Here is a 55,672-nt window from a genome sequence, read left to right as displayed (position 1 = left end):
TCTGGTTAAAAAATCCGTTGCCGGCATTGCGCTGTCCCGCATCGGTCACTCCGCTGAGGCGGTTGGTGTTGGTCACATAGCCGTAGCTCAGGTTATCGACCAGGGTGCCGCTGAATGTCCGGCTCAGGTTCAGGATATTGCCATTGTCGTCGTAACTGATTTTGCCACCGTCGTTGCCACCCATCGTAAACACCGTTGTGGCAGTATGCTGCGTCAGGGTAGCGCTTTTGAGCCGGTTCTGACTATCGTAGCCAAAGCTGTAGCCCATCAGCGGGTTCTGTGTCAGGGTATTACTGCCCGCATAGAGGCCCTGTTTCTGCCCCGAGCGATACGTCCAGGTCGTAATGTTTCCGATCCCGTCATAGCTCAGGCTCATCCCGAACAGGTCTTTGTCGGCATTTTGCGTAAGATCGGCGGGCTGATTCAATCCGGTCAGCCACCCGCGCATCTGATAGGTATAGTCCAGGTGCTGCAGGCTGCATCCCAGCGTTTTGCGGGTCAGCTCGCCAAGGCCATTGTAGGTATACCGCGCCACCGGCTCCCAATATTGGCCGGCTGTATTGGCGGCGGCAGACGCCGCATCGGTCACCCGCTGACAAACGGCTTTGGGCCGACCGGCACGGTCGTAGCTCTGCCGGGTTTCAACCGTTACATTGTTGATAGTAGTCAGCTTTGACTCCAGCACACGGCCAATAAAATCGAGTCGGGATGACGACTTATCCACGCCCCCCAGGTGATTGTCGGCCTGTGTCTGGATAACGCGCCCCAGGACATCATAATACATAACCGTTGTCAGCGTCAGGGTATTGGCGTTGCCCAGCCCCCACACCTTAGAGCCGGTCATCATTCCCTGCGTGGTTGTCAGTTGAGGCTGTGCATAGGCGTGTGCCTGATCGAACGTGCGGCTACCGGCAAAGGTGTAGCTATCGTAATAGGTTTCGGTCAGTGGCTGCCCACCCGCAATGCTCGTGCTGATAACCCGGTCGAGGGCATCATAGGTGGTTACAACGGTAGTGGCGTTGGCGTCGCGCATACGGATCAGCCGGTCGCGCAGGTCATAGCCCATCACCGATACGCCCGCCCCCGGCACCCGCTTGCGGATTTGCCGCCCCCGATGATCATAGTCGTAGCCAAACAGCAGGTCGTGGGCAGTATCGAACGGATTAAATCCGGTGCCGGTCAGCAATGCAGCCGCTTTGGGCGGTACCACACACCGCAACCGGCCAAAATCGTCGTAGGCATAAACAGTTCGCAGACCGGCTATATCCCGGCATACCACGCGCCCCTCAATATCCTTGAATTCTGTTGTTTTCTGGCCGTTTTCGTTTGTGGTTTCGGTTACGAACAAGACCCCGGCCGCATAGGCAGACACGGTAACGGCCGAAGTCGAAAACACATAGCTCAACGATTTGACGGCATCGGCCACGGTATTTGTCCGGTAACTGATCGTTACGGCCGTGCTGCTGCCGGGCGCGGTCTGACTGATGAGCCGGTTCAGCGGCGACGCTTCGTAACCGATAGCCGTAAAGGCATTGCCGGTTCGTTGCAGTGTATTGGCGTAGTACTCGCCGATTACTGCGGTTAAGGCGACAGGCCGGTAGCTGCCGCCGGTAGAAGCAGCGCTGTAGGGCAGGTAGTTCCGGACTTCGCGCCCGAAAGCATCGTATTCGTGGATCGACACAATATCCTGGCCGGGGTTATAAGCACCACCACCGGCCCCAACCTGTACCTGCTCAAGCGGCCGGCCGAGGCCATCAAAATACGAAACAGCCTGGTTAAACTCTGTGGCGGCGGCATTGAGGTAGACAGTTTCGGCCACGTAGTTCTGGGCATTGGAGGCCGAATGAACCACCGATAGATTGTCGGATACGGCGAGGGCCGGTAAATCACAGTCGGTACAGCCACAGGCAAACGGCTTAACCGTGAGCGACACCTCTTTAAAACAGCTGGTCCCCTGCGGCTGAATACGCAGCGGAAACGTACCGATAGCGTCAGGTGCGGTGTAAACTACATCGCCCGTTACAGAATAGCTCGTTGTGGTTGTATTGGTGGGGCTTTGTACAAAGAACTTACTGCCTGCCGGACCGGTCCAGATCAGTGGCGCAGTCTGACTCATCCCGGCCGACCGAACGGCCGTTACACTGAGTAGCGAACCGATCAGGATTGTATTGGACGCCGGCAACCCGTTAACGGTAATGTCACAGGCGGGGCTTTCGGTTACGGTAATGGCAAGGCTGTTCGAATTCGGGCTTGAACAGCCGTTTTGTTCACACCGGGCAACATAAATCTGCGACTGTATGGCTGTTATACTTACCGGATTCCCCTGCGCAACGTAACCGGCAGCACTATACCACCTGATCAGGCCGGCACAGCTCGTTGCGGTCGAAAGCGAAAAGAGGCTGTTTTTGGTAACGGTTGTGTTGGCAGGCCCGGCAATAACGGGCGTGTTCAGTTTCTGCATGGCGAAGCTTTTCGGGCCGCCAATCAGGCTTTGTCCGGTAGCTACTACTTTTATATCGACCTGCCGGGCCACCCCATCCAGAAACTGATCCGGCATTTTCCACCGGATGCCAAGCGGTGTCGTACAGCTTGGGCAACCTGCTGCGTCGGCGGCATCCTGCCGGAACCAGTTAGGCACCATCCGGACCTGTTCGGCATTATTGACCAGAATCCGGATTTCAACCGGCGTATTCAGGTTGTCGCGGTCGGCGATCCAGCCTACAATTGTCTCACAATCGGGGGCATCTACATAGCCGATCAGCCGGCCACCAACCGTCAGGGTATTACTTTTCGTAATGGTGATGGTATTAGAAAAAGGGCTGTCACAGGGCTGTTGTACGCATTTTACGTAGTAGCCTTTTGTGTCAGAAACCGTTACCGGCAGAATTGCCCCGGTTCCAGCCAGTGTATTTGTGCCTGAATACCAATAGATGGTATTAGCGGGGCAGCTTCCGGTTGCTGTCAGCGATACGACCATGCCCTCCGCTAACGTACGGTTGGCCGGACCGGCAATTGATGGTGCATCCGGTGCGGGTTGCGGAGCAAGGGTAATATTCCGCGAACAGGTGCCGAACCCATTGATCGTACAGTTCAGCACAAACGTTTTCGGAGGGCCATACGGTAATGTGGCGACGGCCGTTGCGTAGTTATTCTGTATCGGGAACGTTAAGCCCTCGTATTGATAAAAGTACAATGATCCGGCCGGACAAAAATCGCCTTGTAGTGTCCGCGCAGCACCGGCACAAATGGTAAATGATTCGGCCTCATTAACCCCGGTAACAGTTGTCAGGACATCGGTACCGGCAATCACTGAAATCTGAGGATTGATAATTGTTGTTGATCCGGATACCTGATTTGCTGACGAAAGCCCCGGATTTATGCCACACTCATTGCTGCAACTGACATAGAACGGTCTTATACCCTGTGCATCTTTCGGTGCCCACAGGGTTCCGTCTGTATTCAGGTCAAAAATGACCCCATTTGTTGTACTGAAGGCAAATTTTTCTTTATTATTGAGATTACACCCAAACGCGGCCAACGCCCGCGTGCCGGCACACTGATAAGCCGGTAACCCACTCAGAAACGGAACCGTTACCGGCGGCTGAATAACGGGGCTATTGGCGATAACAATTGAATTACTAACCTGCCAATTACTGCTCTGACATAAGCATTTGGCCTGAATTTCATAGATAGTCGGCGTTGTGCCATAGTCGCTCAGCGTTATACCTTCATTACCAGTTGCAACAGCGCTGTTTGTCCACGGAGCACTCGCATTGGCCCTCCACCATACCTCAATGGTGCTACAGTTCTGACTATTCAGAAAATCTACAGAAATAGCCGTAAAGCCGGAAGGGACGCTACAAACACGGTTTAGACTGATGGAGAAGCCGCTTATATTACAGGCACCGGCTGCCGTTTTATCGGCTAGCCGGTTCGACGACAGATTATAGGGAATAGCCTCTTTACAGGCCGGATTATCGGTATACCGGACAAATACATAGCCCTGGGTGATGGTAGTAGTCAGTAGCCCGGTAGTTTTGAAGTTTACGTTGTCGAGGCTATACGCCACATTGGTCACCCCCGGCCGGATAATGACCTGTAACGTATACCCGTTTGCAGCCTTTGCGTAGGATATGCCTTTAATCTGACTGCCAACATCACACGAAACCGCCGCACGGGCTGCGGCCAACGCCGGTCTGTTTTTCGGATGAATCGTCAGGTCGCCTTTTCGCATAAAAAGGCCGTTGACCACTGGATCTTTCGGACCCCGTAAAAGGGTAAAACGCCCCTCTGTATCAAGTTCGGTAAAGTACCCCTTGATTGTATATTCGTGGTGGGTATTACCTCCCGCACTAAACAAGTCGCCAATACCGTCCTGAAAATCCCCGCCTGTCTGCACAAATCCTTTCGGGAACAATACCTTCAGGCTAAAACCCCGCTGATCCTCGAAAAAGAAAAGCATTGCTGAGGTAACAGGCAACAAATCAGCCGTAATGGTTAACGTTACTTCTTCCCCTGCAACGATGCTGTCTTTATCCGCTTTTAGCCGGAAACGAATGGGATCATAATCTAAAGCAGAGACAGGCAATGTTTTCAGACCATGAGCAGTAAGGGGCCTTATGTCCGGCAAGTGCCGTGTTGCGTATCCGGCAGGAGTTGTGTTGTCTTCTCCGTTCTTTACCCCGCCAAAAGCATGGGCAAACAGCGCGACAAACCAGCAAAGTGTGGTTAACAACAAGCGACCGGCAACCCGGTCTATGGTGTAATGTGTTTTCATAGGCAGTAATGGTGTATACAGTATCCATGCAGGACGCTATACAGTCGACATTATGTATTGGATTTATGGACGACTCATAATCAGCCGTATATGTGGTTTTCCAGGCTTATTTATTTGCTCGCTCTACCCAAAAACCGACCGGTTAGCGCTTTCTTTCAGATTCTGCACCAAAGGAAAAAAATACACAATACATTAACATATTTACATTTAAGTATTTTATCTAACGGCAATCTTTATTGCATCCTGGCAACCGAATAAAAAAATAATTTATATGATCCTATATTTGCAGAAATGACCCTCGTATACTTATCTGTTTCTTGAATCCTATGTCGGCAAAAACACCAGACAATTCAAATCGCAAAAAATCACATCAACCTGATAGTCAGTTAGTTTCAAACAGAGTATTCCTTAACCGCACAACAGACGCGCCTGCCTCAAGCCCACTTTTTCATAATGCGGTCCTGCTTCTCATATGCCTGCTGATTGGCGGGGTGGTGTGGTGGATTATGAAACCCGCTATGCTGATGCCGCCTCAACGGGATTCCGGGGTCTTTGCCTACATCGGCCAACGGATCTTACGCGGCGAACTGCCTTATCGGGATATCTGGGACCACAAACCCCCGCTCGTGTATTACATCAATGCGCTGGGCCTGTGGCTTAAACCAACGATTGCGGGCGTGATCTACCTACAGGTGCTTTTTACGACGGCGGCAGCTTTCTTCATCTTTCTGACGCTGAAAAAGTTGGGTAGCCCGTCGGCCGGGCTGCTGGCAGCTGGCTTTTTCCTCATTAACATTCTTTATCTGAACGACTACGGCAACGAGACCGAACAGTGGGCGCTCCCGTTTCAGACACTGGCCCTATACCTCAGTATACGTCAGCCACGACGGCAACTGCTTACGCATGTAGCCATCGGCATTTGCGCCGGCATCGCTTTTTTTCTGCGGCAGAATCTGATAGGCTACTGGATTACCTATGCTCTTGTTCCGGGTATTCTATGGCTCAGAGGAGACCGTACGTCGTCGGTAATTATGCAATCGTTCGGGGGGCTTATGGCGGGGTTTGGTGCCGTAACAGCCATTGTGACGGCGTATATAGGCAGCAAAGGTATCTGGAGTGAATTTTATGACGCCGTCTTTACCTACAACTTCGCCTATATTTCTGTTTCGTTCTCCGACAAAGTAAAAACAGCCTTAAACGGCTGGGCTTCCGTTCAGCTAAGCACGGTGCCGGGGTTTGCCTACCTTCTAATCTTGTGGAGCGTTTTCACGAAAAAGTACGGCAGCTTGCCGCTCACGGGCTTGTTGATTGTCCTGATCGGATTACCGGTAGAAATCGGATTATCGGCCTTATCGGGCCGGATCGCCGGCCATTATTATCTTCCCTGGCTTCCGGTTAGTGCTTTGGCCATCGGCCTGGCCTGGATGTGGATGGAAACCCGTTGGCAGGATAAACTGACCGCGCGTCTGCGATGGGGAATTGTGGGCGTACTGACTATGGCCGCAACCATAAAACCATACCTCTATCTTCGGGAGGCGTTACACAATGTAGATGAATATCATGAGCGTTTCCGCCACCGCGAACAAATGGCCGAAGCCATTCTGCAATATACGGCACCGGAAGAGTATTTTCTGGAATGGGGAATTCCGGATGGTATGAATTTTCTGACAGACCGGAAAGCGCCCACCCGCTTCATCTATCAGTGGGCGCTGGATACACCGGGGTATACGTCTCCGGCCCTGGTCGATTTGTTTGTCGATGAAGTCATGCGCAACCCGCCGGTGATCATTATGGATTCGTCGCTCAGCGAGCACCTCCCTCCGCTTGACCCCGGAAAACGGTATGCGTTTTATCAGAATCATCCGGAGCGGATTCCGATGCTACCGCAGAATATCGTACGGTTTTATCAGTTTCTGGGCGACAACTATCAGCAGGTGGGCGGTAACCGGATTGGCTTTTATATGCGGAAGGACAGGGCCGCAACCCTGCCCCGCCAATAGTCATCACCTAACTCATTACTTTATCGGCCTTGCGGAAGATGCTGTCCGACTGCATCGGCATCGTGACCTCCGCACATACGACATCATCAGCTTCCTGATAAATGTCAAACTTAGCCGGACTACCATAGAGCAGCTCCAGCCGCTGGGCCGTATTTTTCAGCCCGAAGCCACCCGATTCTTCCTTGTCGCCCAGCTTACCGGTGTTCCGGATGCGGATGTGCAGCATCGAATCGCCTTTATCGGGTTCGTCCAGCCGTGAGGTCAGCTCCACAAAGCCACCGCCCATCACCTTCGAGACTCCGTGCTTGATCGCGTTTTCGACCAGTGTCTGGAGCATCATCGGCGGCACCTGCCAGTAGAGGGTACGCGGATCAAGGTCAATGTGGGCTTTCAGCCGGTCTTCGTAGCGTACTTTTTCAAGGGCCAGATAATCCTCAACGGTTTTGATCTCCTCCCGCAGTTCGACGGTTTTGCGGCGATCGGCCAGGAGCGAATTGCGGAGAATGTTGGATAGCTGCGTAATGCCCTGCTGGGCCTTCGACGGATCTTCGTAAACCAGTGCCCGGATACTGTTCAGGGCATTGAACACAAAATGCGGGTTCAGCTGCGACCGGAGCACCTTGGCCTCCGTCTCCCGGATCGACGATTTCAACAGAATCTTCTCAATCTCCGCATCACGGCTTTGCTCCACATAATGATAGGCCGTGTAGGTCAGCACCCACGTCAGCATGACCTTACCCCAGCTCAGCATATAGGCCAGAAAGGCCGACGTATTGTTCAGAATCATGTCTGGCAGCAGTTGCTTATCGACCGGAAAGTTGACCACCGTCATCACCAGGGCCAGTACCAGTACCGAAGCCAGCACCCGTGGGGCCAGCCGAAAGAAAGGCAGTTGCACCCAGTTCCAGCGCCGGATCGTCAGGCGGTAGAGGTGCGTCAGCGTTATACCCAGCACAATGTTTGCAATGGCCAGATAGAACATGTCAGGGTCGAAGCCTTCTTCAAGCCAATAGACGAAATACTCCACAGCGATGAGGAGCGTCCAGCCGAAGATTTGGCAAAACCAATATAGTTGATGTTTTGAGTATCCCATTAGTCACTTTTACCCATAATTGAGTAGTTAGCGAATATACGGGATTTTGCGAAAGATTGCTGTTTGTTATACACCAGCGGGAAAATACGGTGAACAAAACGGGCATGGCGGGGAGCAGTGGTTACCGCTCCCGACGCCTAGGCTATAGCTAATGTCAGCAGGTGGGTGCTGTCGTTGTTGAGGTCAATCGAGAACTGCTGCGTTTCGTAGTCGTACCGCAGTTTGTAGAGGCAAAGGTTACTGTGCTCGAACTGATCCATATTGGCAAGTGGCAGATTCATCAGCCACGACAGCAGAATCCGCATCGCGCGGCCGTGCATGGCTACCAGGATCGTTTCTTCGTCGGGACGTGACAGAATCAGGTCGATGACCACTTTCTGGCGGTCGCGGACCTGCTCGGGGCTTTCGCCACCATCGGTAGTCAGCGACGTTTCACCGGCATTCCATCGTTCAATCAGGTCGCGGTAGTACTCGTTATCGAAGTTATTCGGCACTTTGCCTTCCATAACGCCCCAGCTAATCTCATTCAGTCCTTCGTACTTCTCATACGGCAAGCCCAGGCCGATAAACGACTCAACGGTCTGGAATGTCCGTTTCAGGGCCGAAATGTAAATCTTGTCAAAAGCAACGTGCTGATAGGCCTGAAAAAAAGCGGCAGCCTGTGCGCGGCCCATATCATTCAGGTCGGCGTCCACGCCGCTTCCCTGCACAACTCCCCGACGGTTGTAGTCGGTTTCTCCGTGTCGGATTAAAAATATGGTTTTTGATTTCAAGCGCTTAGCTTTGCTTTTAAGATTTGTTGGATGATCTTGCCTTACCGTAAGCAGGCTTTGGGTTACCAAAGCAGCCGCAAAAATACACAAAAAAGGCATAAACGAGAAGTTAAGCCTGAATACAGGCTTGAAAACCATATATTTCAGATGAAAGCAACGGCTACACTTGAGCAATTAAATGCCATCAATGCGAATACGATCGGGGATCATCTGGGCATTGAATTTACGGAGATCGGCGAGGGGTACATTGTGGCCCGTATGCCGGTCGATCGCCGCACCCATCAGCCAATGGGTCTGTTACACGGCGGGGCCTCGGTGGTCCTGGCCGAAACCCTGGGGAGCGTAGCGTCATTTGTGATGATTGATGACCATACAACACACCATGCGGTTGGGCTGGAGATCAATGCCAACCACCTCCGGGGCGTGCGCAGCGGCTGGGTATACGGCCGCGTAACCCCCATTCACGTTGGCAAAAGCACCCACGTCTGGGACATCCGGATTACCGACGAACAAGGTAAGCCGGTTTGTGTCAGCCGCCTGACCTGTGCTGTCATTGCCGTACGTACTTAGCTTTTTTCACAAGTTCAGTGACTTTTTTGTTTTACAAACTGTTATTTGATTAACCGTAACAGTATAGGCGGTTCATGGTTCATGCACGTCACAACAACAGATATTTTTACGCGTACCCAGTGGCCGACACCCGACCAATTGTGGCAGACAGCCCGGTTGTCCGGCTTTCCGGCGGCTATCTGGCGCTTACCGAACGCAGATGAAAAGCACCTGATTCTCCAGACAGAATCAGCGCTGGCCGAAGCCCCCGTCGATTTCGACGAACTGTCTTCCGGGTTTGTTCTGAGCCGGTTCGACAATTTTGACCACGGGAATAGTGCGCCGTTTAAGGCCTTGTTTTTACGGGCCGATTTACACTTCTCCGCCACGGCCGGCGGCACTGACTGGCAACCGGCCAATGAGGCGAGTGCATCGTGGTGGTCGGCAACCGGCAGTCTTTTGTCTGTGGACAAGGCACCGGCCAGCGACCTGAGCGCGTTCACCACCAACGATAACCCTGCCGAAAAAGCACGCTTTGAGGAGATTGTGGCGGAGGCCGTCAGCCACATGAAAAAAGGCGGATTCCGGAAAGTGGTAGCCTCGCGAACAAAGACCATCACGTTCGGCCAGAAGCCCGATGTCCTGCGTCTGTTCGACCGCTTATGTCAGGCCTATCCGACAGCGTTTATTTCGGCGGTCTGGCTGCCTGAATACCAGCAAATCTGGATCAGCGCTACCCCCGAACGGCTCGTGAGCGTTGACCGGGACGGTTTTTTCCGGACCCTTTCGCTGGCAGGCACCCAATCCGCGTTTCATCCCGACGGAACGGAAAAACTACCTGCCGAAGCCCTCTGGTCACAGAAAGAAATAGAAGAACAGGCGCTGGTCAGCCGCTATATTATTGAGTGCTTTAAGAAAATCCGGTTGAGAGAATACCTCGAAGAAGGGCCCCGGACCATTCAGGCCGGTAACCTGATGCACCTGGGCAGCCACTTCACGGTGAATACCCGGGCCGTTCATTACCCGCAGCTGGGCACGGTTATGCTGCGGCTTCTGCACCCGACCTCAGCCGTATGCGGTATGCCACGCGCGGCGGCCTTTCAGTTTATTCAGCAACACGAAGGCTACGACCGCGAGTTTTACAGCGGCTTTTTAGGTCCGGTCAATATTCAGGAAGAAAGTCATTTGTTTGTTCACATCCGCTGCCTGAAGCTGGAAAACCGGCAGGCAACATTATACGCCGGAGCGGGCCTCACAGAAGATTCTGTGCCCGAGCGTGAGTGGCAGGAAACAGAAATGAAGTGCCAGACACTGCTGCGGTGCCTGACAGTTTCGTAATCATTGCCCTTCCGGGAAGTCTATAACTTCCCGGAAGGGCAAAATCCATATCAATTTCCTTCGGCTTTATCTTCAGAAGCATCGCCGCCCGTGTTTTCCTTACTCAGTTCAGCGTTGTTACGGTTTCCCTGAGCACTGGCTGCCGACGACTGTGTATCACTGTCAGGAGCTACCTCATCGATCTCAGGTGTTTCTGCCTGCTTATTCTGATTTTCCATAACGTTGTGTATTTATTTACGTTTACTTAATATAGACTGCTGTCATCATCGACATCATCTTTAAAATCATCATCTTCCTCCTCGAAATCCAGCACAGCGTCGTCGAAGTCGGTTTCTTCAAGAAATTCGTCGTTATCCGGATCACCGAAGCCACGACCGAAACGCGAGTCTTCGTCATGAAGTTCGTCATCAATGTCTTCTTCATCGAGAAAGTCATCATCTGCATCATCATCCAGATCATCGTCGTCATCATCCAGATCGTCGTCACTACGTCCGGCTGCGGTTATTCCATCATTCCAATACGCACCGCTCCGGCGAGGGCTCATCAATGCAGCATTATCGCGCTCGAAAAGGTGTTTAATCGCCATTTTTCTGTTTGGTTTTAAAGTAAAAAATCTGCTTTGTAACTATCCGGTTCAATGCCCTCAACACGTTATTAAGGCGGGTGGCAAAAGAACTGAGTGAATGGTCCTGAGAAGCTAAGTTACTATTTTTTTGGCACTCGTGCCTGCTCTCGTATCTTTACTCCTGATAACCCAGACTTAAACTAATTATTTCTCAGCTTAGTCCTTTTTTAACCGGATGATGAATCGTTACTGGCTATTGATATTGCTGTGTGTCTGTTTTGGAAGAGGGTATGCTCAGACGATTTATGGAGGAACAATGTTCAGGACGGTTTACTTTACCGATCCAAACCCGGACATGTTTACGTTACTGGCTCATTTTTACGTTACTGCCGGCGATGTCGCCAAAATGCCCGCCGAACTTCAGGTCAGTTTATATCGAAGTACTGATAAATCGCTACAGCTAACCTATAAATTAACAAAAACACCTTCTGACCCAGCGGTTTTCGGTAATCCCTGTAACCCGGACACAATCGCTAACCTGTATAATTTCCAATACCTTGGCGATATAAAATTACCACGAGCGACCTATAATGACCCGGGCGGATACTTCTTCGTGACAGAACCAATCGGAACACGTCCGCAAACGGCAAATATCCAGTCTGCTCCTGTCAGCTTATACTTGTGGTTTTCCCCTGACTTCCTGTCCGGTCAGCCAGATGGTTCCGGTCCGGGTAAAACGTCTACGTTTATGCTCGGCAATCCGATCCTCCGTTGCCAGAAGTCAAATCAAAGTTCACAATTCAATGCGTATGCCTATGATCAGCTCGTTATCAATGTACTTGGCCTGGCATCCCCTCCTCCTGTTCTGACAGTAAACATACGCCTTAGCTCTCCGCTAAAAAATGCTGCGGGCGGCACCTTAGACAACGTGAGCTGGAAAAACGGGTATAGTGCTGCCAACCCGCTTCCTGTTCCCTCCTCTACCTCACTGACAGCAGGCCCCAGCAACGGTCAGGCTACACTGACCATTACGCCCTCTCAGACTATTACCGGTGGTCAGTTTACGATTGCCGCTATCGCCGAACAATATAATGACGGGAAAAAAGTTTCGGAAAGCCTGACCGAATACACCCTCATCTACACCACCTGCCCCAAAATCGACCCGCCGGCCATTACCTATACCAAACAGGGCAGTACTCCCTCGCCAACACCGCCACCCATCTGCCCGGGACAGTCCCTGACGATCAGTGCACCAAACGGCAAAGCCAATCAGGATTACCGGTGGTTTAAAGACACCCAGCCCATCACTGGCCAAAGCAGTTCGACACTAACGGTAAATACCCCCGGCAATTACCGCGTCCGGATTACACAGGCCGGTGTCTGCGACTCGGCAAGCGTACAGTTTACGATTCCGGCCGCCGTCGCCCCGACCGTAACCATTAGTAATGTATCGGCAACCACTGGCTGCACCGCCTCCGGACCGGCCACGCTGAGCATCATCTCCCCACTGACCGGCAGCGCCCTCACCTGGTACCTGGGCAATAATCAATTTATCAGCAACCCTAACAGTCCATTTATACAAACCAACGTCAACGGCGTATACAGTGTTGTCATTACCAGTCCGGACGGCTGTACGGCACGCTCGAATGAAATCATCCTGAACGTTAGCGGCCCGCCATCGGTCAGCATTGCCCAACCCGCCAGCACCACCTTCTGCCCCGGCGCGACGGCCAACTTACAAACCAATCTGTTAAATGGCTACCAATATGAATGGTTCCGCGACGGGGTCACTACCGGTGTAACGACAAACACGATCAAAAGCATTGATTCGGGGGCTTACACGGTAAAAGTCACCGTGCCCGGCGGCTGCACGGCTCTCTCGGCACCGGTTACCATGAGCAGTCCCGTGCTGGCGAAACCGACCATAACCGGCGACCCTACGGTTTGCCTGGGGGCGAGCCTGATTTTATCAGCAAGCCCGACCGGTTTACCGGCTTACCAGTGGTTCAGAGACGGGACCATTGAACCCGGTGGCACGTCGCCGATACTCAGCACATCCTTTGCGGGCCAATACACCGTCAGGGTTACCTACCCCAATGGCTGTACCATCCTCTCCGACAGGCATCAGGTGCTGCAAAATTCAACAATACCGGTTTCGATTGTCCCGATCGGGCCGATCTGCGGGCCATCGTCTATACCGGTTCCGCTGTCGGCCACACCGGCAGGCGGCACTTTCAGCGGGCAGGGTGTTATCGGCAATTTATTTATTCCGCAGGCAGCCGGCGTCGGCAGTATTACGGTTACTTATGCCCCGCCAGCCAATCTCTCGGGCTGTGCGGCCGGTAATGCTACGATGGTGGTAGTCGTCAGACCGATGGCCTATCTCAACCTGCCACCGGTCCTGGAAACGGGTCCGGGTGTTCCTACGCTCCTGCCCGGCGACATTGGTACGGGGTATCAATACCGATGGACCCCTCCGCTTTATCTCGACAATCCGGCCATCGGGAATGCAACCAGTACACCCGCCGCCCCGATTACCTACACCCTGACGGTAACCGACAGTTTTGGCTGTTCGGTCAGCGACAGCGTACGGATCGAACTAGCTCTCGGCTTTTATGTGCCAACCGCATTTTCCCCTAACCGCGACGGCCTGAACGATACCTGGGTCTTAACCGGGATTAACGATTATCCGGATATTGAAGTTATTGTCTATAGCCGGTGGGGCGAAGTGGTCTTCTATTCAAAAGGCTATGCACAGCCCTTCGACGGCAACTATGCCGGAGAACCCTTATTGACAGGCACTTATACATACTTAATCCGTTTAAAACCAACAGAACCGCCCAAACGGGGAACCATAACCATTCTCCGTTAAGATCTCGATTACCAGCTCAACCATGAAAAATTATTCGCTGAAACGCCTTTTTGACCAACCCATTATCCAAACCCGCGACGTGAAACCGTCAGTAGACGGGTTCGATGTTTTAGGCGCGTTTAACCCGGCAGCCTGTCGCGTCGGTGATGAGTTTATCCTGCTGCTGCGCGTAGCCGAAGCGCCCCGCCCCGAAGCAGGCTGGCTTCATATTCCGGTGGTCGAAACCGTCGACGGCCTGCCAACCTTAACGGTCAAAACATTCCGTGAACCAGACGGGCCCTATGACCCGAGAGTGGTTACACTCAACGGTAAAACCTACCTGACATCGCTTAGTCACCTGCGGCTGGCCCGCAGTAAAGACGGTGTTCATTTTACCATCGACGAAAAACCCTTCCTGTTTCCGGCCCGCCCCGACGAAGCGTTTGGCATCGAAGATGCCCGGATTACCTTTCTGGACGGCAAATACTGGATTACCTATACGGCCGTATCGGAGCATGGTCCGGCAGTCGGGCTGGCCACAACAACCGATTTTAAGGACGTCACCCGTTTGGGCGTGATCCTGCCGCCACCCAACAAAGACGTCTGCCTGTTTCCGGAACGCATCAATGGTAAATACGTGCTGATGCACCGCCCGATGGTGCATGAAATCGGCAAACCGTCAGTCTGGCTGGCCGAATCCGTCGATGGAATTCACTGGGGGAATAACCGGTTTCTGTTTGGCCCGACGGCCGCCGAATGGGAAATTCAGAAGCTTGGCGCCGGACCGGAACCCATCCTGACCGACGAAGGATGGCTGGTGCTTTACCACGGTGCCAGCAGCACATCAGCCTACTCACTGGCCCTTGTGCTGCTCAACCGGAACAATCCCGACCATATTCTTGACCGGTCGGCCAACCCGCTCTTAACGCCTGAACTTACCTGGGAGCGCGAAGGCTTTTTCCCGAACGTAGTCTTCTCCAACGGCTGGGTCAGGTGGTTTGATCAGGATCAGAACCGCGAACGGATATGGGTTTATTACGGTGCGGCCGACGATGGGGTCGGGCTGGCCGAACTGACCCGGAACGATTAGCTTTTTAAGGCACGGATCAGGCTGTAGTCCATTTGGGTCGGAATGGTTTCGTCAGGTGTGGTTAAGTCCGCCTGACGAAACCATTTTCTGTATTCGGCGCGGCTGTAGCAACGGCCTTTGGTCACCCAAAACAGCTGCGCCGAATAATCGGTAACCGGCAGCGGCCCGTCCAGCGTATCGTTCAGGAAGGCGTCGTGCACCCACAACTCCCCGCCGGAGCGCAGCGCACCGGCAAAGCGGTCGGCCAGCAATTGGCAGGTATCGTCCGGCCAGTCGTGAAAGAGGCTGGCGGCCAGCAGCAGATCGGTTTCCGGCAACGGATCGGTCAGCATATCGCCGGGCAAAAACGTTACCCGTTCCCGCACCGTCTCCGCCCCCGGACGGCCGCTCTGACTGAACGCCGTCAGTAACTCATCGGCCACCGTCAAGACCGCCTCCCGGTCAAACAACGTGGCCGTCGCCTCCGGATTGACCAGCAGCCACTCGTAGGTAAAATAACCGCTCCCGCCCGCCACATCGAGCAAATGGCCGCTGTGGCGCGGCAGGTTAGCTGCCACAATCGGCGACAGCGCTTTGGCCCGACCGGCAAGGGCCAGCGTCAGTGTCCGGGCCAAAGTCGGATCATCCATCGGCGACGGACCTTCGCCCTCTTTCACGTAAGCAATGCCATCCGTACTATGTAGCGGGCCGTCGTTCCGCAACCGGTCCGTCATGTCGAGTACGCCGGGATCACCGGCCTCCAGACCGGTATAGCCGGTTATCGTCGGCGACGCCGACCGGGTCAGGTGTTGCCCGACAGCGGTCAGTGCCAGTTTATCGTCGGCTGTGCGGGTCAGCAGTTCCATGGCGCACAGAGCCGGAAACAGAACGGACGCAGGGCGGTCGGCAAGGCCGGTTTGCCGTTGCAACTCAGCTACCGGCAGCGGGCCGTACTGTAAGTACTCAAACACATGCAGGTGGTGAACAGCAGCCAGCAGCAGCCGCGAACTATACATGGCCCGCAGATGGCGCGTAATCGGGGCGAAATCAGGGTATTGCGTAAGGATCATCAGGACGTTTTTCGTTCGGCGGTCGTTTAGTATCGTATTGATTATGGTTTACCAGGCTCCGTTCATCCGGTTGAAGTATTCCAGTATGACGGCGTTGTTGGCCTCGGCACGGGCCGCGCTCGTTCCGAAGGTCAGTTCATTTTTTCCTTCCTTAAGCTGTGCAAAGATTGATTCAATAAAATCACTGACCGGCGGATATTCCGAATGCAGCCCTGGCTGCCCCAGATTGGTATTCAGCGCCGGTGGAATGATCTCGATTACTTCCTTACTGCCTTTCAGCAGGTGCCGCAGCGAGAGTGTGAATGAGCGCATAAAGGCTTTGGTAGCCGAATAGACCGCCACCTTCGCCAGCGGAATAAACGCTAGCCCCGAACTCACATTCATAATGGTCGTCAAGTGCGGTAACTGCAGAAAAAGCTGCGTCAGGTGCAGCGGCGCCGCGATGTTTATGCTGATTTCCTTTGCCGCTTTTTCGTAGAATGCCTCGTCGTTCAGGCCCATCCAGTTCTGGATACCGGCATTATTGACCAGCACGGTCAGATCGCTGTGGGCTTCGGCAACCCAGTCATACAAACGGGTACGTTCTGCCTCCTGTTCCAGATCACACTGAAACGTAATCAGCGCCGGAAAGGTCGCTTTTGCCTCGTCCAGTGCCTCCTGCCGGCGACCGCAGATCAGTACCGTATTGCCTTCCTGAATAAACCGGCCGGCCAGTCCCAGACCGATCCCCGTGGCACCTCCCGTAATGAGAATTTTGTTGTTTGCTAAGTGCATTGCTGTCAGATTTTGTCGGCGCAAAGATCGAAAGTTGACGCCAGAACCCCATTCCCGGATTGAGGTTTATCAAAGTAAATCAGAGGCAATGGCAATCTGGCGGAACCCAATACCCTGTTTCGGTTAAGGGCCGGTAAAAACCGGCTTCTGAGCTTCTCAGGACAACACATTTGGGCTTTACAGAACAATATTCAGCCAAAAATCCGCTGACCTTTGTCGGGTAAAAACAGCTCAGACAATGAACCAGACAACAACTGTATTAGTGACCGGCGGTACCGGATTTGTCGGCATGCAGATTATCCTGCAACTGCTGCAACGAGGCTACACTGTACGGACAACCGTGCGTAACCTCAACAACAAGGATAAACTGATCAACACCCTGAAAGACCACGGCATTACCTTCTTCGACAGGCTCTCGTTTGCAGAGGCTGAACTTACCCGGGATGATAACTGGGCTGAGGCCATGCGGGGCTGCACCTACGTCCTAAGCGTGGCTTCGCCGGTGTTTCTGGAATCCCCCGAAAACGAACAGGAGGCCATCCGGCCGGCGGTTGAAGGCATTCTGCGCGTACTCAGATTTGCCCGGAAAGAAGGTGTAAAACGGGTGGTAATGACCTCTAACTTCGGAGCCGTCGGGTTTAGCCATACGGATAAAACAACCGAAACCACTGAAGCCGACTGGACCGATATTACCCTGAAAGGGCTATCGATATATGAAAAATCGAAAACACTGGCGGAACAGGCCGCGCGGGAGTTTATCAAAAACGAAGGCGGTCCCCTGGAGTTTGCCACCATCAATCCGGTGGCTATTTTGGGACCCTCGCTGGATGCGCACATTTCCGGCAGTTTCCACCTGCTCGAAGCATTGCTGCACGGCACAATGAAAGCCGTTCCGCATATTCCGCTTAATGTAGTAGATGTACGCGATGTGGCCGATCTGCATATCCGAGCCATGCTCCACCCCGACGCAAACGGCGGGCGGTTTATTGCCACCACCGACGGCCAGATTTCGTTTCCGGAAATTGCGGCCCTGTTACGCAGCAAACGGCCTCAGGTAGCGGGTAAGGTTTCAGCCAGAACCATTCCCAACTGGATGCTCCGGCTGGCGGCACTGGTTAATCCGAAAGCACGGGAAGCGGTCATGCTGCTGAATGTGAACCGGCGGGTGAGCAATGCCAACGCAAAAAAAATACTGGGCTGGACACCCGTTGCTACGCAGGAACAGGCTATCCTTGCAGCTGTAGACAGTATGATCCGATACGGCCATATCCAATGAGAGCAATCACCACCGATACACGGTCGGGGCTGCTGAATGAGCAGTTTATTCCCGACCATGTGTTTATGTACATCGTCAAGGGAAGCGTTTGCTTTTTCGACGGCAACCAGACGCATACTTTTACCGAAGGCGAATGCGGCATTGCCCGGAAAAACCGGCTGATAAAATTCGTATTGCCGGATAGGGACGCCCCGTTTGAACCGGTTATTTTCTGCTTTGATACCCCCTTTCTTCAACAGTTTCAGGAAAAGCACAAGCTCCCCCGGCCAGCGGCTCCGAAAACAGATGAAGCACTGATCCGGCTTCCTGAAACTAGCCTGGCCGACGATTTTATCCGTTCACTGAAACCGTATCAACGAGGCGTAATGGAACTGGACGAAGCCTTTGAAAACCTGAAATATGAGGAACTGCTGGTGATTTTATTGAAAACTGCTCCTGATCTGGCCAGTATCCTGTTCGATTACGACATGCCCGAAAAGGTCAACCTGGAAGCGTTTATGCACCGTAACTTCCGGTTTAATGTGCCTATTGATCGCTTTGCCTACCTGACCGGCCGCAGTTTATCGGCTTTCAAGCGGGATTTTAAGGCTATCTTCCATGAAGCGCCCAACCGCTGGCTGATCCGGAAGCGGTTGCAGGAAGCCTATGTGCTCATCGGTCAGCACAAGCGCAAGCCCTCCGACCTGTACCTGGAACTGGGCTTTGAAACGCACTCCCACTTTTCGTTTTCGTTCCGGAAACAGTTTGGCATCACGCCCACTGAACTGGCTGAAAGAGAGCGGCAAACGTAACTGTCAGCGAATATTCCGTCGGATCCGGCTCAGCGAGGATTGGGTAATGCCTAAATACGACGCCATATACGCCAGCGGAATGCGGTTGGCAAGGGACGGGAAGTTGGTCAGAAAGTTCAGGTACCGCTCCGTAGCATCTTCCGTCATCATCGGACTGATCCGGTTTACTTTGTCGGCCAGCCCTTTGGCGGTTATTTTGGCAATGATCGCATCCCATCCGATTATGGTCATTGACAATTCGTCCAGGGCTTTTTTCGATAACGCGATATACTGGCAATCCGTAACGGCCTGCACGTATTCGGTCGACGGAATACCCTGATTATAGCTGTTGATGTCGGCCAGAAAATTGTTTTCATCAATGAAATACTTCGTGATTTCATCGCCTTTATTGTTGTAAAAACAAATCCGCATAATGCCTTCGTTAATAAAAATCACTTCGCGTGGTATTTTACCGGCCTCGTGGTAATAAGCATCTTTAGGCGTTTTTTTATTGATAGCCTTCGATTTTATCAGATCAATCTGCTGCTGATTCAGCTGGCCAAACTGCAGGATGTAATTGATAAGCTGCTCCATAGTTTCTTATTTCATCTGACTTATTATCAGTCGGTCAAAAAGTTTATCAGACAAAATTTTCCGAAAAAACAGCATCACGCCAGCCATGCCTCCACCTACGTATCGTGCACGGGGACGGCGGGCTTCGATACCTTTTTTGATCAACTTAGCAATCTCAACCGGCTCCACCGCATTTTTTTCGATGTCGTCATACATCTTCACGAGTCTGTCGGCCTGTGGTTTATAAACCGTCTTACCGGAAACCCGCTGTAAATCATTGCCCCCGATGCTTATCATTTCCGATTTTGTACCACCCGGCTCAATCACAATTACGTCGATACCGAACGGCCGCACTTCATTCCGGAGCGAATCGCTGAGCCCTTCGACCGCAAATTTACTGGCATGATACCAGCTTCCCATCGGCAGCCCTACTTTTCCGCCTACCGACGAAATATTGACAATCTTCCCCCACTTGTTTTTGCGCATTGCCGGCAATACCAGCTGAATGAGCCGGGCAGTGCCAAACAGATTAATGTCAATCTGATTTTTCGCTTCGGCCATCGGCACATCTTCCAGCGCACCGTATGAGCCTAAGCCTGCGTTGTTTACCAGCACATCAACCGCTCCGGCCTCGCGGGCTATCGTGGCGATGCAACCGGTCATACTGGCATCATCGGTCACATCAAGTGTTACCGGCCGGATACCGTAGACCGCTAACGCCTGCAATTTGTCGGTACGACGGGCTGCGCCATAAACCGTATACCCCGCCTGCGCCAGATAAATTGCCGTTGCTTCGCCAATGCCGGACGACGCGCCGGTTACTAAAACTGTCTTTGCCATGTTTACCCTTCGTTTTGTTAATGAACAGGGCAAAATTGCGACCGGGAACAGCAAACTATTTTGCCATTTGGCAAAAAGAGATGCAGGCATTATGCCTTCCTACACAATTACTGATCGCCGCTTTTCATCATCAACTGCCGGAACGAAAAGTCCGGCTCGCGCATGGCCTGTTCGTTCTGCGCAGACTCCTGCTGAGCCTCCGACGCATACACCCGCATGTGCGCCTCGTAATCGCGGATGGCGTCTGCGATGCTCCCAAAACGGCCGGTTGTCAGGTTCTCCGACAAAATCAGCGCATCCATCAAGCCCGTATTAACGCCCTGCCCGGCAAACGGCGGCATCAGGTGGGCGGCATCGCCGATGAGCGTAAGCGGTAAAGGCCGGTCCGGGCGCCACGGCTGGTCCAGGGGCAGCCTCCGCGCCGGCAGGCACCGGAACGCGGCCGTATGCCGGAACAATTCCTGAAAGCACGCATCCCACCCGCTGAAACGCCCTGCCAGATAGCTACGGATACCACTGTCTTCCCGGCATTCAACGTCTTGCTGCTGCAACCACGTTTCCGGGGCAGCAAACATGACGGCATACGTCAGCGCACCATCGTTGTCTGGGCTGGCTACCAGCAGATTACCGTTGGCGGCGGCCATCAGGATATGGCGATTGCAAAGCCGGTAAAAAGCCGGGCAACCGGTCTCCGGCTGCGGCACATCGCCCTGCATAATGACCGTACCGGTATAGCGGGGCACCGAATCTGTCAGATACTGCCGCACAGCCGATAGCCCGCCATTGGCTCCGATAACGACATCGGCCATAACCGGTTGCTGACCCGCGAAGTGCAGCTGCCATTTTCCGGCCCGGGCGGCGAGTCCGGTCAGCCTGTAGTTCCATACTACCGTCTTATCAGCCAGACTATCCAGCAGCATCGTTCTCAGTACATTACGGTTTATTTCAGGATTATCGGCTTGTGGTTCCCGTGTAAAGAAAGCAGCCCCCTGATCGTCGGTCAGGATTCGGCCCATTGGCCTGGCCAGGGCGAAATAACGTTCCAGCAGCCCTGCCTGTGCCATTACCTGCTGACCTGTGGCCGGATGCAGGTCAAGGGTGCCGCCCCATATCCGTGCCTGTGGGTCCTTATCCCGTTCATAGACGGTCACCATAACGCCTTTCTGCTGTAGTAACCGGGCCATCGTCAACCCAACGGGTCCCGCTCCGATAATGGCAACCTGTTTATTCTTAAGTAGCATCGTTTTGCTGTGTTTGATTATGTGGCAAAACTAGCTGGCATAGTATGGCTAAAATAGCTACTTTAGACCTAAAAATAGTCGTATATGACCAATGTACAGGCAGACATTACCCCCGCTGTGCTGCACCGGTTTGCGCAGATGACAGGGACGACCATAACCAACGGACGGCTGGACATTCCCGAACGGTATGGTAAAGGCTACTGTGCCGGATTTGTTTTCAGCGAGCACATCCGCCTGATGATTTTTAATTACGAACTGTATGAGGACATGGTTATTGACCACCACGGCCTGCACACGGCGGATAAAACAGTCCTCTTCAAGTTTCAGAACTGTTTTCTGCCGGTTGATGCAATCGGGTCAGAGCAGGCGATACCATCTGTTCTGATTGCCACCAGTACCCTGACTACGGATACCGCCATCCCCGTTCACAGCCATACCGCAACCATCAACATCGACGTAAGTGCCGACTACCTGAGCCGTCTGCCCGACACGGAAACGCCCTCGCCGGTATTGCAAAGCCTGCGCCAAAACACCCGTCCGCTGCTTTTCGAGCAAATGGTGTCGCCCGCGCTACAGGCCATTGTTACCGAACTACTAAACGGTGCCAACACCGCGCTGGGTTTATTCCTGCTGCGCATTAAGGCCGAAGAACTGGTTTGCCGGTTGCTGATGGAACTGGAAAAACGCGGCGAGACGCAATTCCATGCGTTGAATGGCCACGATATCCGGGCACTTTATGCCATAAAAGAACTTATTCTGAGCCGGTTAGACACGCCGCCGGTCATGCAGGAGCTGGCCGATACCGCCAACATGAGTCAGACCAAACTAAAACGTTTGTTTAAACAGATCTTCGGCCAAAGTATTTTCAGCTATTATCAGGCGTTCCGGATGCAGGAAGCCGCCCGCCTGCTGACCACCGGAACGCTGACGGTATCGGAGGTCGGCTACCAGCTGGGGTTCACCAACCTCAGCCACTTCACCCGCGTGTTTGAAGCCCACATCGGCCTGAAGCCAAAGAAATATGCCATGAATACCTTTTTCTGACCAGGTGTGTTTTTTATCAGGTTATGTCCGTAAAATGCACCCGTTATGCATGTACCGGCTGGTAACGGATTGGAGCCGGCCGGTGAACCCAATGCCCCGGAATACGTTATATAAACGGAGGGCTAACCACCGATTCCGTGCGCAGGTAGCGTGCAGGCAGCCCGACAACACATTACCACCATGAAAAAACAAGTCCGGGAGGTACGGTATTTTTTATTCGGCCAGCATTTTTCGGATGGACTACGGATTACCCTCGCCATTCTGATTCCGTCTGTCGTGCTGGCACAGTTCGGTCATTTTCAGCTAGGCATGATGGTGTCGATGGGCGCCTTGTGCGTCAGCATTGCAGATTCGCCGGGGCCGGTTATCCATAAGCGGAACGGGATGCTCGTCTGCTGGGGGTTGATTGTACTGGTGGCCCTGCTGACCGGTTTCCTGCGGGCCAGCAACTGGACGTTGGGTCCGGAAATTCTGGTGTTCAGTTTTCTTTTTTCCATGTTCGGCGTCTACGGCAACCGCGCCACGGCCATCGGCACCGCCGGGCTGCTGATCATGATCCTGATGATGGACCGGCCGCTGACCTACACCGAAGTCTGGCAGTATGCCGGCCTGATTGCCCTCGGCGGTTTCTGGTATCTGGCCATCAGCCTGTCGTCGGTGCAGCTGCTGCCCTACCGCGCAGCCCAGCAGGCACTGGGTGAGTGTGTGCACGCAATTTCTAAATTTCTGCTCATTAAAGCCGAGTTCTATAATACCAGTACGGACCTTGAAGAAGACTACCGGAAATTACTGGCGCAGCAGGTAACGGTTTCCGAAAAACAGGATGCTGTCCGTGAACTGCTGTTTAAGAGCCGCCAGATTGTGAAGGAATCGACCTCGACCGGCCGAGTACTGGTACTCACGTTCGTAGACGTGATCGATCTTTACGAACAGATCGTGGCGATGTATTACGACTACGCCTCGATCCGGGAGCGGTTCGGCCATACCGGCGTACTGCGCGACATCAGCCGCCTGATCCGGCGCATGGCCATTGAGCTGGATTACATTGGGCTGTCCATCCAGTCGAACCGGCCCCACAAAGGCCACACGGACCTGACCAACCACCTTGAAGCGCTGCGGCTCCGGATTGAGGACATCGGCAAAAAAGACCCCGAAACCAGTAATCTGGTGCTCCGGAAACTGCTCGTGAGCCTGCGGAATCTGCACCAGCGGCTCTATACGATCCAGCAGTATGCAGACCCGAACGCGAAAGTTGCCAAAGAAGCCCGTTATCCTGACGACTTTAACCGGTTTATTTCCCATCAGGAGGTTGACCCGAAGATGTTTGTGAACAACCTGACGCTGAATTCGTCGATTTTCCGGCATTCACTGCGGATGGCACTGGCCTGTATGGTCGGGTTCATTGTGGCCAAATCCTTTCCGCTGGGTCACCATAGTTACTGGATTCTGCTGACGATCACGGTGCTGATTAAACCCGGCTACAGCCTGACCAAGCAGCGTAATTACGAACGGCTGACCGGGACACTGGTCGGGGGCGGAATCGGTACGCTGATTTTACTGGCGACGGGCAACACCACCGTACTGTTTCTGGCCATGCTGATGTTCATGATCGGGGCGTTCAGTTTTCAGCGGACCAACTATGTCGTGATGGTTACGCTGATGACGCCCTACCTGCTGATCTTGTTTCACTTTCTGGGCATGGGCGGTTTCGGCATTCTGGAAGAGCGGGTGCTCGATACGGTAGTCGGGTCGGTGATTGCTTTTGCGGCCAGTTTTCTGTTGTTTCCGCGCTGGGAATCGGATCAGCTCAAGCCGCTGCTGGTCGATGTCGTCAAGGCCAACATTGCCTTTCTGAAAATCATGTCGGACGGGCTGTCGGGCAAATCCATTTCCATCACAGAGTATAAACTGGCCCGCAAAGACGTGTACGTAAGTTCGGCCAACCTTGCAGCGGCTTTTCAACGGATGACCTCCGAACCGTCGTGGAAGCAATGGCACCGCAGCGAAGTCCATCAGTTTGTGGTGCTGAACCACATTCTGTCGTCAAACGTCGCCACCATTACCTCAACCCTGGCCACCGGCTCACTGCCGAAACCGGCCACTGCCGATGGCATCCGGCTGGTAAAACGGTCGCTGGCCAGCCTCACCGAAAGCCTGCGCAAACTGAACGCTCCGGTAGCATCGACACCGGCCACAGCCGAACCGCAACCCGAGACTGTCACAGTGGCAAAAGTAGCCCCTACCGCCGACGACCGGCTTCTGCGCGGCCAGCTCGAATTTATCCAGAAAGTCAGCTTCGATGTCGGCAAGGTAACGGATACGTTGCTGGTATAAGCAAAAAGGGGGCAGTCTGTGACTGCCCCCTTCGCCTATTCTGTTTCTGCCTGATTTCTTAACGGCAAGGCATTTCGGTTACTGTAACCGGATATACGGCAGATCCGCAACCATCGCCTCCTGATACGGTTAACGTATACCCACCAGTTACCGGCAGATTCGGCGCTACGATTGGATAGGTACCCGGCGTACGGAATACATAACTGAATACATAGCCATCAGGGCCCGTGAATGTAAAGCGGGTGCCGGTAGCCGTGGCCGTCAGAACACTCATACAGCCACCCGTGCTCTTATTCATACTGCCCACCTGGACATTGGTTGCCGATGGGGTGATTCCCGCGTTGACGGTATGCGTAGCAACGGCAACGCAGCCCGTATTCACTAAACCACTTACCGTGTAACTACCTGTTTTGGTGATCACGAATACACCGGTTGTGTTCGTCTCCATAAAGTCCGGACCGACGGCTGTATAGCTGGTCGCCCCGCTGGCTGTCAACGTAACACTTGATGCCCCGCAACCAACAGCGCTTCCGGAAGCAACCATAGCCAATGGAGGCAATGTACCGGCGACAACCGTTGTCTGTGCCGTCGCGGTGCATCCGTTCACATTAGCCACGAGTACGGTATATGCTCCTGCCTGCGTAGCGATTGCGGTTGTACCGGTGCTGCTTACGACACCGTTCGGTCCGGTGAACGTGTAGCTGCTTCCGCCACTGGCCACCAGCGTAGCTACAGATGCACAGGTCACTGCGCCGTTCGCCGCCAGCGAAGCCATTGGTGCAATGGTGTTAGAAGTAACGCCCGCCGAAACAGTGGCGCTGCATGTATTGCTATACGACCCAATAACTGTGTATACTCCCTCAACACTTACGACAGCCGTGTTTCCGATAACCGGACTCGCCAGACCGGGACCGAGCAGCGTGTAGCTTGTTGCCCCGCTGGCCGTTAGCGTCGCACTGGTTTGCGCACAGGTCAATGTACCCGACACGACCAGACTTACCGATGGCACCGACTGATCGGCAGCAACCGTTACGGTTGTTGTTGACGGACAGCCGTTGGCATTGGCGACTGTTGCCGTGTATGATCCCGCCTGATTTACCACAACCATGCTGGTTGTCGCCGGTGTGGCCAGGCCAGGACCGGCAATCGTATAGCTCTGTCCGCCGGAAGCCGTCAGTGTCACGCTGGTTTGTGTACAGGTCAGGGTATTGCTGGCTACCAGGCTGGCCGTCGGGGTAACGGTATTTGACGTTACCGTAGCCGTGGCGCTAGCCGTAGCGCTCGTTACCTGATCCGTTACGATAACGGTATAGGTCCCTGCCTGATTTACGGTTGCTGACGTTGCACTTTGTGAAACTATACCTGCCCCGACGACTGTATAGGTAAACGGACCCGTTCCGGTCACGCTGGCGGTCAGGGTTACGGTCGGGTTAGCACAGGTCACCGTACCGCTCGCGGCCAGGGCCACGGTCGGTGCAGGCAGTTGCGACAGGTCGAAACGGGCAGCAATCGGGTTGTGGTCCGAGGTGGTCGTGCCATAGCCCGGGATGCTGAACGGCTGCAGTACATACATCGAATTGCTCAGGTAACCACGGTTCAGGTCATTCGACACAATCATGTGATCGATAAAGCTGGCCGACGAGTTAAATGTCGAGCAGTTTTGCAGTTCAAGCGGCTTCGTCAGCGTTGCGTAATTGGTTTCATCAGCCACGAAACTGTTGAACGACGAGATAGGCGATGCGGTGTAAATAGATGCCGTTGCCTTGTCGTTATAGTCGCCCAGCATCACAATGTTTGCGTTTGGATACTGTGTATCCAGCACGGTTTTCAGATCATTGTAATCCTGACGACGGCGTGTGAAGTCAGCCGATGCACTGCCTGATTTCGCGTGAATAACCACTACGTGAATTTTCCGCGTAACGCCGTTGATGGTTGCATTGGCCACAAACATATACGGCAAACGCCCTGACGCCCAGCCATTGCCGGTCGGATAGGTATAGGTAGAACTCGAATTAAGCAGCAACGCTTTCGTTTCCGATGGAATTGGCGTAATCGTAGCGGTATTGTAGATGACACATACTTTCTGACCGTATGCCGTCGGCCCGAATACTTTTCCGTTCGTTACCGTTTGCTGGCATTCGTCCTGGAAAAAGTACGAGAATTTGTCGGAGCAGGCATAACTGTAGCTGCCTGGAATACTGCTCACCATCTGGGCAAACAGGTTAATATCACTCACTTCCTCCGTAGCGATGATGTCGGCATTCAGTTTGTTGATTACCGTGGCCACGTTTGTTTTCTGGAGGGCTTCATTCAGCGGTCCCTGATCGTCGTAGGCATAGGTACCCTGCGCACAGGTGATTGATCCGGCATCGGCCCCGAAAAATTCCACGTTCCAGGCCGCAATGTCGAGGGTTTTATCAGCCGTCAGCGTCGTTGACCCCGGAATAGCACAGGTCAGATCGACCGGAGCCGTAGCGCCCGACACATCCGATAACAGACGCGGCATCAATTCATTGATATTGGTAACCCCGCTGGTGTAATGTTCACTGATCCCGATGATGGTAGCCGAAGCAGGCTTACCGGCGCCGTTGACACCCGACTGCGCTTTGATATATAAGGTACCGGACGCACCATCGGCCGTCAGCGGGTAAGTTGTCGGGGAGAAACTGGTACCCGTTCCGCCAATCGCCGCATTATCCACCTGAACCAGCCAGCCTTCGTTTGCCGTCAGCTGATCTAAGGTAACTACTTTCGGCGCCGGCGGGGTAAGTCCCGTCTGCACCACGGAGAAACTGGTGATTACCAGTTCACGGGCACCCTGATATACCGTTACCGAACCGGTTGCCTGTACCCTGTCGCCCAGCTGCACCTGATTTCCGTAAGCCGTTGAGGCATTATAAAACGCGATACCACCGGTTTCATCCTGTACATAGAACAGGTTACCGCCAAACTGACTGCTGACGGTCACCTGCCCGCGCAGCGTTACGACACTGTTTACGGCTACCGTACGGGCCTCTGCCATCGTAATCAAACCACCGATTGACACCGAGTTACTGACGGTACCACCTACCGTTACTGCCGCCGACAGACCGTTTGCGGCATGCGTAATTGAGCCATTCACGGATCCGACGGTTTCACCAGTCAGGTGAACATAGATGGTTGCCAGCGTAGTGGAGGCCGGCAGCGTTAACGACGAGGCAAAATCGATTCCTGACACCTCGCTTACTTCGACACCGGCCGGCGCAACGATAACAATGTCTTCAGTCAGGTTCGTCGCTGTAAGTGTATAGGTCTGTTCGTCAGACAATGTACCCTGGGTAGTGGTGAAGCTGTTCAGCGTAACGGGCTGGACCCGTAATACCTTCGTGCCGGCAGCCAGCACCGTACCACTGACCGGAATCATCACCGGCGTGGTGCCACCGCCCGAAATTGTCAGCGTAGTGGCATAGGTATCGCCGATGGCAATGCTGTTATTCAGCCGGACAATCAGGTTTGTGGCCGCCAGGGCAGAGCCGGTATAAGGCAGGCTGGCCGTGGCGCCGAATGCGGTTCCATCCGTCGACACGGCAAAGTTTGTGGCATCTGATGTGGTCACGGTGATATTACCGGCGTCCGGCGTCAGGAATTTACCGCTTACCGTAACCGTCCGGCTCGCCGGGCCGCTGCCGGCAAAATATTCCAGTCCGTTAGCGCCTGTTAATGACGCTGGTGTTACCGTCAGAACCGGCTGAACCGGGCTGTAGGTTAATGAAAAGTCGTCAATACCGGTAGTCGGGCGGTTTCCTGAGCCGCTGCTGGACGATAGGGCAACAATCCGCACCCAAACCGGTGTGTTTACATTATCCAGGGCAGTACCAAAATCAACACCGATGGTATTATTGCTGACAGCGCTCCCCCCCACTGTCAACGGGCCGGTTACCGTCAATGCGGTAAAAGAGGTTGGCGTCTCGCCGAATCCATAGTCAACCCGCCAGGTAGTTACCCGTGGCGACGAAGCATCAAGGCTTTGTAATTTAAAGGTCAGACTGAAACTTTGGAAGCCGGTTGTTCTGGCCAGTTTAGCCGTGAAAGCCGCCCCCGGATCGCCAAGTGATCCCGACTGCCGGACACCGAGTGCACGGTCGGTTGCGTTACCCTGATCAGTCGTTGATGCCGACAAACCAATGTCCCCGGATGCCAGGTTTTTGAAGGAGCCGCCGGTATTGTTCCAGAGCGTCGGTGCAACTGTCAGCAGTTGTGTTGATCCGAGACCGGTAGCCGTAGCTCCTGTCCGTACTGACCAGCCGGTTGGCAGTTGTGTGCCGATGCCGTCAAAATTCTGGGTGTAGCTTCCTCCGGTCAGGACAATCTCACCGGTTGAGCTAACCGAACCACTGACCGGAACAACGGCACTTAACGAGCCGCTCACGTTAGTGATATTTCCGCTGAATGCACCGGTGTTCAGTCCGGTAAGACGCGCCGTGATCGTCGCGCTGGTTGTTGATGACGCCAGCGTAAGCGACGAGCTGAATGAGGTACCATTTGAACTGATTTCAATGCCTGTCGGTGCAGAAACAACCAGTGCGGCTGTCAGGGCTGTTGCCGAAACAATATATGACTGGGTTGCCGACGGCGTTCCCTGGGTACCAGCTAAGGTTAAGCCTGCGCTATTGACTGTCAAGGCAGCCGGTGGGTTTACCGTACCGCTCACCGGTACCGTAGCCGTTAAGCCGGTACTGACATGAGTAACCGTCCCGGTGAAACTACCGACCGCGGCACCCGTCAGCCGGACAAATACGCCCTGACTTACCGAACCACTCACCGGCGAAACCGTTGTTGTACTGGCATATGCGGAGCCGTTCAGGCTGATTTCATACCCTGCTGGCGCCGAAACCGTTACCGGCCCTGTCAGATTTACGCCGTTAACGGTATAACTCTGGGCCGTTGACGGGGTGCCGATTGCGGTAAAAAAACCACTCAGGTTCACGGGGTTTGTGTTCAGTGCCGGAGCCGTATTTGATGTGACCGTGCCGGTTATTGGTACACTAGCGGTTGCCCCGCCCCCTTCGAAGGTTAATGTGGCAGAGTAAGTGCCGACTGACAAACCTGCCGCTAACGTAACAGTTAATGAAACAGGGGGTAAAGCTGAGCCGGAAAAAGGGATAGAGGTCGGCGAAACCGATACAGCTGTTGATGTGCTTAAGGCAGTTATTGTCCCTGTCGCTCCGGTAAATACCCCACCGGACAGTGAGACGGTTCTACTCGCCGGCCCACTGCTTTCCATGTAGGTAAACCCATTATTTCCTGTAAGCGCTGACGGTGTAGCCGTGAGCGTAGGCGTAGTTATACAAAGACTTACAGCAGTTGATGAATTTCGGGGATTAGGTGCTCCCTTAGCAAAATCTGCCGTATTATTATTATTATCAATACACCCATTAGAAGCCCTTAAGATAGCGCTGGTAGCACTTGGAGCAGAAGCGGAAGCAGTTCCTTCAAAACATGTTGTAGTACTTCCATATCCAACAAAATCAACTATTGTAGCTCCGGATGGACATGCTCCACTCAAGGCATTTGTTGTACTAACTAATGCAACTTTTCCATCTGTTGCACTTAAATTCATATTCCCGTTTACGTCTATTGCAGGCAAAGAAGCGCCAACAGTAGTATTATTTGAAGCTCCTGAAACTAACAAGTATCCTCCAACCGGAATAGTTATGTTGGGTAAGTCAGTTTTTGCAGTCCATGTAGTTCCATTGGATGATGTATACTGAACAGACCAACCACTTATATTGACCGGATAAGCTCCACGGTTAAATAACTCAACAAAATCATTTCGATACGTTGCGCCTGAGTTCCCGCCGCCTCCATATACCTGACTGATTACAATCTGCCCCCAAGCGCTCCCTCCGCCCAGAAAAACAATAAATACTAAAATAATCCAAAATTGCCTGTATAGACGTGTTGTCATGAAGTTATTCGGTTTAACTTAGACAAAACTACGTATATTCCAGTAATTCAGATGTTATCATAGTACTATTAAAAGCTAACTTTCACTTAATATTTAAGTAATACGCATAACAATAATTATTAAAAACAATAAAAAGTAACATTTTTACAAAACCAATATATAAAATAAAGTTACCACACCTACTCTAGCAAATAAAGAGTCTATCATTTTTTATTATAGTTTCTCAAACGAAAAAACGCTGAGGAATAACCGGTGAATAACAAAAAAATATATCTTCATAATCCTATTTTTTCTACCCATCTGACTATGCGTTTTGACTATATCATTGTGGGAGCGGGTTCGGCCGGTTGTGTATTGGCGAACCGGCTTTCTGAAAATCCTGCTACGACCGTACTATTGCTCGAAGCTGGCGGACCGGATACAAAAATGGAAATCCATATACCGGCGGGCTATGCGAAACTACACCGCTCCGCCGTCGACTGGGGATTCTGGAGCGAACCCCAGGCCGCACTCAACGGTACCCGAATTTACCTGCCCCGCGGAAAAACGCTGGGCGGCAGCAGTTCTACCAATGCCATGGCCTATGTCCGGGGGAATCGCGAGGACTACAATGACTGGGCAAGAGCCGGTAACACGGGCTGGCGCTACGACGACGTACTTCCGTATTTTATCCGTTCCGAGCACAATCAGCAGGCGGCTCAGCTTGACCCTGCCTATCATGGTACCGACGGGCCACTGTCGGTAGGCTATGCGACCCGCTTCCGGACGCCGCTCGCCGGCGCCTTTGTCAATGCCTGTCAGCAAACCGGTATTCCGCTCAACCATGACCCCAACGGCCCCGGGCAGAATGGCGCCGGACTACTCCAGTTTACCATCAAAGACGGCAAACGTCAAAGTACTGCAACTGCTTTTCTGAAACCAGTGCTCACCCGACCGAATTTGAAAGTGGTCACCAACGCCATGACCAAACAAGTATTACTCGACAAAGACAGAGCCGTTGGCGTTGAGTTTTTTACGGGTAAACATGCGACCGAAAAAGCCTATGCCAACCGCGAAGTGATCCTGTCGGCCGGGGCATTTCAGTCGCCGCATATTTTGCTGCTGTCCGGTGTCGGTCCTGCCCATACGTTGCGTCAGTACGGCATTCAGGTAAAACATGCGTTGCCGGGCGTCGGTAAAAACCTGCAGGACCATGCGTTTACCGGTGTCAGCGCACTGGCCTCACAACCCGTATCCACCAACCGTTTCCTGACGCCCTGGGGCCAGCTTTCGTCATTTATCCGGTATGCAATAACCAAAAGCGGGCCGCTCACCTGTAGCCCGCTCGAAGCCAATGCCTTCATCAACCTCGAAGCGCCGGACGACCGCGTCGATTTCCAGTTCCATTTTGCTCCCCTCCACCTCGGCAGCGATTACAAAGCTAATCTGTACGACATCAACACGCTGCCCCGCACCGATGGCTTCAGCATTCTGCCAATCCTGCTAAAACCCAAAAGCCGTGGCTGTGTCGGGCTGCGTTCGGCAAGTCCGCTGGATGCCCCCCTGATTCAGCCGAATTTCTACAGCCACGAAGACGACCGGCGGATGATGCTTAAGGGCATCCGGAAAGCCCTCGACATCATCGAAGCTGACGCCTTCAGTCAGTACCGCAAAAAAGTCATTATGCCGCCCAAACGCGTATCCGACGATGACCTGTGGCACCACGTACAGCGGCTGACTGAGGCACTTTACCACCCTGTCGGGACGTGCAAAATGGGCACCGACGAGCTGGCCGTCGTCGATCCCGAACTGCGGGTCCATGGCATCGGCGGGCTGCGTGTGGTTGACGCATCCATCATGCCGACCATCGTCTCGGGCAACACCAACGCGCCCGTCATCATGATCGCCGAAAAAGCGGCAGATTTAATAAAAAAATAATCAACTTTTGTCATCCCGACGCAGGAGGGATCTCTGGACGTAGAATGCGATAAGATCTGCGCAACGGCGACCCAGTCCTCCTGTCGGGACGACAGACATGTTGCTTTGGCTATTGAAAGTACTCATAATACAAAAAAGATAGCCCCTTTGCCCCGTTTTCCCGTAGTAGATGCAGGTTAGTAATCCGCTGGCCGGAAGTTATTTATGAAACTCCTGCGCGTTTTTTTCCGTATCCTGAAGGTCCTGTTTATTCTCCTCCTGATCGTCGCCGGATATCTGCTGGCAGAACCGCTCTGGAATCATTTTGTCACCTACCCCACGCTCGAAGCTGACCGCGAGGCGCTATGGCAACAGTACCGGAAACCGCAGCATCCCATCCCACTACCTGATTACCAAGGCGTATTGCATGCTCACTGCTACTGGTCGCACGACAGCCGTGGTGTGCTTTCGGAAATCGTCCCGGCGGCAAAACAGGCACAACTCGATTTTCTCTTTTTCTCCGACCACAAACGGGCACCCCTCGACACTTTCCCCCGCGCCTACCACGGCACCTTCGACGGGCTGATTGTGGAGTCCGGTACCGAATCCGACGGCCTGATGGTTACGCCCCTGCGCCCGACGGTTATTAACTGGAAGCAGAGTCTGGATACCGTTATCCGGAGCGTGGTGGAGCCGGGCGGGCTGGTGCTGTATGTCCATACCGAAGAGCCCCACGATTGGGGAAATCCCGACTATCAGGCAATGGAAATTTATAACATCCACACCGACCTGATCGACGAAAAAAGCGGTATTCTGCCGTTTGTGCTGAATAGTATGGTCAACAGCGGGCGGTTCAAACACTGGGGCTACCGCGAGCTGTACGATGAACAGACGGCAATTCTCGCCCGCTGGGACTCCCTCAATCAACACCGCCGGATTGTCGGTATGGGCGCCGCCGATGCCCATAACAACCAAAGTATCCGCGCCCGCTACACCAAAGACGGCATGGTGGAATGGGTAGGCTCAAACGCCAAAACGATGCGTATTGTCAAACCGGGTTTGCTGGAAAAGCTATTACTGGGCAAACCCGACGCGGCCGGCTGGGCCTACAAAGCCGAACTCGACACTTATTTTCACTCCTTTAACTTCATTAATACCCACATTTTCTGCGATACGCTGTCGAGCCGTGCCCTGAAAAACGGTCTCGTGAAGGGCCATGCCTACATTTCTTTCGAAAATCTGGCAAAGGCAAAAGGCTTTGGCTTTTACAGCACCGATGCCCGCAGCCAGCTGAATGCAATCATGGGCGACTCCGTCAAAGCAACATCAGTCAGCAGGCTCAAAGCGGTTTCGCCGTATCCCGTCACATTCGAACTTTTCCGCAACGGCAAGCAGATTGACCGCAAAGAAAATGCTTACGATTATGCGTATTCTAAGCCTGTAACGGCCGGCAACTACCGCCTTGTCGCACGCGTACACCTCGGCGACAAATGGGTTCCGTGGGTCTATACCAACCCGATTTACGTCTACTGATTATGAAAAAACGGCTGAAGAAAATCGGAAAAATACTGGGCCTGACCCTCGTCGGCCTGACCGTTTTGGGCTACGTTTATTTCATCCTGCCGTTCTGGGGCATTCCCTTCAATCAGCAGCGCCACGGCCATCCGCCCCTGACTCCGGCATGGGCGCTCGAATGCTGGCTTTGGGAGGATGACCGGAATACCGCAGGCTATGTCGACTCGTTGCTGGCCGGTTATGCCGCCCACGATATTCCGGTCCGGACCATCCTGATTGACAGCCCGTGGAGCCTCCGATACAATGATTTCACCGTCGATACCAGCCGTTATCCGTCACCCAAACGATGGTTTACCGGCTTACAGGATAAAGGCTACCGCGTTGTGCTCTGGATGACGTCGATGGTTAACAGGTACAGCAAGGACACCAGAATGCAGGAGTCGGGGCCCTGGTTTGAGGAGGCGAAAGCAAAGGGCTACCTGGCCGGGAACGGCGAACAGATTAAATGGTGGAAAGGCAAAGGCGGCTTTATCGACTACACCAGTCCGGAGGCGATGCGTTGGTGGCGGGGCCTGCAACAACAGGTTTTCGACTTCGGTATTGACGGCTGGAAACTCGACGGCACCGGTACCCTTTTCCGGCAACAGTTTGGCCCGCTGCCCTTTTTATACCAGAAAACCGCCGGTGGCTGGATGACCACACGGCAGTACATGGATCACTACTACCGCGATGAATACAAACACGGCCTTACGCAGAATCCGGAATTTGTGACCCTGGCGCGGGCGATGGACCGTGGGTTCCACCCCGAAGGCTTTGCCCCGATTGATGCCTCGCCCGTCAACTGGGTGGGCGACCAGAAGCACTACTGGCAGACACCGGCCCGCGCCGGTGGCGGGGAAGCATCCGGAAAAGACATTGCCCTCGGCGGTGTACAAGGGTTCGAATCGGCGATCCAAAGTATTCTGAAAAGCGCGGCCCTCGGCTACAATATCATTGGCTCCGACATTGCCGGTTTTTCCGGCGACAGCATTCCGCCACGGCTGTATATCCGCTGGGCGCAGTTTTCGGCCTTTTGCGGGCTGTTTCTGAACGGTGGCCACGGCGAACGGGCCCTCTGGAAACGCAGCCGTCAGGAACTCGGAATTATCCGGACCTATGCGTGGCTGCACACCGAGCTGATTCCGTATATGTACAGTTACGTGGTATCGGGGCATAAGGGAGGGCCTGTCCTGCAACGCCCCGTCGACGGCAAATACCATTATTTGTTTGGCGATCACCTGTTAGTCGCTCCGGTTTACAAAGATGATTTGACCAATACAGTGACGCTGCCGGCCGGTCAGTGGCGGTACTGGTTCGACGACGGCAAGCTACTGGACGGCGGGCAGACCCTGACCCGCGACTTCCCGCTGGCGCAGTTTCCGGTGTTTATCCGGGAAGGAGCCGTGATTCCGCTATCGGTCAAACGCGCCTACACGGGGCTGGGCGACAGTCTGTCGGCAGGTTACCTGACGTGGCTGGTGTATCCGAAGGGCAACACTGCCTTCACCACCTACGACACCAAAACGCAGGAACCCCTATCGCTGGCGGTTGGGCAACAAGGCAATACCATACGCATACAGTTTACGGGTAAAAAGCAACCGCATATTCTTCGCATCCATCTCGACAAACCACCCGTTAAACTTATCTGCGACGGTCACCTGCTCCGCAACGATGAGTACCAGTATCTGTCCGCGCAAAAGAAACTGATCATCAAAACCCGCACCTATGCGCAGGGAAGCTATAAAATCTTCTTATAAATCACAGCGGACAAAAAGAGCAGAATAAACCTCTGTGTCCTCGGTGCAAACCTCCGTGTTCTCCGTGGTTAAACGTAAACGTTATAATGCGCCAGCGCCGCCCTGAACGAATCTGCGATGGCCTTTGCCAGGCTGGCTGGTTGCAACACGGTCAGGTCTTCACCGTAGCTGCGCAGGTGCATCATCAGGTCACGGTTGGGAGCCAGCCGCAGCCGGACGACACAGGCCTCATCGGTATCGCTGAGCACTTCCTGCGTCTGGTGAATGGGTTTGGCCTTGACATAACGCCCCCGCAACGGCGTGAACGACAGAACAATATCTTCTACCGGGCCACTGCTGTCGGTAATGCCGTAAATATGGTTAAACAACTCACTGACGTTGTTCATGATGGATTCGGGTACGTTACAGGGCTCATCCAGAATTTCCAGATCGCTCATCCGGTCGAGCGCAAAGGTCCGCTCCTGCCCCGTTTTTTCATCATAACCAATCACATACCAGCTATCCCAGACCTCCCGCAGCAAAATCGGGTGCAGGGCCCGCAAGCGGGGTAACTCTTTTTCCTGAACCGCCTTCGGGTCGTTGTTATCGTACTTACTGTAGCGGAAGGCCACCTGCCGGTTCTGGTTCACAGCCCGGATCAGGACAGGTACGAAATGCCGGTTGCCGCCCAGTATGCGCTCTTCGACATAAACAACCCGCCGCGTAGGCGTATCCGTTTTCACCTCGCGGATAATGTCGAGGCTTTGGCGTACTTTCTGCAAGGCGTTACTGAGTTCGTCGGCTACCGAATCGCCCTGTGTCGCGGCCAACACTTCGCGCGCATAGTCAAGCGCCTCCATGTCGTCGGGGTTCAGCATCAGTGTCAGGAGCCTGAACTGTGGATCGGTGTAGTAATAACCGTCTCTTCTTTTATCATAGGCAATCGGCGCGTCGTGGTCCTCCCGCAATCGCTGTATGTCTTTTTCAAGCGACGACACCGAACGGATGCCGCATTTATCGCGGCAGATCTCGAACAACCGCTGTTTGGAAAACTGCTTTGGATACTGACTGATCAACTCATCAATCAGGCGGTAACGCTGAAAGGCAGATCGGGTAATGGGCATGGGCGAATGAGTGAATGAGCGATAGAGTGAATGAGCGACCCGTTATTGCGCTTAATGGGCATGACATCAATCCCTCGCTCAGGTATACTATTGCTACAATTTTACTAAAAAAATTATCTCCTGAAAAGAAGAACGTAAAAAGATTACGTTTTTGCTCCTGTACCTTTGTTCCATCAGTAAACAACAGATACCCATGAACGCCAAGAAAGCGCTGCCTCCGTTGAAGCAGCGCTTTCTTTTTCAGGATGCCTATGGGTTAGTTGGCCGTCAGCCAGCCCATGAGCGAGCTGCCGTCGGCGTATTTAATATTTTCAATTTTCCAGCGCTCCTTTTCCTGCCGCAGCAGGAACTGCACCTTCTGTTTCTCTCCGAAATTTTCGAACGACACCGTAACCGTGGCCAGTCCGTTCTGGATGGCGGCCTTGCCGAAAGACCGGTTTTTAATGTCGGTATCCTGCGCATTATACAGCGGATCGGCTCCGATGGCGCCGACTTCATCCTGGTGCGACACCACATCTTTCCAGATCAGATCGGCCAGTTTTCTGACAAAATAAGTATCAACCGATGCGCGGCTCCTGGTCTGAAAAAACGGACTTTGGTCCTGATCGTGGTGTTTGTAAAGGTCTTTAACAACCGATTCCGGCGTTTGCACAGGGGTTGGCTGTACTTGCGAAAAGGCACTAACGCACCCTAACCAACAGATTATGAGGGCAATAAAACGTGTATACATACGGCTTAGGCTTTAGACCGGAAATATGCAGAAAAAGAGCGGAAAAATATTTTCTGAGTAAAAAATTCAGAAAAAAAGAAGAACATAAAAAGATTACGTTCTTGTGGGTGAATCTTTGTATCACCAAGGACAACACGTAAACTGAATGCTAAACAACAAAGCGCATGAACACCTCATTCCAACTCCGATCATCGTTACCCGCCAGCCCGGTTATGGGCCGGTCAACTGGTTCAGCCGAAACACGGCCGCACCGTAAACCCGCCAGCTTATCGGCCAACCAGCTCATGGCCGTTGAACTTGGCCTTTACTTACTGGCAGAACTTACCCCGACAGCTTCTCCGGCTATACTCCCTGGTCTGCTGACCACCACCACACCCTCCGACGTTGTCCGGCCTGTCTGGACAGCGAAACAACTTCGTTACCTCAACCGCGCCCGCCTGCTGATCGGCCAGTTTATGCAGCCGGCCCTGTGGCAAAGCCAGCTTGAGCGCTATGCCAACCTGCCGGAACACCTGCAGGCGTATGATATCAGCCAGGACCGGGCACGGTTCTCGACCAAAAAAGTCGGCTTCAGCCGCAACCGCATCTTTACCCTGAAACGTTTGTTTGACTAATCGCCCGAACACAATGTACCGCATTAGCCTGCCCCCTGCACAAAACGCCCAAAATCAAGCCATAACCAACCACACAAACCCTATGCTTGGCTCTGTTATTCAACGCGTTAAAGACTGGATCAATCCGGCCGACGCCCTGAAAACCATCCAGACAGTTACCGTACCGGCAGCGTCGGTCGCGGCTACGGTGTCCTCTACCCTGACCCCGCAGCAGGCAGCCAGTGTCAGCCGGAAACCCGTTCTGCGCGTCAGCAAGCTGATTATGGTAACGGCCGAAAACAACAACAAATACTATGAAATGCGTGAGCAGGCCGACGGTACGTTTACGGTCGAATATGGCCGGATCGGCGGGTCAAAAGCCGTAGCGACTTACCCGATAAATCAGTGGGATAAAAAATTCCGGGAAAAAGTAGCCAAGGGTTATGTCGACCAGACCCACCTATTTGCCGTGCAGGGGCCGTCGACCGATGCCGGCAGTATTAAAGACGATGCCGTTCGGGGCCTGATCAGCCGGCTGATGGAACTGGCCAACCGGTCTATCTCGCAGAACTACGTGGTGACGGCCGATCAGGTAACGCGCAAGCAGGTAGAGCGGGCCCAGGAGATTCTCGATGAACTGGCAGCGATGCTCCGGCAGGATCTCGATCCGCAGGTATTCAACGCCAGACTGATTGAGCTCTTCAAGATCATTCCGCGCAAGATGGGAAAAGTTAATGACCACCTGCTGAAGATCAAACCCACGGACAAGGACGCGCTTCAGCAGTTGCACAACCAGGTATCGGGCGAACAGGATACGCTGGATGTCATGCGCGGCCAGGTGGAAATGAACGAGCAGCAGGCAGGCCCCGACGAAGCGCCCAAAGACCTGCTGGCCAGCCTTAACCTGACCGTTGCTCCGGTCACCGACGATCGGGTAATTACACTCATCAAGCGCATGATGGGCACCGATGCCGACAAATTCGATGCGGCGTTCAGCGTTCGTCAGGAGCTGACCCAAACCGCGTTTGATGCCCACGTTGGCCAGAGCCATAACCCGAAAACGCAGTTGCTCTGGCACGGCAGCCGCTCCGAAAACTGGATGTCGATTCTGAAAAACGGACTGGTACTGCGACCGGCCAGCGCTGTGATCACGGGCAAAATGTTTGGTTATGGCATCTATTTCGCCGACCAGTTCAGTAAATCGCTCAACTACACCTCACTCCACGGAGCCACGTGGGCACGGGGCAACCAGCGTGAAGGCTACCTGGCTATTTATGAAGTCCATGTCGGTGAACAACTCGAACTGACTCAGCACGAATTGTGGCATATGTCCCTGGATCAGGAAGCGTTACACAAGATCAACCGGCGCTACGATTCAGTATTTGCCCGCCGGGGTATCAGCCTGCTGAAGAATGAGTATATCGTGTATAACCAGGCGCAGTGCACCGTGCGCTACATGGTCAGAATTAAGCTATAATGAATTGGCAACAACGTATTCGAAACCTAATTAATCGCACTCGTGCGTATTTCTTTCCGATGAAAGCTGGACTGAAGAAAATCGACAAACAAGCCGTTCGAATGGCGGCCACCACCCTGATTCTGGCAGAAGGCAGCACCACCACGCTTGGCGTGAAGCTCTATCTGCGTCAACGCGGTTATGAAGTATATCAGTCCGACGTCTCTGAGTGCCTCTTCGACGTTGCCCGGCGCGAAGGCTGGTCGGTTAACGACAACGGATCGTTCCGGGTCTATTATTTCCCCAGCCTGCGACTGATGGCCCAATAAAACACGGCGCGGCCGCCGGTGATGGCCGGATTGAGGAGCATTGCGGATAGTATTCCGTTTTCAGATAATTACGGTAGTTTGGTTCTAACTAACAACCCCCGGTCAGTGTCTGGCCGGGGGTTTTCGTTTATGAGGATTTAACCACAAAGACGGGAAGCGTTACAAAGGATTTTTAACCACGAAGAAAGGAAGATAAGAAGCCGCACAAAGATTAAATAATTCCGGATACAGGAAACACATAAAGCATAATTTCACAGAAAACACCTTCGTGCTCCTTCCCGCCTTTCTCTCTTTGTGGTTATAAAAAAACTTCGTGCTGCTTCCCGTCTTCCCGTCTTCGTGGCTAATATTGAGCGACTTGCCGAAAAAAAAGTAAGAATTTTCTGACTATTTTCAGAAGAACGTAAAAAGATTACGTTTATGGGGTTGCATCTTTGTTATGTACAGTAAACAACAACCCTATGAACGTCATGCCAACTTCCGTAAATGCCACAAATCCTTACTCATACACGGCAAACCTGCTGCGTTGGCAGGAGCCGATGGCCTTTAGTCTGCGCTACCGGTATAACCTGCCGGGTCAGTTAGCAAACCGGATGCTGAACGTAGAACTAGGCTTATATGTACTTTCAGAACTGATGCCTTATGCGCCGGCCGAATCACTGCCGGACCTGTTAACCGGCGAAGGCTCGGCCTACCGGAACCGTCCGGTCTGGACACCCCGCCAACACAGTTATCTGCAGCGTGTGCGTGTGTTACTGGCGCCCTATCAGAATCGTCTTGTGTGGCAGAACGCCCTTCAGAAATACGGTACGCTTTCGCCGGAAGCGCGGCTGTTCTCGGTGCATCCGTTCAGCGGCCTGAACACCGAAATCAGCAGCTATTCCCTCCGCGAGCGCCTTGCCCTGCTTCGCAGAGCCTTGCTGGTATAATAAACCTGTACCACGGAATGATATTCCGTGGACCGTCAGGCCATAAAAGCCTGTGCGGCACAGAATATCATTCCGTGGTACAGGTTAAAACGCGTAACGCAGCGTAACGCCGTAGGTACGCGGGTCACCGACGATACCGGCATAGTGACCGGCACTGCCCGGCGCAGCCAGCAACTGCTCATAGTAGTTGACATTAAACAGGTTACGCCCCCACACAAAGATGGTTACCCCATTCGATGCCCGGAAACCTAAACGACTGTTGACGAGGCTATAGCCATCAATATTCAGGTATTTCGATGGTGACGGACTCGATGAGAACGATGACCGGTAGAAACCATCTACACCGAAGAAATAATTACCTTTCAGACTGATCAGGTTGCCACGGGCGGTTACTTCGCCGCCAACCGAACCCGACCATTTCGAGATACCGGGCAATACACCACCCGACACATCTTTGAATGCCTGCTCTCCACCGGTCTCTTCCAGCGGCACCGGCGCATTTTTAAAGGACACATATTTGCCGTCAGTATACGCTACTGCTGCATTCAGCGTCAGACGATTGGCCACACGGATATTGCCGTCCAGCTCAACGCCCAGTACCCGTACCTTCTCCGCATTGGCCAGGTAACCACGGTTCACACCCGGTTCCGGTGTCTGGACCTGTGTCTGGTAATCTTTGATATCGGTGTAATGGAAGGTCAGGTTCAGTACCGAATTTGGCGATGGTTTTGTTTTGAGGCCCAGCTCCCGGTGCGTCACAAACTCAGGTTTTACCTTCGCCAGATCCAGCAGTACCTGACCGCTCGCCGTCGGCAAACCACCAATGTTTACTCCAACCGGCTTGTAGCTTACCGAAAAGGTACCAAATGCATTAATGGCATTAGTGGCCTTGTATTGCAGCGTCAGCTGACCCGAGAAATTGCCGCCATCTACTTCTGTGTCGAACGCCTGATTGGTATAAACAGCATTTTTCAAGGCAACCAGAGCGGGGTCAGTGGTTTGCAGACCGCCGTAAGTCTGGCGGCTATAGTTGGCAATCTTCTTATCGTAGTTGTAGCGGACGCCAGGCAACAGGTGGATACGGCTGGTGATTGCCCAGTCGGCCTGGCCAAATACCGCCAGACTGGTACTACGAATCCGGTTGGTTGTCCGGATGCCGAAGTTATCGAACAGGCCCGGTGTTTTCCAGAGGGCACTAGTCGAACTCTGGGCAAAACGCCACTGCGCCGAACCTGCTTCTTCGGTCTGCACCGGATCCGATTTCAGATCCTGCCAAAGGCCGAATACGCCTACAACACCGCTCAGGCGTGGCGACACACGACCCGCATACCGGATCTCCTGCGACCACTGATCATGGATGGAGTTACCGGCCGAAATGGTAAACACCGGCAGACCAATGTAATCACGATCATTGAGCGGAGTCCAGTGCCAGTAGCGCCAGGCTGATGTTGAGGTCAGTGTTCCGCCACCGATTTTAATGTCAGCATTAACCGATACACCACCCAGCTGGTTATCTGCCTTCGACGGCGTATCCAGATCAACAATGCGTTCAAAAGCACTCGAATAAGGGAGTTTATAACCCAGATCGGCAATAATGGCGTTGAACTGACGATAAGCGGCTCGTTTTGTAGGCACTACACCCGCAACCGGCCAGCCATAACCATTTGGCTTCTGGTCAGACACGTCACCGATAAGGGTGATTTTAACGTTTTCTGTCGGCGTATAAAGAAGTTGGCCACGGAAACCGATGTTGTTGATGTCGTTGATCCGCTGTTGTGTATGAACGTTGTAAAATGTTCCGTTGCGTTGAGTACCGGTAAACGATACCCGGGCCGCCAGTTTTTTGCTCAGGGGCCCTGTTAACGAGCCTTTTGCCTGTAGAAAGCCATAGTTCCCATAACTCAGTTCAAAGCTTCCGCCAGGGGTGAACGCGGCAGCGCGGGTAGTAATGTTAAAGGCACCGGCCGTTGTATTTTTACCGAACAGCGTACCTTGTGGCCCACGCAATACTTCAACCTGCTCAATATCAACAAAATCAAGTGCCGTGGCGGCCGGACGGGCAAAGTAAACCCCGTCTACGTAAAACCCAACGCCGGGGTCAATGCCGTCATTGGTTAACCCGTAGGTTGAGCCCAGGCCACGGATGTTCAGGGTCGTATTCCGGGCATTTGATGCATACAGCTGAACGGTTGGCACCAGTTCTTTCAGCCGGTTTACGTTAAAGGCACCGGCATCTTCGGCCCGTGTACCGCCAATGACAGAAATCGGAATCGGTACATCCTGCGATGATTCCTGCCGACGGCGTGACGTAATGACCACGTCATCGAGCTGGTTTGTGCCTTCTGAAAGCTGAATTACCGTATTACTTTCATTGATGATTACCTCTTTCGTCTGAAAGCCAACAAAGGATATGACTACTGTAAACGGTAGTTTCTGGCCGGTAATGAGTTTAAACTGTCCGTCCTGATCGGTTGTACTGCCATTGGTGGTTCCTTTGATAGTGACGGTTGCTCCGATCAGTTGTTCTTTGGTGCGGGCATCCACAATTTTACCGCTAACCGTAGCATTAATTACCGGCGCATTCTGTGCCGATAAAAACAAGGGTGTCAGCAAAACCCCCAGTAACGCAAGTGATGTTAAAAATTGTCGCATAAAGGTAATTTTCTCCAAAATTCTCAGTGACAAATACAAGCTCTATAGAATTAATATTCTTTTAGAGTGGATTTTTGTTAGTCTAATTGCCCTACCTATTCTCCTAATACTCCTGGTACTAGATAGGGTTTTAGTGCTTTTAATCTATGATTTTTATAGATTTCTGCAAATTAAATGCCCTCAATACCTTTTATCCAAATCGATATCAGGAAAAAAGATAAAAAGTGGTCATTTTCTTGAATAATTACAATTATTTAAGCGTAGAGCCGCAAAATATTGCGGCTCCGCGTGCGTAAGATTTTGCGAAGGAATGCCCCATAGAGCCTGCTGACACAACATGAGACGCAATAGCTGGCGCAACATGAGACCGCAATAGCTGGCGCAACATGAGACGCAAAATGTTGCGTCTCTACAGGGCTTTTAACCAACTGATATTGCGTTCGACGATTTCGACCACGACGATGTCGGGTTTTTCGGTCTGTACCAGGGCGGGGTTCAGGTGGCTGCTGCGGACAAAATAGGCTTCCCGGAAGTAGCCGGGCAGAAACTGGGTCATGCTATGGCTGAATGAATCCCCGATAAAAAGCAATTTAGGGCGGTCGGGGGCGGTCCCGACAAAGCGTAGCGACGGAAATCCGTATTCATCATTCGGAACCGTGGCAGTTTGCGTGGAGGAAACTACCGGCGCCGGTTTAATTTCGTAGAAAACCGAGTCTTTCACTTCTTCCTGCAACGTCAGCATCTGCACCAAATCGCCACCGGCACCACGCATCTGTTTAATGGCATAATTGCCTGTAAACGGTACGGGGATCGCCGGCATATCCTGGCGAATGCGGTTCAGCAGGGCGGCACACCCAATGAGTGTCCCGTAATCGTTCCAATGGGTGTCGGTCTGGTAATAGACCACATGATCTTTTTTCGCCGCAATCAGTGTATCACGGATGTCGACCAGCGGGATCGTTGTATGGCTCGTCAGGTACTGTTTAAACACATCCAGCCGCGACGGTGCCGCTGAGGCGGCGACGTTGTCCGGCAGATTTTCAGGATAGATCGAGTGCGAGTCGGGGGCAATCATCACATAAAACCGGATGCCCTGTTTGGCCAGATCGCGCTGATAGGTCAGCAGACGGCTGGTAATGATCCGCGCCGAGTCGGCCGACAGCGGGTACAGGTTCCGGTGCTGATCGACGACGTTGTTGTAGCTGTTGCCCAGATAGTGCCAGCCGTTTTTACCAACAACTACTTTTTCGGGCAACGGCGATTCGCCCAGCAGCCGGTATTTCCAGCGGCTATAGGCGTAGAACAACGCATTCCGCCAGCCAAAGTTCTCTTTGTAATACTGATCGAACTGCCGGATAAAGGTATTGACATGCGGAAAGTGCAATACAGGCATCCCGCCTGTCCGGCGATTTTCGGTACTTTTAAACGCATTTGACAGCCCCAGCAACTGATCGGCCACTGGCATGATCAGCAGGGCAGCAAAGCCAAACGCCAGTATGGTAAAACGAGGTGATGACATCCGATTAGACTTGACTATTAGCTTTATCAAGTAACTTACATTTTTCGAATGGCGAATTTAGTTAATGTTTCATAAACGAGCTAGCTCATTCAGATTACGTTCTACTATCTCAATTACTACAATATCTGGTTTTTCATGCCTTATCAACTTAAGATCAACAGTTTTATGAGGGCAGAGTAATGTTTCCCGAAAAAAACCAGAAATAAGCCGGTTCATACTGTAACTAAACGAATCTCCGAAAAGTAACATTTTAGGTAATCGAGGATTTGACAAGGCAAACTGAGAAGACGGCAGCCCTCCTTCAGCGTTCGGAATACTATTTATCTGCCTTGCATTCAGTCTGGCTGGCAACATTATGTCATAATAATTAGGATCCTGAATATCATTATTCAAGGCTATCATTGTAACTAAATCCCCACCTGATCCTGTATATTTCTGCAGGGTATATTCTGAAGAGCTGACTTTTGGTATAGACGGAAAATCCTGCCGCAGGCGTTTGGCGAGCGTTAGCGATGCAATTAAAGCACCTAAATTATTCCAATGTGTATCCGTTTTATAATATATTTCTGCATGGGTTTTAGCAGTCATAAGTGTGTCTCTTACATTGACTAATTGTATAGAAGAATGTTGAATCAGATATGTTTCCAGCTGATCCATTTGAGTTCCACATTCATTAAGCTTTAAATGATCAGGTACATTTTCAGGATAAATGGTGTATGAATCAGGAGCAATCATCAGATACATGTGGATTCCTTGGCTTCTAAGTTCTCGTTGGTAGCTTTGTAAACGATTTTTAATTTTTTCCATTATCGCTTTTGACAAAGGAGCCATGCCGCGATGATTATCAACCGTATAATTGAAACTATTACCAGCATAAAACCAGCCATTTTTGCCGACAACCACTTTTTCTGGTAATGATGCCTGATGTAATAAGCGATATTTCCCTAAACTATACAAATAAAAAAGAATGTTTCGCCCCCCAAAATTCTCGCTATAGTATTTTTTGAACTCCCGTACGAAACGTTTTGGGTCTGATAAGTTGAAAAGAGGAACGCTGGCAAGTCGTCTCTTTTCTGTACTTTGATATTTGTTTGTAATATCTAATCCCTGTTCTAAAACCGGAAATATAATACACAATGAAAACCCTATAGACAATATGAAAAATCTTAAAATTCTCATATGATAATTTCTAATAAAAAAACAAAATAACCAAGCCTCGGTAAAAAAAATTAAAATCTGAAGTAGATAAACGGATTGTACGTGTCAGCCGCCATGTACATTACGGACAAAATAAAAAGGCCGAACAGCATACATGAATAGAGTATTTCTCTGAGATACAAAGCAGGTAATTTCTGCCAACGACTATGAAATACAAAATAAACCGGAGTAGCAACAATGAAGCTAATAATAAACGTTACGAGGTTTTCATCTGTCAGAAAATACGAGACTGGGTAGGCTATAGTTTCTTTCGAGGGTAGCAGCCCGGCCATTTTTTCTAAGTATGCTATTGCAACTGTCAGATTTTCCGCCCGGAAAAAGACCCATCCGATCAAGACAATAAGTAGCGTATAAGCATGAGCGAAAACAGGCCATATCCGCTCAAGTCGTCTGCCTAACCCAGCCCGCTCAATCAGCAAAAATAAACCGTGAAAAACTCCCCAAACAATAAAATTCCAGCTGGCTCCGTGCCAAAGCCCTGTCACAAAAAAAACAATTAACAGGTTTCTATATGTTTTAAACTCTCCTCCCCGATTTCCTCCTAACGGAATATATACATAATCACGAAACCAGCTTGAAAGCGAAATATGCCATCGACGCCAAAATTCCTGAATAGAACGGGAAATATATGGATAATTAAAATTTTCTTTAAAATCGAAGCCAACCATTTTGCCTAACCCAATGGCCATATCCGAGTATCCTGAAAAGTCAAAATAAATTTGCAGGCTGTATGACACAATACCTAACCAGGCGGTGGCGGTAGAAATCTGGTTCAGGTTTACTCCAAATATTTTATCTGCAATGACAGCAAATGTATTAGCTAACAACATCTTTTTAGCTAATCCAATAATAAAACGCTCTACTCCTACACCAAATTTTTCAATTGTTACTACCCGTTCGTCCAGTTCAGGTGCAATATCAGCATAACGTACAATCGGACCGGCAATCTGGTGCGGAAACATGGCAACATAGGTGCCATAATCAAGAAAACTTTTGTTTGCCCGAATCCGGCCCCAATAAATATCAAGTGTATAAGAAATACCCTGAAACGTATAAAAACTAATTCCGATGGGTAATGCTATTTGCGCCAGATGAACACTGCCGGAAACCGGTAAATGTAAGGCAACAGCCAAACTCTGAATAGTATCAAATGTGAAATTGGTATACTTAAAACAAAATAAAAGTGATAAACTCCCTAGTAATGAGAGCCATAACCCACCCTTCCGGTTCCCCTTTTCGATCAGTTTGCCAGCAATAAAATTAATAAATGCCGAAAGCAACAATATCAGCACAATCAAACCTTCACCCCAGGCATAAAATATTAAGCTGGCAATAAATAAAAACGCATTCCGAAGATTTATAGCTTTCCAACGTCCAGGTAATATAAAGTAAATTATCAAAAAAACAGGCAGGTACAAAAACAGAAACAGAGCCGAACTAAATAACATATTCTTATATGAAGAATTTTAGACAAATCTATGTAATTCCCGAAATGCAGCAATCAACTCAAGCGTCTTTTGATCGAGCGGCACAGGCAGAACACAGAAAATGTACCTTCAAAAATGATAAAAGCGAATGTTTACATACTATCCGGAGAATGTAGGTGGGACGACATAAAAGTAAAAAAGCTGAATTTTGGATCACAAAACCAGCTCTTTTATGTATCTACAGGCTCATGCAAAGATAAAAAAAAATCGAGTTGCCGGGCTGACCATTAATCTCATTCAATAAAAAATGCACCAGAGCGGTATAATTAATTTACCAGTATGCCTATACGCCAACTTTCTGTATACAATATAGCAAAATCGTAACAATATATACTATCAAATGAAGGGCGCTTTAACGACACATATCTTTTAAGACTCTCTGCCGTTAAAGCGCCCCCTCGTGAGTAGAGTAATAGCGGCCCGCTAAAAATCAGAAAAACGAAATTCGTAAGACCCAGGGACTTCCGTACACCTGAGTGGAACTAGTGGTATAATTCAGATTATACAAAGCCGACAGGTTAATGCCCGCCAGCCGCCCGATACGCTGCGAATAGGTTACGCCTACCAGCGGGCTGGCGATCCACGTCCGGTTCACCGGCAAACCGGCTCCGCTGTAGTTATCCTGCACGCTGATGCTTTCCAGCTCACCGTGTGCATACAGGTTCGGAATAATTTTCGGCACGATTTCATACATCCCGAATACACGCCCCCCATACTGGTTTGCCGTAAAATTATAACGCTGTCCGGCCGAATCGTACAATTTAAGGCGTGTGTATACATAATTGACCCCTACACCGAGCACGGCCCGCTCAGAGGCCTGATAGGCTACCACCGGCGATACACCAATGCTGAACGGATTACCGATAGACAAGCCGCTGATGCCCCCGCCAAAGCGCAGGCGCTGCATAAACGGCAACGGATTGCCTTCAGGTGTACGCGATCTTAACGGATCCTGAGCACCTCGTTCTCCCCGTTCTTCGGGGTCTGCGGTGATCTGTCCGAATGCCAGACTGCTGGTCAGTAATGAGGTCAGCAGCAGAAGTTTACCAATATGTCTCATAATGAACTGTTACGACGAAATAATTACTAAATACAAACGAAAAAAGTTCTTTTTTAGCGCCCGAAGCACAGGGCATGGAGCATAGTGCTGCGTGCTGTACTATGAAACCTACGCTCTATGCCCTAACACTCTACTCACTACGCCCTATGCTCTTAGCCTCATGCCCCTTTTAAAAATCAACCTCCTTGACTTCGGGGTCGCTCAGGAGCCGTTTAATGCATTTCTCATGGGCTTTTTCAGGGCCATGTACACGCCAGTGGCCGCTTATCTCATTACCTATACGCTGTTGGGTGCCGCGGTGTGGCGACAACCCGCATTCTCTGAAAAAATTCTCGTACTGCATCAGGGTTTTGTGACGAAACGGCGTTACAATCCGGTAATCCCGCACCTGATTCACCCGGCTGATCCATCTGGAGGCCTGCGTCAGCAACAACAGGGCGCACACCATAAAAACGGAGCCAATGATGGCAATGCCATACTCACCCGCGCCCAGACACATGCCCAGCGCCCCGATTCCCCAGACGGTAGCGGCCGTCGTCAGTCCCCGGACCCGGCTGTCTTCCTTAAAAATAATACCGGCGCCCAGAAAGCCGATGCCATTTACGATGTTGGCGGCAATCCGGTCACCGCTGTTGCCGATCCGCTCCGAGGCCAGCGTAAAGAGCGCCGATCCGACGCAGATCATAATCATGGTCCGGAAACCGGCCGATTTACCGTGGTACTCACGCTCGGCCCCAACAAGCCCCCCGATCAATACGGCCAAGCTCAGCCGGATAAAGTCTTCTGTATAAAATTCCATTGCCAGACATGTTACAAAACAGGTTCCGGGATCAGCCATTTTCCCACTAAATGTCCTTGCCCGTCAGAAACCCTTTTCGCCTGAAAACCGTTAGTCTTAAGATACAGTTTGTTAATTTCACTGAATGAATTCTGCTGTCGAGAATCTTACACCTACCGGCATAGATCACCTTGATCCCAAGAGCCATATTATCATTAAGGGAGCGAAGGTACACAATCTAAAAAATATAGACGTTGCCATCCCGCGTAACAAACTCGTTGTTATAACGGGTTTGTCCGGTTCGGGCAAATCGTCGCTGGCATTCGATACCCTTTTTGCCGAGGGACAACGTATGTATGTCGAAAGCCTGAGTTCGTATGCACGGCAGTTTCTGGGCCGCATGGAAAAACCCGAGGTCGAATACATCAAGGGCGTATCGCCGGCTATTGCCATCGAACAAAAAGTAACGAGTCGGAATCCACGGTCAACGGTTGGAACGACGACCGAAATTTATGACTATCTGAAGCTGCTTTTCGCACGGGTCGGCATTACCTATTCGCCGGTATCGGGGCAACCCGTCCGGAAAGATACGGTTACCAGTGTCGTGAATTACCTCTACACCTTTCCTGCCGGACAGCGTGTGATGGTGATGGCTCCGCTCCGGATCCGTGAAGGCCGCACCCTGGCCGATGAGCTTAAAATCCTGCTTCAGAAGGGCTATACCCGGATCGTGATTGACGAGAAAATGATTTTTCTGGAAGAAATTCTGGAAGCCGGCTTCATGATGCTGGAGGAGCAACAGATTGCTCTGGCCGACATCCGGTCGCAGGCACCGGAGATCTCCGTACTCATCGACCGCAGTACGGTCCGGTTTGATGACGAAGGCAAACCCGACGAAGACAACCAGTACCGCTTTTCGGACTCGGTCCAGACCGCTTTTAACGAAGGCGACGGCGTTTGCCAGGTTGACATCATGGGCGTTGAATCGCGGGTCTTTTCCGATAAATTCGAGCTTGACGGCATCCAGTTTGAGGAACCAAGCGTCAACCTGTTCACCTTTAATAACCCGTACGGGGCCTGCCGCCGTTGCGACGGTTTCGGCAAGGTCCTGGGTATTGACCCCGATCTGGTCTTTCCTGACAAAAGCCTCTCGGTGTTCGAAGGCGCCATTGCGCCGTGGCGCAGTGAGAAAATGAGCGACGAATGGCTACGTCCGCTGCTCCGGAACGGCATCCGCTTTGATTTCCCGATTCACCGGCCCTACCGCGACCTGAATGAGCAGGAAAAAGAAGTGCTCTGGACAGGCAACAAATACTTCAGCGGCCTGAATGCATTTTTCGACTACGTAGAAAGTCAGACCTTTAAGGTACAGTACCGCGTTATGCTGTCGCGGTATCGCGGCAAAACAACCTGCCCTGAATGCCGTGGCTCGCGGCTGCGGAAAGATGCCAGTTATGTAAAGTTGCCGGGAACCCCGGCACTGGAAAAGGAACATGTTTCGATTACCGACCTGGTGCTGATGCCGATCGGTCGTGTCGGCACCTATTTCCGTGAACTTGACCTGCCTGAAGGTCAGAAGCAGGTAGCTACCCGGATCCTGATCGAGATCCGGAACCGGCTTGATTACATGGAGCGCGTAGGCCTTGGTTATCTGACGCTGAACCGGCTCACCAACAGCCTGTCCGGCGGGGAATACCAGCGTATTAAGCTGGCCACGTCTCTTGGTTCGGCACTGGTGGGTTCGATGTATATTCTCGACGAACCGAGCATCGGCCTCCATCCGCGCGACACACAACGGCTCGTCAGTGTGCTCGAATCGCTGCGCGACATGGGCAACACCGTGATTGTTGTTGAACATGAGGAAGAAATGATGCGGGCGGCCGATCAGCTGATCGACATTGGCCCCGATGCCGGTGTACACGGTGGTCAGCTTATGTTCCAGGGTACCTGGCAGGACATCATGGACGATGCAGACCAAACCGGTACGGACAGTCCGGGGCGGGCATCGCATACGATCAACTTCCTGACAGGTCGCGATACCATTGCGACCCCATCGTTTCGCCGGAGTCCGGTGAATTATATTACTCTGAAAGGCGCTTCCGAAAATAACCTGAAAGATGTTGATGTACGCTTTCCGCTCAATACGCTCACGGTCGTAACCGGCGTATCGGGTTCCGGCAAAAGTACCCTGATCCGCAAGGTATTATATCCGGCCCTGAGCCGGCTGAAAGGTGAGGCGGCCGAAGAAGCCGGTAAGTTTACCGAACTGGAAGGCAGTGTGGACCTGATTAAGGCCATTGAAATGATTGACCAGAACCCGATCGGTAAATCGTCCCGGTCGAACCCGGTCACTTACATCAAGGCTTATGACTACCTGCGGCAGGTTATGGCTGAGCAGCCGCTGTCGAAAGCGCGGGGCTACAAACCCTCTCATTTTTCGTTCAACGTGGAAGGTGGCCGCTGTGAGGTGTGTCAGGGCGAAGGCGAGGTAAAAGTCGAAATGCAGTTTATGGCCGACATTTACCTCAAATGCGAAGGCTGTAACGGACGCCGGTTCAAACAGGAAGTGCTGGAGGTAACGCTGGCGGGTAAAAACGTGTCGGATATGCTCGACATGACTGTCGACGAAGCCATCGCTTTTTTCCGCGAAAACGAGCCCAAAATGGCGGATAAGCTGATGCCGCTGCAGGAAGTCGGACTGGGCTATATCGGACTGGGGCAATCGGCCAACACCTTATCGGGTGGTGAGGCGCAGCGGGTTAAACTGGCCTCATTCCTGAGTAAGGGCAACGCCAACAAAGGGCAGACCCTGTTTATTTTCGACGAACCAACCACGGGTCTGCATTTCCACGATATCCGTAAACTGCTGAAAGCCATTAATGCGCTGGTCGATCAGGGCGATTCGGTGATTATCATCGAACACAATACCGAGATCATCAAAAGTGCGGATTACATCATCGATCTGGGCCCCGAAGGCGGCGACGCTGGTGGGTACATTACCTTTACCGGTACACCCGAACAGATGACCCAACTGCCCGAAGGCCAGAATTTTACCGCCGATTTCTTACGCGGAAAGCTTTGATTAGTACTGGATGCTGGATACTGGATACTGGAATCCAGCATCCAGTAAACTTTTCAATGAAGCACATTTTTACCCTTGTACTAACCTTACTTTGCCGGTTCGGCCTGTAAAAAGGAACCGGCCGAACCAGCCTCGACCTCGAAAGGCTTAGCCATGGGCCTCAACAACCCCGGTCAGGCAGTAGCAACCGACGGCAGCGACAACTTTATTGTAGCCGGCGTGTTTGGCGGTGCCCTGGCAGGCCACAACCTGACGGCCACCGGAACCGCCGATACCCATCTGGCGAAATACGATAAAAACGGTGTCCTGCTCTGGGAACGTACTGCCGGTGGTACAGGCATCAGCACCACCCCGATAGGCGTCGAAACCGATGCGCAGGGTAATATCTACGTGTTGGGGTATTTTGGCGGTACCGGCAGCAACCTGACCGCTGCGTTTGGCAGCAAGACCGTCACAGCCAAAAGCGGCAACGATGCCTTTCTGGCGAAGTACGACCCGACCGGCGCTATCCTATGGGTGCTGAGCGTGGGCAATACAACCGGTGCTACGGATGAACGCGCCTGTGACCTGACCATCGACGGAGCCGGTAAATTTTACGGAAAAAGCGTTGATTTCGACCCGTCTGACCTCGCAGCTTACCTGTCGAGCGCCGGCCAGGATGATGCCTTTACCGGAAAATACACGTCCGAAGGGGCCCTCTGGACAAAATAATACCGGTCCGGAATTGTTTTGTTCGGCACCTGTTTGAAAAGTCATTTGATGAATACCCCTGTTTTCCCTAATTTTGGCCGATTTTTCAGCCATCGCTCATTCGGTGATCCGTCATACGAATAAGTAGATAAAGCCAGCATAAAGCACATAGCATGAGAGAGATACAATTCCGTGAAGCCCTGCGTGAGGGTATGTCGGAGGAGATGCGCCTGGATCCGAAAGTTTTCCTGATGGGCGAAGAAGTTGCCGAATACAACGGTGCTTACAAAGTGAGTCAGGGTATGTTAGACGAATTTGGTCCTGAGCGCGTCATTGATACCCCAATTGCCGAGTTAGGTTTTGGCGGTATTGGTGTAGGCGCGGCCATGAACGGTTTACGCCCTATTGTTGAGTTCATGACGTTCAACTTCTCGCTGGTGGCTATCGACCAGATCATCAACAGCGCAGCCAAGATGATGTCGATGTCGGGCGGTCAGTATTCAGTACCTATCGTTTTCCGTGGCCCAACGGGTAACGCCGGTATGCTGTCGTCGCAACACTCACAAAACTTTGAAAACTGGTATGCCAACACGCCGGGTTTGAAAGTGGTGGTTCCGTCGAATCCATACAACGCAAAAGGCCTGATTAAGTCAGCCATCCGCGACAATGATCCGGTAATTTTTATGGAATCGGAGCTGATGTACGGCGACAAGGGTCCGGTTCCTGAAGAAGAATACCTGATTCCGATCGGTAAAGCGCAGGTCGTTCGCGAAGGGTCTGACGTGACGCTGATTTCGTTCGGTAAAATGATGAAGGTAGCCAATCAGGCGGCTGAAGAACTGGCGAAAAACGGCGTTTCGGCCGAAGTAATCGACCTGCTGTCGGTTCGTCCGATTGATTACGATACCGTGCTGAAATCAGTGAAGAAAACAAACCGTTGCGTAATCGTTGAAGAAGCATGGCCGCTGGCCGCCATTTCGTCAGAACTGACCTACAACATCCAGCGTAACGCATTCGATTATCTGGACGCACCGGTTATCCGGGTCAACAGCCTTGACCTGCCCCTGCCGTATGCACCAACGCTGATCGAGGTGATTCTGCCAAACGTGAAGAAAACATTACAGGCTGTTGACGCTGTGATGTACAAAAAATAAGCGTTTCGTAGCGCTGATAAAAGGTTGAAGCTGCAAGGTTTCAGCCTTTTTTTATGGCATCTCCCCACGGTGACCCCTAAAACAGAAAGCCCGCTTTGCGGAAGGCAAAACGGGCTTTGTTGCTGTATATGGTGTTTAAACGCCGTAGTTCAGTAAAAAGTTTACGCCTTGAAAAATAGTTCAATTATTTTTCATATTATTCGCATTATGGATAATTATGCAAAAAGGGTAACATATATGCGTATCAAAACCACCACAAAAGTTATATACGAGATTACGATTCAGCATATCGGGTCATTAAATACCATTCGTCAACGGGAGCCGGTAACGATTTTTTTTTCGAACCTACGCAAAGCCGTTGATGCCATTACCACCGAGCTGACACTTAATAACTGGCCCCTCAAAATAAACTACACGGCTGTTTATCGGGGCGTTAAACAGCGTAACTTTTACACCTGCGATTTCGAGATTGCCGGTACAAAAGTCTTCCGCATCCGGATTGTCCCCCGTGTGCTCAACCCAGCCCTGCCACGGTTGGGGATCGATGAAAATCCGGTTCCGGTAAATTAGGGGTACGGCCCTGGCGTTTTGGAGATCTAAACCAGAAAAAACAGAAAGCCCGCTTTGCGGAGGGCAAAACGGGCTTCGTTGCTGTGTATGATGTTTAAACGCCGGTGTTCAGCAAAAAGTTTACATCCCGAAAAATTGTACGATTATTTTTCACATTATTCACTTTTATGCATCAGGGTAATACTTTTTATAAAAAACAGCCATTTTACATACAAATACAGAATTTATAAA

Annotated in this window: 39 protein-coding genes and 1 pseudogene; 20 read left to right on the top strand and 20 right to left on the bottom strand. The window is 52.1% G+C overall.

What is annotated here, in order from left to right:
* The coding region (locus tag BLX24_RS23600) for a DUF6443 domain-containing protein (protein ID WP_143092776.1) at nucleotides 1-4,777 on the bottom strand (4,777 nt) is incomplete at its 3' end.
* A gap of 524 nt (nucleotides 4,778-5,301) precedes the next feature.
* Here BLX24_RS23600 and BLX24_RS23595 point away from each other — a divergent pair.
* Nucleotides 5,302-6,777, top strand: a complete 1,476-nt coding sequence (locus tag BLX24_RS23595) for an ArnT family glycosyltransferase (RefSeq protein ID WP_177225906.1) — start codon at nucleotides 5,302-5,304, stop codon at nucleotides 6,775-6,777.
* 7 nt (nucleotides 6,778-6,784) lie between these two features.
* Here the strand turns inward: BLX24_RS23595 and BLX24_RS23590 are convergent, their stop codons facing one another.
* The gene (locus BLX24_RS23590; protein WP_071505676.1) at nucleotides 6,785-7,870 is read right to left on the bottom strand and encodes a sensor histidine kinase; all 1,086 of its coding nucleotides are present in this window, start codon (nucleotides 7,868-7,870) and stop codon (nucleotides 6,785-6,787) included.
* A gap of 137 nt (nucleotides 7,871-8,007) precedes the next feature.
* Nucleotides 8,008-8,643 carry a histidine phosphatase family protein gene (locus BLX24_RS23585; RefSeq protein WP_071505686.1) on the bottom strand — a complete coding sequence of 212 codons (636 nt, stop codon included), beginning with the start codon at nucleotides 8,641-8,643 and terminating at the stop codon, nucleotides 8,008-8,010.
* Nucleotides 8,644-8,790: 147 nt separating this feature from the next.
* Here BLX24_RS23585 and BLX24_RS23580 point away from each other — a divergent pair, with 147 nt between their 5' ends.
* Entirely contained in the window at nucleotides 8,791-9,213 is a 423-nt protein-coding gene (locus BLX24_RS23580) for a hotdog fold thioesterase (RefSeq protein WP_071505675.1), read from the top strand.
* Nucleotides 9,214-9,294: 81 nt separating this feature from the next.
* A complete protein-coding gene (locus BLX24_RS23575; RefSeq protein WP_071505674.1) occupies nucleotides 9,295-10,530 on the top strand; it encodes a chorismate-binding protein in 1,236 nt (411 codons plus the stop codon).
* 50 nt (nucleotides 10,531-10,580) lie between these two features.
* Here the strand turns inward: BLX24_RS23575 and BLX24_RS32815 are convergent, their stop codons facing one another.
* Nucleotides 10,581-10,748, bottom strand: coding sequence for a hypothetical protein (locus BLX24_RS32815; RefSeq protein ID WP_177225905.1), 168 nt, complete (start codon nucleotides 10,746-10,748; stop codon nucleotides 10,581-10,583).
* Between the two features lie 26 nt (nucleotides 10,749-10,774).
* A complete protein-coding gene (locus BLX24_RS32810; protein ID WP_071505673.1) occupies nucleotides 10,775-11,116 on the bottom strand; it encodes a hypothetical protein in 342 nt (113 codons plus the stop codon).
* Nucleotides 11,117-11,450: 334 nt separating this feature from the next.
* Between BLX24_RS32810 and BLX24_RS23565 the strand changes: the two genes are divergently transcribed.
* Together BLX24_RS23565 and BLX24_RS23560 are read left to right on the top strand one after the other, a co-directional pair.
* Nucleotides 11,451-13,967, top strand: a complete 2,517-nt coding sequence (locus tag BLX24_RS23565) for a T9SS type B sorting domain-containing protein (RefSeq protein ID WP_177225904.1) — start codon at nucleotides 11,451-11,453, stop codon at nucleotides 13,965-13,967.
* 22 nt (nucleotides 13,968-13,989) lie between these two features.
* Nucleotides 13,990-15,036, top strand: a complete 1,047-nt coding sequence (locus tag BLX24_RS23560; protein WP_071505671.1) for a glycoside hydrolase family 130 protein — start codon at nucleotides 13,990-13,992, stop codon at nucleotides 15,034-15,036.
* Here the strand turns inward: BLX24_RS23560 and BLX24_RS23555 are convergent.
* Together BLX24_RS23555 and BLX24_RS23550 are read right to left on the bottom strand one after the other, a co-directional pair.
* Nucleotides 15,033-16,085, bottom strand: a complete 1,053-nt coding sequence (locus tag BLX24_RS23555; RefSeq protein WP_071505670.1) for a methyltransferase — start codon at nucleotides 16,083-16,085, stop codon at nucleotides 15,033-15,035. The two genes, BLX24_RS23560 and BLX24_RS23555, sit on opposite strands and share 4 nt — an antisense overlap.
* A gap of 48 nt (nucleotides 16,086-16,133) precedes the next feature.
* Nucleotides 16,134-16,859, bottom strand: a complete 726-nt coding sequence (locus BLX24_RS23550; protein ID WP_071505669.1) for an SDR family oxidoreductase — start codon at nucleotides 16,857-16,859, stop codon at nucleotides 16,134-16,136.
* A 238-nt stretch (nucleotides 16,860-17,097) separates the two neighbouring features.
* Here BLX24_RS23550 and BLX24_RS23545 point away from each other — a divergent pair, with 238 nt between their 5' ends.
* Together BLX24_RS23545 and BLX24_RS23540 are read left to right on the top strand one after the other, a co-directional pair.
* Complete coding sequence (locus BLX24_RS23545) at nucleotides 17,098-18,135, top strand: SDR family oxidoreductase (RefSeq protein WP_071505668.1); 1,038 nt, start codon at nucleotides 17,098-17,100, stop codon at nucleotides 18,133-18,135.
* Nucleotides 18,132-18,926: a helix-turn-helix domain-containing protein gene (locus BLX24_RS23540; protein WP_071505667.1), complete on the top strand. Its 795-nt coding sequence runs from the start codon at nucleotides 18,132-18,134 to the stop codon at nucleotides 18,924-18,926. The genes BLX24_RS23545 and BLX24_RS23540 overlap by 4 nt, the downstream gene beginning before the upstream one ends.
* 3 nt (nucleotides 18,927-18,929) lie before the next feature.
* Here the strand turns inward: BLX24_RS23540 and BLX24_RS23535 are convergent, their stop codons facing one another.
* The 3 genes from BLX24_RS23535 to BLX24_RS23525 form a co-directional block, all read right to left on the bottom strand.
* Nucleotides 18,930-19,499 (bottom strand): Crp/Fnr family transcriptional regulator, encoded by a 570-nt coding sequence (locus BLX24_RS23535; protein ID WP_071505666.1) that lies wholly within the window; start codon nucleotides 19,497-19,499, stop codon nucleotides 18,930-18,932.
* A 6-nt stretch (nucleotides 19,500-19,505) separates the two neighbouring features.
* Nucleotides 19,506-20,318, bottom strand: a complete 813-nt coding sequence (locus BLX24_RS23530; protein WP_071505665.1) for an oxidoreductase — start codon at nucleotides 20,316-20,318, stop codon at nucleotides 19,506-19,508.
* A 107-nt stretch (nucleotides 20,319-20,425) separates the two neighbouring features.
* Entirely contained in the window at nucleotides 20,426-21,559 is a 1,134-nt protein-coding gene (locus BLX24_RS23525; protein WP_071505664.1) for an FAD-dependent oxidoreductase, read from the bottom strand.
* Nucleotides 21,560-21,643: 84 nt separating this feature from the next.
* Between BLX24_RS23525 and BLX24_RS23520 the strand changes: the two genes are divergently transcribed.
* A complete protein-coding gene (locus BLX24_RS23520; protein WP_071505663.1) occupies nucleotides 21,644-22,603 on the top strand; it encodes a helix-turn-helix transcriptional regulator in 960 nt (319 codons plus the stop codon).
* 180 nt (nucleotides 22,604-22,783) lie between these two features.
* Entirely contained in the window at nucleotides 22,784-24,937 is a 2,154-nt protein-coding gene (locus BLX24_RS23515) for an FUSC family protein (protein WP_071505662.1), read from the top strand.
* 58 nt (nucleotides 24,938-24,995) lie between these two features.
* Here BLX24_RS23515 and BLX24_RS23510 read toward each other — a convergent pair whose 3' ends face one another.
* Together BLX24_RS23510 and BLX24_RS34080 are read right to left on the bottom strand one after the other, a co-directional pair.
* Nucleotides 24,996-30,020 (bottom strand): endonuclease/exonuclease/phosphatase family protein, encoded by a 5,025-nt coding sequence (locus BLX24_RS23510; protein ID WP_229201883.1) that lies wholly within the window; start codon nucleotides 30,018-30,020, stop codon nucleotides 24,996-24,998.
* A gap of 531 nt (nucleotides 30,021-30,551) precedes the next feature.
* Nucleotides 30,552-30,884: pseudogene (locus tag BLX24_RS34080) on the bottom strand (lamin tail domain-containing protein); the annotation flags it as partial.
* Between the two features lie 306 nt (nucleotides 30,885-31,190).
* Between BLX24_RS34080 and BLX24_RS23505 the strand changes: the two are divergent.
* The 3 genes from BLX24_RS23505 to BLX24_RS23495 all read left to right on the top strand — a co-directional run bounded on the left by BLX24_RS23505 (nucleotide 31,191) and on the right by BLX24_RS23495 (nucleotide 36,091).
* Complete coding sequence (locus tag BLX24_RS23505; RefSeq protein WP_071505660.1) at nucleotides 31,191-32,801, top strand: GMC family oxidoreductase; 1,611 nt, start codon at nucleotides 31,191-31,193, stop codon at nucleotides 32,799-32,801.
* A gap of 204 nt (nucleotides 32,802-33,005) precedes the next feature.
* Nucleotides 33,006-34,313, top strand: coding sequence for a CehA/McbA family metallohydrolase domain-containing protein (locus tag BLX24_RS23500; RefSeq protein ID WP_071505659.1), 1,308 nt, complete (start codon nucleotides 33,006-33,008; stop codon nucleotides 34,311-34,313).
* 2 nt (nucleotides 34,314-34,315) lie between these two features.
* Nucleotides 34,316-36,091 (top strand): TIM-barrel domain-containing protein, encoded by a 1,776-nt coding sequence (locus BLX24_RS23495; protein WP_071505658.1) that lies wholly within the window; start codon nucleotides 34,316-34,318, stop codon nucleotides 36,089-36,091.
* 68 nt (nucleotides 36,092-36,159) lie between these two features.
* Here the strand turns inward: BLX24_RS23495 and BLX24_RS23490 are convergent, their stop codons facing one another.
* On the bottom strand, nucleotides 36,160-37,194 hold the full coding sequence (locus tag BLX24_RS23490; protein ID WP_071505657.1) for a helix-turn-helix transcriptional regulator: 1,035 nt from the start codon (nucleotides 37,192-37,194) through the stop codon (nucleotides 36,160-36,162).
* A gap of 256 nt (nucleotides 37,195-37,450) precedes the next feature.
* Entirely contained in the window at nucleotides 37,451-37,846 is a 396-nt protein-coding gene (locus tag BLX24_RS23485) for a DUF3828 domain-containing protein (protein ID WP_177225903.1), read from the bottom strand.
* A 242-nt stretch (nucleotides 37,847-38,088) separates the two neighbouring features.
* Here BLX24_RS23485 and BLX24_RS23480 point away from each other — a divergent pair, with 242 nt between their 5' ends.
* From BLX24_RS23480 to BLX24_RS23465, 4 genes are all read left to right on the top strand, one after another.
* Complete coding sequence (locus BLX24_RS23480) at nucleotides 38,089-38,538, top strand: pPIWI_RE_Z domain-containing protein (RefSeq protein ID WP_143092774.1); 450 nt, start codon at nucleotides 38,089-38,091, stop codon at nucleotides 38,536-38,538.
* 82 nt (nucleotides 38,539-38,620) lie between these two features.
* Nucleotides 38,621-39,994, top strand: a complete 1,374-nt coding sequence (locus BLX24_RS23475) for an ADP-ribose polymerase (protein ID WP_071505654.1) — start codon at nucleotides 38,621-38,623, stop codon at nucleotides 39,992-39,994.
* Between the two features lie 59 nt (nucleotides 39,995-40,053).
* Nucleotides 40,054-40,302, top strand: a complete 249-nt coding sequence (locus tag BLX24_RS23470; protein WP_071505653.1) for a hypothetical protein — start codon at nucleotides 40,054-40,056, stop codon at nucleotides 40,300-40,302.
* A 470-nt stretch (nucleotides 40,303-40,772) separates the two neighbouring features.
* Complete coding sequence (locus tag BLX24_RS23465) at nucleotides 40,773-41,231, top strand: pPIWI_RE_Z domain-containing protein (protein ID WP_229201881.1); 459 nt, start codon at nucleotides 40,773-40,775, stop codon at nucleotides 41,229-41,231.
* Between the two features lie 84 nt (nucleotides 41,232-41,315).
* Here BLX24_RS23465 and BLX24_RS23460 read toward each other — a convergent pair whose 3' ends face one another.
* The 6 genes from BLX24_RS23460 to BLX24_RS23435 all read right to left on the bottom strand — a co-directional run bounded on the left by BLX24_RS23460 (nucleotide 41,316) and on the right by BLX24_RS23435 (nucleotide 49,966).
* Nucleotides 41,316-43,883, bottom strand: a complete 2,568-nt coding sequence (locus BLX24_RS23460) for a TonB-dependent receptor (RefSeq protein ID WP_071505651.1) — start codon at nucleotides 43,881-43,883, stop codon at nucleotides 41,316-41,318.
* Between the two features lie 409 nt (nucleotides 43,884-44,292).
* Entirely contained in the window at nucleotides 44,293-45,402 is a 1,110-nt protein-coding gene (locus BLX24_RS23455) for an alginate O-acetyltransferase AlgX-related protein (protein WP_071505650.1), read from the bottom strand.
* A gap of 69 nt (nucleotides 45,403-45,471) precedes the next feature.
* On the bottom strand, nucleotides 45,472-46,581 hold the full coding sequence (locus BLX24_RS23450; protein WP_071505649.1) for an alginate O-acetyltransferase AlgX-related protein: 1,110 nt from the start codon (nucleotides 46,579-46,581) through the stop codon (nucleotides 45,472-45,474).
* Nucleotides 46,582-46,631: 50 nt separating this feature from the next.
* Nucleotides 46,632-48,068, bottom strand: coding sequence for an MBOAT family O-acyltransferase (locus tag BLX24_RS23445; protein ID WP_071505648.1), 1,437 nt, complete (start codon nucleotides 48,066-48,068; stop codon nucleotides 46,632-46,634).
* 469 nt (nucleotides 48,069-48,537) lie between these two features.
* Entirely contained in the window at nucleotides 48,538-49,167 is a 630-nt protein-coding gene (locus BLX24_RS23440) for a hypothetical protein (RefSeq protein WP_071505647.1), read from the bottom strand.
* 169 nt (nucleotides 49,168-49,336) lie between these two features.
* On the bottom strand, nucleotides 49,337-49,966 hold the full coding sequence (locus BLX24_RS23435) for an MgtC/SapB family protein (protein WP_071505646.1): 630 nt from the start codon (nucleotides 49,964-49,966) through the stop codon (nucleotides 49,337-49,339).
* A gap of 124 nt (nucleotides 49,967-50,090) precedes the next feature.
* On the opposite strand from BLX24_RS23435, the gene uvrA reads away from it, so the two are divergent.
* The 4 genes from uvrA to BLX24_RS23415 all read left to right on the top strand — a co-directional run bounded on the left by uvrA (nucleotide 50,091) and on the right by BLX24_RS23415 (nucleotide 55,441).
* Entirely contained in the window at nucleotides 50,091-53,027 is a 2,937-nt protein-coding gene (uvrA, locus tag BLX24_RS23430) for an excinuclease ABC subunit UvrA (protein ID WP_071505645.1), read from the top strand.
* 153 nt (nucleotides 53,028-53,180) lie between these two features.
* Entirely contained in the window at nucleotides 53,181-53,738 is a 558-nt protein-coding gene (locus BLX24_RS23425; protein WP_071505644.1) for a hypothetical protein, read from the top strand.
* Nucleotides 53,739-53,890: 152 nt separating this feature from the next.
* Nucleotides 53,891-54,871: a pyruvate dehydrogenase complex E1 component subunit beta gene (locus BLX24_RS23420; protein ID WP_071505643.1), complete on the top strand. Its 981-nt coding sequence runs from the start codon at nucleotides 53,891-53,893 to the stop codon at nucleotides 54,869-54,871.
* A gap of 237 nt (nucleotides 54,872-55,108) precedes the next feature.
* A complete protein-coding gene (locus BLX24_RS23415) occupies nucleotides 55,109-55,441 on the top strand; it encodes a hypothetical protein (RefSeq protein ID WP_083422140.1) in 333 nt (110 codons plus the stop codon).
* Nucleotides 55,442-55,672 lie beyond the last annotated feature (231 nt).

Source organism: Arsenicibacter rosenii (genome assembly GCF_001870735.1).
Classification (GTDB): Bacteria; Bacteroidota; Bacteroidia; order Cytophagales; family Spirosomataceae; genus Arsenicibacter; species Arsenicibacter rosenii.
This window is presented reverse-complemented; position numbering and strand designations above follow the sequence as displayed.

Bases quoted from the DNA above. Each gene is read 5' to 3' on its own strand.
- BLX24_RS23595 (WP_177225906.1), top strand. From the start codon at position 5,302: ATGCCGCCTCAACGGGATTCCGGGGTCTTTGCCTACATCGGCCAACGG.
- BLX24_RS23590 (WP_071505676.1), bottom strand. From the start codon at position 7,870: ATGGGATACTCAAAACATCAACTATATTGGTTTTGCCAAATCTTCGGC.
- BLX24_RS23580 (WP_071505675.1), top strand. From the start codon at position 8,791: ATGAAAGCAACGGCTACACTTGAGCAATTAAATGCCATCAATGCGAAT.
- BLX24_RS23575 (WP_071505674.1), top strand. From the start codon at position 9,295: ATGCACGTCACAACAACAGATATTTTTACGCGTACCCAGTGGCCGACA.
- BLX24_RS32815 (WP_177225905.1), bottom strand. From the start codon at position 10,748: ATGGAAAATCAGAATAAGCAGGCAGAAACACCTGAGATCGATGAGGTA.
- BLX24_RS32810 (WP_071505673.1), bottom strand. From the start codon at position 11,116: ATGGCGATTAAACACCTTTTCGAGCGCGATAATGCTGCATTGATGAGC.
- BLX24_RS23565 (WP_177225904.1), top strand. From the start codon at position 11,451: ATGTTTACGTTACTGGCTCATTTTTACGTTACTGCCGGCGATGTCGCC.
- BLX24_RS23560 (WP_071505671.1), top strand. From the start codon at position 13,990: ATGAAAAATTATTCGCTGAAACGCCTTTTTGACCAACCCATTATCCAA.
- BLX24_RS23555 (WP_071505670.1), bottom strand. From the start codon at position 16,085: ATGATCCTTACGCAATACCCTGATTTCGCCCCGATTACGCGCCATCTG.
- BLX24_RS23550 (WP_071505669.1), bottom strand. From the start codon at position 16,859: ATGCACTTAGCAAACAACAAAATTCTCATTACGGGAGGTGCCACGGGG.
- BLX24_RS23545 (WP_071505668.1), top strand. From the start codon at position 17,098: ATGAACCAGACAACAACTGTATTAGTGACCGGCGGTACCGGATTTGTC.
- BLX24_RS23540 (WP_071505667.1), top strand. From the start codon at position 18,132: ATGAGAGCAATCACCACCGATACACGGTCGGGGCTGCTGAATGAGCAG.
- BLX24_RS23535 (WP_071505666.1), bottom strand. From the start codon at position 19,499: ATGGAGCAGCTTATCAATTACATCCTGCAGTTTGGCCAGCTGAATCAG.
- BLX24_RS23530 (WP_071505665.1), bottom strand. From the start codon at position 20,318: ATGGCAAAGACAGTTTTAGTAACCGGCGCGTCGTCCGGCATTGGCGAA.
- BLX24_RS23525 (WP_071505664.1), bottom strand. From the start codon at position 21,559: ATGCTACTTAAGAATAAACAGGTTGCCATTATCGGAGCGGGACCCGTT.
- BLX24_RS23520 (WP_071505663.1), top strand. From the start codon at position 21,644: ATGACCAATGTACAGGCAGACATTACCCCCGCTGTGCTGCACCGGTTT.
- BLX24_RS23515 (WP_071505662.1), top strand. From the start codon at position 22,784: ATGAAAAAACAAGTCCGGGAGGTACGGTATTTTTTATTCGGCCAGCAT.
- BLX24_RS23505 (WP_071505660.1), top strand. From the start codon at position 31,191: ATGCGTTTTGACTATATCATTGTGGGAGCGGGTTCGGCCGGTTGTGTA.
- BLX24_RS23500 (WP_071505659.1), top strand. From the start codon at position 33,006: ATGAAACTCCTGCGCGTTTTTTTCCGTATCCTGAAGGTCCTGTTTATT.
- BLX24_RS23495 (WP_071505658.1), top strand. From the start codon at position 34,316: ATGAAAAAACGGCTGAAGAAAATCGGAAAAATACTGGGCCTGACCCTC.
- BLX24_RS23490 (WP_071505657.1), bottom strand. From the start codon at position 37,194: ATGCCCATTACCCGATCTGCCTTTCAGCGTTACCGCCTGATTGATGAG.
- BLX24_RS23480 (WP_143092774.1), top strand. From the start codon at position 38,089: ATGAACACCTCATTCCAACTCCGATCATCGTTACCCGCCAGCCCGGTT.
- BLX24_RS23475 (WP_071505654.1), top strand. From the start codon at position 38,621: ATGCTTGGCTCTGTTATTCAACGCGTTAAAGACTGGATCAATCCGGCC.
- BLX24_RS23470 (WP_071505653.1), top strand. From the start codon at position 40,054: ATGAAAGCTGGACTGAAGAAAATCGACAAACAAGCCGTTCGAATGGCG.
- BLX24_RS23465 (WP_229201881.1), top strand. From the start codon at position 40,773: ATGCCAACTTCCGTAAATGCCACAAATCCTTACTCATACACGGCAAAC.
- BLX24_RS23460 (WP_071505651.1), bottom strand. From the start codon at position 43,883: ATGCGACAATTTTTAACATCACTTGCGTTACTGGGGGTTTTGCTGACA.
- BLX24_RS23455 (WP_071505650.1), bottom strand. From the start codon at position 45,402: ATGTCATCACCTCGTTTTACCATACTGGCGTTTGGCTTTGCTGCCCTG.
- BLX24_RS23450 (WP_071505649.1), bottom strand. From the start codon at position 46,581: ATGAGAATTTTAAGATTTTTCATATTGTCTATAGGGTTTTCATTGTGT.
- BLX24_RS23445 (WP_071505648.1), bottom strand. From the start codon at position 48,068: ATGTTATTTAGTTCGGCTCTGTTTCTGTTTTTGTACCTGCCTGTTTTT.
- BLX24_RS23440 (WP_071505647.1), bottom strand. From the start codon at position 49,167: ATGAGACATATTGGTAAACTTCTGCTGCTGACCTCATTACTGACCAGC.
- BLX24_RS23435 (WP_071505646.1), bottom strand. From the start codon at position 49,966: ATGGAATTTTATACAGAAGACTTTATCCGGCTGAGCTTGGCCGTATTG.
- uvrA (WP_071505645.1), top strand. From the start codon at position 50,091: ATGAATTCTGCTGTCGAGAATCTTACACCTACCGGCATAGATCACCTT.
- BLX24_RS23425 (WP_071505644.1), top strand. From the start codon at position 53,181: ATGGGCCTCAACAACCCCGGTCAGGCAGTAGCAACCGACGGCAGCGAC.
- BLX24_RS23420 (WP_071505643.1), top strand. From the start codon at position 53,891: ATGAGAGAGATACAATTCCGTGAAGCCCTGCGTGAGGGTATGTCGGAG.
- BLX24_RS23415 (WP_083422140.1), top strand. From the start codon at position 55,109: ATGCGTATCAAAACCACCACAAAAGTTATATACGAGATTACGATTCAG.